This window comes from Bacillus sp. AK128 (assembly GCF_053903075.1).
In genome coordinates, this window is record NZ_CP096379.1 from 2,585,172 (window position 1) to 2,642,842 (window position 57,671).

Annotated in this window: 56 protein-coding genes and 3 pseudogenes (1 of these 59 only partly in view); 13 read left to right on the forward strand and 46 right to left on the reverse strand. The window is 36.7% G+C overall.

What is annotated here, in order from left to right:
• Nucleotides 1-14: 14 nt before the first annotated feature.
• The 7 genes and pseudogenes from M1D60_RS12840 to M1D60_RS12870 form a co-directional block, all read right to left on the reverse strand.
• Nucleotides 15-707 (reverse strand): aspartate/glutamate racemase family protein, encoded by a 693-nt coding sequence (locus tag M1D60_RS12840; protein WP_456275270.1) that lies wholly within the window; start codon nucleotides 705-707, stop codon nucleotides 15-17.
• A gap of 5 nt (nucleotides 708-712) precedes the next feature.
• Nucleotides 713-1,261, reverse strand: a complete 549-nt coding sequence (locus M1D60_RS12845) for a hypothetical protein (RefSeq protein WP_456275271.1) — start codon at nucleotides 1,259-1,261, stop codon at nucleotides 713-715.
• Nucleotides 1,262-1,283: 22 nt separating this feature from the next.
• Nucleotides 1,284-2,429: pseudogene (locus M1D60_RS12850) on the reverse strand (acyltransferase family protein).
• Nucleotides 2,430-2,467: 38 nt separating this feature from the next.
• A complete protein-coding gene (locus M1D60_RS12855) occupies nucleotides 2,468-3,415 on the reverse strand; it encodes an alpha/beta hydrolase (RefSeq protein WP_456275272.1) in 948 nt (315 codons plus the stop codon).
• A 14-nt stretch (nucleotides 3,416-3,429) separates the two neighbouring features.
• Nucleotides 3,430-3,963, reverse strand: a complete 534-nt coding sequence (locus tag M1D60_RS12860; RefSeq protein ID WP_456275273.1) for a helix-turn-helix domain-containing protein — start codon at nucleotides 3,961-3,963, stop codon at nucleotides 3,430-3,432.
• 124 nt (nucleotides 3,964-4,087) lie between these two features.
• Entirely contained in the window at nucleotides 4,088-5,197 is a 1,110-nt protein-coding gene (locus M1D60_RS12865) for an alpha/beta hydrolase (RefSeq protein WP_456275274.1), read from the reverse strand.
• 506 nt (nucleotides 5,198-5,703) lie between these two features.
• Nucleotides 5,704-5,874 carry a hypothetical protein gene (locus tag M1D60_RS12870; RefSeq protein WP_456275275.1) on the reverse strand — a complete coding sequence of 57 codons (171 nt, stop codon included), beginning with the start codon at nucleotides 5,872-5,874 and terminating at the stop codon, nucleotides 5,704-5,706.
• A 298-nt stretch (nucleotides 5,875-6,172) separates the two neighbouring features.
• Here M1D60_RS12870 and M1D60_RS12875 point away from each other — a divergent pair, with 298 nt between their 5' ends.
• Nucleotides 6,173-6,337, forward strand: coding sequence for a hypothetical protein (locus M1D60_RS12875; RefSeq protein ID WP_456275276.1), 165 nt, complete (start codon nucleotides 6,173-6,175; stop codon nucleotides 6,335-6,337).
• A gap of 165 nt (nucleotides 6,338-6,502) precedes the next feature.
• On the opposite strand, the gene M1D60_RS12880 is transcribed toward M1D60_RS12875, so the two are convergent.
• Genes M1D60_RS12880 through M1D60_RS12895 form a run of 4 tightly spaced genes read right to left on the reverse strand, consistent with a single transcriptional unit; the run spans nucleotide 6,503 to nucleotide 11,992 of the window.
• A complete protein-coding gene (locus M1D60_RS12880) occupies nucleotides 6,503-7,405 on the reverse strand; it encodes an ABC transporter ATP-binding protein (protein WP_456275277.1) in 903 nt (300 codons plus the stop codon).
• A gap of 2 nt (nucleotides 7,406-7,407) precedes the next feature.
• Nucleotides 7,408-10,263 carry an ABC transporter permease gene (locus tag M1D60_RS12885; protein ID WP_456275278.1) on the reverse strand — a complete coding sequence of 952 codons (2,856 nt, stop codon included), beginning with the start codon at nucleotides 10,261-10,263 and terminating at the stop codon, nucleotides 7,408-7,410.
• Between the two features lie 15 nt (nucleotides 10,264-10,278).
• The gene (locus M1D60_RS12890) at nucleotides 10,279-11,319 is read right to left on the reverse strand and encodes an efflux RND transporter periplasmic adaptor subunit (protein WP_456275279.1); all 1,041 of its coding nucleotides are present in this window, start codon (nucleotides 11,317-11,319) and stop codon (nucleotides 10,279-10,281) included.
• Nucleotides 11,297-11,992, reverse strand: coding sequence for an ABC transporter ATP-binding protein (locus M1D60_RS12895; protein ID WP_456275280.1), 696 nt, complete (start codon nucleotides 11,990-11,992; stop codon nucleotides 11,297-11,299). Before M1D60_RS12895 ends, M1D60_RS12890 begins: the two co-directional genes overlap by 23 nt.
• 218 nt (nucleotides 11,993-12,210) lie before the next feature.
• Here M1D60_RS12895 and M1D60_RS12900 point away from each other — a divergent pair, with 218 nt between their 5' ends.
• On the forward strand, nucleotides 12,211-12,690 hold the full coding sequence (locus M1D60_RS12900; RefSeq protein ID WP_456275281.1) for a hypothetical protein: 480 nt from the start codon (nucleotides 12,211-12,213) through the stop codon (nucleotides 12,688-12,690).
• Nucleotides 12,677-13,204, forward strand: coding sequence for a hypothetical protein (locus tag M1D60_RS12905; RefSeq protein WP_456275282.1), 528 nt, complete (start codon nucleotides 12,677-12,679; stop codon nucleotides 13,202-13,204). The genes M1D60_RS12900 and M1D60_RS12905 overlap by 14 nt, the downstream gene beginning before the upstream one ends.
• Nucleotides 13,205-13,226: 22 nt before the next feature.
• Here the strand turns inward: M1D60_RS12905 and menC are convergent, their stop codons facing one another.
• From menC to M1D60_RS12925, 4 genes are read right to left on the reverse strand one after another with little or no spacing between them, the layout of a single operon-like run.
• Nucleotides 13,227-14,351, reverse strand: a complete 1,125-nt coding sequence (menC, locus tag M1D60_RS12910; RefSeq protein ID WP_456275283.1) for an o-succinylbenzoate synthase — start codon at nucleotides 14,349-14,351, stop codon at nucleotides 13,227-13,229.
• A 16-nt stretch (nucleotides 14,352-14,367) separates the two neighbouring features.
• Nucleotides 14,368-15,189, reverse strand: a complete 822-nt coding sequence (locus M1D60_RS12915; protein WP_456275284.1) for a GNAT family N-acetyltransferase — start codon at nucleotides 15,187-15,189, stop codon at nucleotides 14,368-14,370.
• A gap of 5 nt (nucleotides 15,190-15,194) precedes the next feature.
• Entirely contained in the window at nucleotides 15,195-16,310 is a 1,116-nt protein-coding gene (locus M1D60_RS12920) for a M20 peptidase aminoacylase family protein (RefSeq protein ID WP_456275285.1), read from the reverse strand.
• A gap of 22 nt (nucleotides 16,311-16,332) precedes the next feature.
• Nucleotides 16,333-17,499, reverse strand: a complete 1,167-nt coding sequence (locus M1D60_RS12925; RefSeq protein ID WP_456275286.1) for an LL-diaminopimelate aminotransferase — start codon at nucleotides 17,497-17,499, stop codon at nucleotides 16,333-16,335.
• A gap of 207 nt (nucleotides 17,500-17,706) precedes the next feature.
• Between M1D60_RS12925 and M1D60_RS12930 the strand changes: the two genes are divergently transcribed.
• Nucleotides 17,707-17,862 carry a hypothetical protein gene (locus M1D60_RS12930; RefSeq protein WP_456275287.1) on the forward strand — a complete coding sequence of 52 codons (156 nt, stop codon included), beginning with the start codon at nucleotides 17,707-17,709 and terminating at the stop codon, nucleotides 17,860-17,862.
• Between the two features lie 114 nt (nucleotides 17,863-17,976).
• Here the strand turns inward: M1D60_RS12930 and M1D60_RS12935 are convergent, their stop codons facing one another.
• The 3 genes from M1D60_RS12935 to M1D60_RS12945 all read right to left on the reverse strand — a co-directional run bounded on the left by M1D60_RS12935 (nucleotide 17,977) and on the right by M1D60_RS12945 (nucleotide 20,423).
• The gene (locus M1D60_RS12935; RefSeq protein ID WP_456275288.1) at nucleotides 17,977-18,429 is read right to left on the reverse strand and encodes a pyridoxamine 5'-phosphate oxidase family protein; all 453 of its coding nucleotides are present in this window, start codon (nucleotides 18,427-18,429) and stop codon (nucleotides 17,977-17,979) included.
• Nucleotides 18,430-18,524: 95 nt separating this feature from the next.
• Nucleotides 18,525-19,364: an SDR family oxidoreductase gene (locus tag M1D60_RS12940; protein WP_456275289.1), complete on the reverse strand. Its 840-nt coding sequence runs from the start codon at nucleotides 19,362-19,364 to the stop codon at nucleotides 18,525-18,527.
• A 372-nt stretch (nucleotides 19,365-19,736) separates the two neighbouring features.
• Complete coding sequence (locus M1D60_RS12945; protein WP_456275290.1) at nucleotides 19,737-20,423, reverse strand: LuxR C-terminal-related transcriptional regulator; 687 nt, start codon at nucleotides 20,421-20,423, stop codon at nucleotides 19,737-19,739.
• Nucleotides 20,424-20,584: 161 nt separating this feature from the next.
• Between M1D60_RS12945 and M1D60_RS12950 the strand changes: the two genes are divergently transcribed.
• On the forward strand, nucleotides 20,585-22,111 hold the full coding sequence (locus tag M1D60_RS12950; RefSeq protein WP_456275291.1) for an aldehyde dehydrogenase family protein: 1,527 nt from the start codon (nucleotides 20,585-20,587) through the stop codon (nucleotides 22,109-22,111).
• Between the two features lie 26 nt (nucleotides 22,112-22,137).
• Entirely contained in the window at nucleotides 22,138-23,352 is a 1,215-nt protein-coding gene (locus M1D60_RS12955) for an iron-containing alcohol dehydrogenase (protein WP_456275292.1), read from the forward strand.
• 36 nt (nucleotides 23,353-23,388) lie between these two features.
• On the opposite strand, the gene M1D60_RS12960 is transcribed toward M1D60_RS12955, so the two are convergent.
• From M1D60_RS12960 to M1D60_RS12980, 5 genes are all read right to left on the reverse strand, one after another.
• Nucleotides 23,389-24,468, reverse strand: coding sequence for a GerAB/ArcD/ProY family transporter (locus tag M1D60_RS12960; RefSeq protein WP_456275293.1), 1,080 nt, complete (start codon nucleotides 24,466-24,468; stop codon nucleotides 23,389-23,391).
• Nucleotides 24,465-24,689 carry a hypothetical protein gene (locus tag M1D60_RS12965; protein ID WP_456275294.1) on the reverse strand — a complete coding sequence of 75 codons (225 nt, stop codon included), beginning with the start codon at nucleotides 24,687-24,689 and terminating at the stop codon, nucleotides 24,465-24,467. The genes M1D60_RS12960 and M1D60_RS12965 overlap by 4 nt, the downstream gene beginning before the upstream one ends.
• 3 nt (nucleotides 24,690-24,692) lie before the next feature.
• Entirely contained in the window at nucleotides 24,693-25,832 is a 1,140-nt protein-coding gene (locus M1D60_RS12970; RefSeq protein WP_456275295.1) for a Ger(x)C family spore germination protein, read from the reverse strand.
• A 24-nt stretch (nucleotides 25,833-25,856) separates the two neighbouring features.
• A complete protein-coding gene (locus M1D60_RS12975) occupies nucleotides 25,857-27,407 on the reverse strand; it encodes a spore germination protein (RefSeq protein ID WP_456275296.1) in 1,551 nt (516 codons plus the stop codon).
• Between the two features lie 113 nt (nucleotides 27,408-27,520).
• A complete protein-coding gene (locus tag M1D60_RS12980; protein ID WP_456275297.1) occupies nucleotides 27,521-28,804 on the reverse strand; it encodes an allantoate amidohydrolase in 1,284 nt (427 codons plus the stop codon).
• Nucleotides 28,805-28,976: 172 nt separating this feature from the next.
• On the opposite strand from M1D60_RS12980, the gene M1D60_RS12985 reads away from it, so the two are divergent.
• Nucleotides 28,977-29,678, forward strand: coding sequence for a hypothetical protein (locus M1D60_RS12985; RefSeq protein ID WP_456275298.1), 702 nt, complete (start codon nucleotides 28,977-28,979; stop codon nucleotides 29,676-29,678).
• Nucleotides 29,679-29,786: 108 nt separating this feature from the next.
• On the opposite strand, the pseudogene M1D60_RS12990 reads toward M1D60_RS12985, so the two are convergent.
• Nucleotides 29,787-29,864, reverse strand: a pseudogene (locus tag M1D60_RS12990) (YjcZ family sporulation protein); the annotation flags it as partial.
• Nucleotides 29,865-30,032: 168 nt separating this feature from the next.
• On the opposite strand from M1D60_RS12990, the gene M1D60_RS12995 reads away from it, so the two are divergent.
• Nucleotides 30,033-30,155 (forward strand): YjcZ family sporulation protein, encoded by a 123-nt coding sequence (locus M1D60_RS12995; RefSeq protein ID WP_456275299.1) that lies wholly within the window; start codon nucleotides 30,033-30,035, stop codon nucleotides 30,153-30,155.
• A 49-nt stretch (nucleotides 30,156-30,204) separates the two neighbouring features.
• On the opposite strand, the gene M1D60_RS13000 is transcribed toward M1D60_RS12995, so the two are convergent.
• From M1D60_RS13000 to M1D60_RS13010, 3 genes are all read right to left on the reverse strand, one after another.
• Nucleotides 30,205-31,422, reverse strand: coding sequence for an MBL fold metallo-hydrolase (locus M1D60_RS13000; protein WP_456275300.1), 1,218 nt, complete (start codon nucleotides 31,420-31,422; stop codon nucleotides 30,205-30,207).
• 122 nt (nucleotides 31,423-31,544) lie between these two features.
• Entirely contained in the window at nucleotides 31,545-32,771 is a 1,227-nt protein-coding gene (locus tag M1D60_RS13005) for an MFS transporter (protein WP_456275301.1), read from the reverse strand.
• Between the two features lie 108 nt (nucleotides 32,772-32,879).
• Nucleotides 32,880-33,092 carry a hypothetical protein gene (locus M1D60_RS13010; RefSeq protein ID WP_456275302.1) on the reverse strand — a complete coding sequence of 71 codons (213 nt, stop codon included), beginning with the start codon at nucleotides 33,090-33,092 and terminating at the stop codon, nucleotides 32,880-32,882.
• 38 nt (nucleotides 33,093-33,130) lie between these two features.
• On the opposite strand from M1D60_RS13010, the gene M1D60_RS13015 reads away from it, so the two are divergent.
• Nucleotides 33,131-33,523: a hypothetical protein gene (locus M1D60_RS13015; RefSeq protein WP_456275303.1), complete on the forward strand. Its 393-nt coding sequence runs from the start codon at nucleotides 33,131-33,133 to the stop codon at nucleotides 33,521-33,523.
• Between the two features lie 785 nt (nucleotides 33,524-34,308).
• Here M1D60_RS13015 and ltrA read toward each other — a convergent pair.
• The 4 genes from ltrA to M1D60_RS13035 form a co-directional block, all read right to left on the reverse strand.
• Nucleotides 34,309-35,637 (reverse strand): group II intron reverse transcriptase/maturase, encoded by a 1,329-nt coding sequence (gene ltrA, locus M1D60_RS13020; protein WP_456275304.1) that lies wholly within the window; start codon nucleotides 35,635-35,637, stop codon nucleotides 34,309-34,311.
• A 690-nt stretch (nucleotides 35,638-36,327) separates the two neighbouring features.
• Nucleotides 36,328-38,688: an FdhF/YdeP family oxidoreductase gene (locus tag M1D60_RS13025; RefSeq protein WP_456275305.1), complete on the reverse strand. Its 2,361-nt coding sequence runs from the start codon at nucleotides 38,686-38,688 to the stop codon at nucleotides 36,328-36,330.
• A 257-nt stretch (nucleotides 38,689-38,945) separates the two neighbouring features.
• Nucleotides 38,946-39,305, reverse strand: a complete 360-nt coding sequence (locus M1D60_RS13030) for a DUF2294 domain-containing protein (protein ID WP_456279440.1) — start codon at nucleotides 39,303-39,305, stop codon at nucleotides 38,946-38,948.
• Nucleotides 39,306-39,378: 73 nt separating this feature from the next.
• On the reverse strand, nucleotides 39,379-40,644 hold the full coding sequence (locus M1D60_RS13035) for an L-lactate MFS transporter (RefSeq protein ID WP_456275306.1): 1,266 nt from the start codon (nucleotides 40,642-40,644) through the stop codon (nucleotides 39,379-39,381).
• Nucleotides 40,645-41,011: 367 nt separating this feature from the next.
• On the opposite strand from M1D60_RS13035, the gene fdhD reads away from it, so the two are divergent.
• Genes fdhD through M1D60_RS13050 form a run of 3 tightly spaced genes read left to right on the forward strand, consistent with a single transcriptional unit; the run spans nucleotide 41,012 to nucleotide 43,071 of the window.
• A complete protein-coding gene (gene fdhD / locus M1D60_RS13040) occupies nucleotides 41,012-41,803 on the forward strand; it encodes a formate dehydrogenase accessory sulfurtransferase FdhD (RefSeq protein ID WP_456275307.1) in 792 nt (263 codons plus the stop codon).
• A gap of 20 nt (nucleotides 41,804-41,823) precedes the next feature.
• Nucleotides 41,824-42,840, forward strand: coding sequence for a GTP 3',8-cyclase MoaA (gene moaA / locus M1D60_RS13045; RefSeq protein ID WP_456275308.1), 1,017 nt, complete (start codon nucleotides 41,824-41,826; stop codon nucleotides 42,838-42,840).
• Between the two features lie 3 nt (nucleotides 42,841-42,843).
• Nucleotides 42,844-43,071, forward strand: coding sequence for a hypothetical protein (locus tag M1D60_RS13050; RefSeq protein ID WP_456275309.1), 228 nt, complete (start codon nucleotides 42,844-42,846; stop codon nucleotides 43,069-43,071).
• A 34-nt stretch (nucleotides 43,072-43,105) separates the two neighbouring features.
• Here M1D60_RS13050 and M1D60_RS13055 read toward each other — a convergent pair whose 3' ends face one another.
• The 15 genes and pseudogenes from M1D60_RS13055 to M1D60_RS13125 form a co-directional block, all read right to left on the reverse strand.
• The gene (locus M1D60_RS13055) at nucleotides 43,106-43,564 is read right to left on the reverse strand and encodes a GNAT family N-acetyltransferase (RefSeq protein WP_456279441.1); all 459 of its coding nucleotides are present in this window, start codon (nucleotides 43,562-43,564) and stop codon (nucleotides 43,106-43,108) included.
• A 356-nt stretch (nucleotides 43,565-43,920) separates the two neighbouring features.
• Entirely contained in the window at nucleotides 43,921-44,868 is a 948-nt protein-coding gene (locus tag M1D60_RS13060) for a methyl-accepting chemotaxis protein (protein WP_456279442.1), read from the reverse strand.
• Between the two features lie 42 nt (nucleotides 44,869-44,910).
• Nucleotides 44,911-45,705: pseudogene (locus M1D60_RS13065) on the reverse strand (cache domain-containing protein); the annotation flags it as partial.
• Between the two features lie 552 nt (nucleotides 45,706-46,257).
• Nucleotides 46,258-46,719, reverse strand: a complete 462-nt coding sequence (locus M1D60_RS13070) for a GNAT family N-acetyltransferase (RefSeq protein WP_456275310.1) — start codon at nucleotides 46,717-46,719, stop codon at nucleotides 46,258-46,260.
• A gap of 24 nt (nucleotides 46,720-46,743) precedes the next feature.
• Nucleotides 46,744-47,721: a quinone oxidoreductase family protein gene (locus M1D60_RS13075; RefSeq protein WP_456275311.1), complete on the reverse strand. Its 978-nt coding sequence runs from the start codon at nucleotides 47,719-47,721 to the stop codon at nucleotides 46,744-46,746.
• A 329-nt stretch (nucleotides 47,722-48,050) separates the two neighbouring features.
• Nucleotides 48,051-48,284 carry a molybdopterin converting factor subunit 1 gene (gene moaD / locus M1D60_RS13080; RefSeq protein ID WP_456275312.1) on the reverse strand — a complete coding sequence of 78 codons (234 nt, stop codon included), beginning with the start codon at nucleotides 48,282-48,284 and terminating at the stop codon, nucleotides 48,051-48,053.
• Nucleotides 48,281-48,751 carry a molybdenum cofactor biosynthesis protein MoaE gene (locus M1D60_RS13085; RefSeq protein ID WP_456275313.1) on the reverse strand — a complete coding sequence of 157 codons (471 nt, stop codon included), beginning with the start codon at nucleotides 48,749-48,751 and terminating at the stop codon, nucleotides 48,281-48,283. Before M1D60_RS13085 ends, moaD begins: the two co-directional genes overlap by 4 nt.
• A gap of 2 nt (nucleotides 48,752-48,753) precedes the next feature.
• Nucleotides 48,754-49,275 (reverse strand): molybdopterin-guanine dinucleotide biosynthesis protein B, encoded by a 522-nt coding sequence (gene mobB, locus M1D60_RS13090; RefSeq protein ID WP_456275314.1) that lies wholly within the window; start codon nucleotides 49,273-49,275, stop codon nucleotides 48,754-48,756.
• A complete protein-coding gene (locus tag M1D60_RS13095) occupies nucleotides 49,260-50,528 on the reverse strand; it encodes a molybdopterin molybdotransferase MoeA (protein ID WP_456275315.1) in 1,269 nt (422 codons plus the stop codon). The genes mobB and M1D60_RS13095 overlap by 16 nt, the downstream gene beginning before the upstream one ends.
• A gap of 182 nt (nucleotides 50,529-50,710) precedes the next feature.
• Nucleotides 50,711-52,111, reverse strand: a complete 1,401-nt coding sequence (locus M1D60_RS13100) for a HAMP domain-containing sensor histidine kinase (RefSeq protein ID WP_456275316.1) — start codon at nucleotides 52,109-52,111, stop codon at nucleotides 50,711-50,713.
• Entirely contained in the window at nucleotides 52,108-52,788 is a 681-nt protein-coding gene (locus tag M1D60_RS13105; RefSeq protein ID WP_456275317.1) for a response regulator transcription factor, read from the reverse strand. The genes M1D60_RS13100 and M1D60_RS13105 overlap by 4 nt, the downstream gene beginning before the upstream one ends.
• Nucleotides 52,789-52,909: 121 nt before the next feature.
• Nucleotides 52,910-54,118 carry a S1C family serine protease gene (locus M1D60_RS13110; RefSeq protein WP_456275318.1) on the reverse strand — a complete coding sequence of 403 codons (1,209 nt, stop codon included), beginning with the start codon at nucleotides 54,116-54,118 and terminating at the stop codon, nucleotides 52,910-52,912.
• A gap of 564 nt (nucleotides 54,119-54,682) precedes the next feature.
• Complete coding sequence (locus M1D60_RS13115) at nucleotides 54,683-55,246, reverse strand: DNA-3-methyladenine glycosylase I (RefSeq protein WP_456275319.1); 564 nt, start codon at nucleotides 55,244-55,246, stop codon at nucleotides 54,683-54,685.
• An 87-nt stretch (nucleotides 55,247-55,333) separates the two neighbouring features.
• Entirely contained in the window at nucleotides 55,334-56,287 is a 954-nt protein-coding gene (locus M1D60_RS13120) for an ATP-grasp domain-containing protein (RefSeq protein ID WP_456275320.1), read from the reverse strand.
• Between the two features lie 27 nt (nucleotides 56,288-56,314).
• Nucleotides 56,315-57,370: an LLM class flavin-dependent oxidoreductase gene (locus tag M1D60_RS13125; protein WP_456275321.1), complete on the reverse strand. Its 1,056-nt coding sequence runs from the start codon at nucleotides 57,368-57,370 to the stop codon at nucleotides 56,315-56,317.
• Between the two features lie 208 nt (nucleotides 57,371-57,578).
• Here M1D60_RS13125 and M1D60_RS13130 point away from each other — a divergent pair, with 208 nt between their 5' ends.
• Nucleotides 57,579-57,671, forward strand: the 5' portion of a protein-coding gene (locus M1D60_RS13130) for a CobW family GTP-binding protein (protein ID WP_456275322.1). 828 nt of this gene lie beyond the right edge of the window; 93 of the gene's 921 nt are visible here — the first part of the coding sequence; its start codon is at nucleotides 57,579-57,581; the stop codon falls past the right edge of the window.

Consider the following 57,671-nt stretch of genomic DNA (forward strand, 5'->3'; position numbering starts at 1 on the left):
ATGTAAGATCCTTATCATTTTATTAATGAAAATTGAACAGCCTCCATCGCATGAATCACAGCTGTATCAAATATTGGTACTTTTACATCATCAGATTTAATGAGCAAACCAATCTCAGTACAACCAAGAATGATTCCTTCTGCTCCATTGTCAATTAAACGAAGAATCACATTCTTTAAATAATCCCTTGATTCTTGCTCAATTTTACCTACACATAATTCGTTAAAGATAATATTATTTATACCGTTTCGATCCTCTGCTGTTGGCACTATAACATGGAGATGATTGGACTCTAGACGTGACTTGTAAAAGTCCTGTTCCATTGTATACTTTGTACCAAGTAGACCTACCTTCTGAATATTAGACTTTTGAATTTCTTTCGCTGTTGCATCTGCAATATGTAAGATTGGGATGTTTATGGTTTCTTCTATAAAGTGAATGACTTTGTGCATCGTATTAGTACATATAATAATGAACTCCGCCCCTGCCTTTTCTAATGACTGGGCCACCTCAGCAAGCTTATTACCAGCACTTACCCAATCCCCTTCTGTTTGATACCGTTCAATTTCTTCAAAATCAACACTATATAAAAGACATGATGCCGAATGTAAACCCCCTAGTGTCTTTTTTACCTCTTCATTTATTATTCGATAATATTCTGCTGAAGATTCCCAGCTCATCCCACCTATTAAGCCGATTGTTTTCAAAATAGTTACTCCCTTTCTTGATTCTTTTGCCACTCTTTATATTCAGGTAATGTATATTCATCAGTTTTTTTGACTGTCCATTTATTATCTTCCCAGCCTAAAAACACCTTGATTAAGTATTCTCCTCCTGAAACAGTAAAGTCTTCTCTTATATAGGAGATACTGCCATGAACGAGAACAATTACTTCATTATTTGATATTTCTTTTACTTTCAACTGATCATAGCTTTCAATGTTAAAATTAGCATCAAGTAAGTTAAAACCTTCATTTAAGGATTCCACTTCAAATCCTTCTATATTAACACCATTTTGAGGATCGCTGTTTTCTCTTAATAGAGGGTAATGATCCCAAAGTAGCTTAATATCGTTCTTCAAAACAGATTGAGTACGGTAATACATATATTCCGTGATCGGTTTAGCATATTCTTCATATTCTTCTGTTTCAACAAAACCTTCTATATCTTCCTTACCTTGATAAGGTTCTTCCTGAAAGGTTTCAAAATTACAGCCTATTATAAATACAAAGAGTAGCCCAGTTACAATAACCTTCTTCATGTCTCAACTCCGTAATTCGACGTCATTTAAATGATACATGTTCCACTTGTTTGACAGGCTTCGCTTCTTTAGGTTTCAACCCAAATAGAAGTCGAGTAAAAGAAAAATGGCGAATTACATAATGATAACATAATAGATTTATTGTAAAAGAGGCAATAATCAATACGACTAATTTTATAGAAATTGCCCAAGTTAAATCATATAATAAGTAACCAATAACTACAATTACAGGCTGATGTAAAACGTAAAATGGCATGGATGCTTCACTGCCATATTGTAAAAACCGATGGTTAAAGGAACAGTACCTTTTCGCCAAATCGAATATGAGTAATAATATACTCCAACAGTTAAGTACGCGAATTCCATAGAAAATTGTATCTTCAACAGTACCAGGTTTTGGGTATGAATTCATAAACCAAATGATGTAAATCAGCGTTGTTATGATCGCGGTTATGATTATATATGTTGCTAGTGATGAATTCACCCGTGAAAATGAAGGGCTAGCAAAGAAATAATACCCATAAATAAAAATAAGGAGGTAAATAAACAAATCCCATCCGCCAAGTTTTTGTGTATGAACCACTCCTGCTATAAATAGTAAAAAAGGCAGAATTAAAAAATGAATTGGACCTACTCTTTGAAAACTTGGAATTTTTTTAAATAGAGGGATACATAGGAAGGAAAAAACCAACAAAACTAGTAGATACCATAAATGTAAACCAAAAAAAGCAAAATTTCCTACCCCACCAAAATCTTAGTAGATACCATTAAAAAAATGAGGATAAAACTCAAAAAAATTACCTTTAAATTGGTTGTTGCTTATTCTTTCAATATAGATTTGTGGAGGTGTTAAGAGAAATACCCCCATAAGAAGTGGAATACCTAACCTTACCAATCGTTCTCTTAACAAATACGGGATTTCTCTCCTGCTTAACGAATAGGTCATACTAATACCTGAAAGAGCAAAAAATATGGGCATGATCCAGGAACCAACAAATAGAGAAAAAACTAAAATCCATGTAGAATTTAGTTCTTCGTTTTTAATATGCCAAGGGAACGGATTAACAAACATTGAACAATGATAAAGAAAAACGAATAAAGTTGCAATAACACGTATCCAATCTAAATCATATCTTCTTGTCTGGAAAGCATCGTTTTTCTTCATCATACACCCCTACATTTCACTTAGTACATTACTAGTAAATTTTACCTGTTCATAAAATGCTTATCAAGCCAATTTTTCAATACAGCTTCAAGATCCGGGTGGATGGGTAAATTAGCTTCTTTGATAAGATCTTTTTTTATTGTAAACATGTTGGATGTTTCTGCCTGAAACTTCAAAGAATGTCCCATATTTTCTATGACATGATACTCCGATTCCTCTAATACATAGTTTGGAAGATTTTTAACAACATCAGGATTTGCTTGAATATCTCGTGCACCAGTAATACCTAAAACGGGAATGTCAACCTTTGTAAGGTCTTCACGAACATCATAATCAAAATGTTCTCTGAACCATTTTGCATTGATTTTTTGAAATTGAATCTTCATTACATCTTCATTAGATGCCATCATTTTTTCAGTGAATTTTTGTGCCTGCTTTTCAACCTTTTTATGTGCTCCGAGTAATCTTAAGTACCATCCAAGAAACCCTTTGGCATTCATCATGTCCATAGCAGCGATTTCACGTTGTCGAAATAGAGCTTCTTCCATCTTCTCTCCAGCACCTGCTAATAGAATTAGCCCTGAAACAGGTTCTCTCACAGCAACTGCTGTTCCAATCGTTGTTCCTTCGCTATGACCTAAAACAATGACCTTATTAGCATCAACTTCAGGACGATTCTTCAAAAATTGGATGGCTGCTTTAGCATCATCAACTAAATCCCAAAGTCCAGTTTCAATGTAATTACCAGAACTTTCACCTACACCCCTTTTATCATATCGCAGTGTCACAAAGCCTAGCTGAGTGATGAAATGGGCCATTTGACGATATACTTGAAGGTCGATTTTTTTACTGACCCTCCCATTTCGATCTACTTTTCCTGATCCAGCAATGATTAGGACTGCAGGTAGCTTTTGAGTCCCTTCGTCAGGAAATGCGATTGTACCCTTTAATTGAAAATCAGCCGGTATAGTTATTTCTAATTCTTTCATTCTTAATCTCTCCCTTATGATTTTTTACTTGGTATTATTAAATTAGCAAACGTTCGTTTCTTTCTTTCTGGAGAAGGTGAATTTTGTACCACCTTGGCATAAGCTTGACTAATTTCCACTATAAACTGTTGAAACTCTTCATCAGATAGATAGAGAGAGGTTTGCCTCAGCGAGACACCATCTTTTTCAAAGTCGACTGACTCTTGAGATACATAGGTTTCATACTCGGATAAAAGATTAGCCATGTATTTCATAAAAAGTTGGATATATTGATCCTTGGTGTATCCATTTAGTTCTTCTTTGGTTATATTAGCTTCCTTTGCTTGAAGAGAATAAAGTTTTTCAACGGTTCCTCTTACTGGTTGTTCATCAATGACAAAAACTGTGCCTGATTCATACAATTTTTTCAAGTGACGATATAATGTTGCCTGTGGTATATCTGGTAACCGGTCTTTCATCTGTTGCACGGTTAATGACTCGCTTACTAGTGATTGAATAATTCTCATCCTAACCGGATGTAATAGAATGTCTGCTTTCGACTCACCCATAATTCTTTCTCCTTATCAATTATTATCATTATCAATAATGATAATATAAATGATAAACCAATAAATGTAAATAGCTTTTTGTGTTTTAAGCAAAAAAATAAAAGCTGCGGATAAACAGCTTTTGTTAACTGTGAAAGATGCTGTGAATGCTCTTAGCAATTTCATCTATACAGTCTTCTGCCTGAGGATAAATGCCAAACTTATCAATAAAGGCATGGTCCATTCCTTGATATTGTATGTATTTTGTATTCACATCAAAGCTTGCTAGCTTCTCTGCATATGCTTTGCCCTCAAGTCTAAGATAATCGAACTCTGCAGTAATAATTAATGATTCTGGGAGTCCCCTACAGTCAGTTGCTAATAAAGGTGACACGTAAGGATCTGTGTTTTCCTGTTTACCTTGTAAGTATAGCCTTTCAATTAAATCTTTACCTGAGCCAAGAGCATAAATTGCCTTCTTAACCAACTCATGATAGTGGTGAACGGAGTACTCGTTGATTTTCCATTTAAATGATTCATGGTTTCCAATTAAAACTACTGGATAGACTAATGCTTGAAACTTTATCATATTAGATTGTTCATTTCGGTCTAACATTGAACAACCATTCGCTAGATTACCGCCAGCACTATCACCAGACACAGATATTTTTTCTCTGGCTATATTCATCTCGTTGGCATGATGATAAACCCATTTTACAGTTTCATAGCAATCATTAAGAGCATGTGGAAAAGGGTACTCTGGAGCAAGTCTATAATCAACTGAAATGACGATAGCATTTGCCTTTTCTGACAAAGCCTTACAAGGGTTCTCAACAGTATCTAAAGAGCCACCAATAAATCCACCCCCATGGAAATATAGTATGGCAGGTAGATTTGACTCATGCTTCGGAGAATAAATTCTAATCCGAATCTTACTGTTATTAACTTCCATTGTTCGATATGTAACATTAATTTCAGTTTTTGTCATATCTTTATTTGGCCACCCCATATTAGCTCGAATCGTTTCAATCGGGATGTCATTAGTCTCAATTTGACTGGGAGCTTCTCTATTTTCTACTTTCACTTTGTTTCCAAATTGCTTTTTTACGTTCTTCAACACACGCGGGTCAAAATCACCCTTTCTATCAAGATCCGGAATATTCTTAACTAGCGTTTGTAGGCTTTTTGTAACTATAACCTCCTGTTCACTATTTAGTATTGCTACAAGCTCTTCATAATTCGTATCTATTGTCATTTTTAACAAATCCCCGTTTCTATATTTCACACTCTAATGATGGAAGACATTTACAGTTTTATATGATATTGTTTTAAATACTTATATTATTTGGTGGTGTTTTGAATGGAGAAAACAAAAAGGAAATCCAATTTTAAACAAAAGAAAGTCCAGATTATATATAGGGAAAGATTAGGTAACAAGAACAAAACTGAGGAAAAAGGGTTTAGGAATACTGTAATATTTATTTCCATATTTGTGTTTGTATCAATCTTATTGGCCATATATGAATTTATTTTTCATTAGAATCTGATTGATTTCGTGGGTTGATTTAATAAGCGGAAAACTATTGTTTTATGAAACTAGTTTTTATATTTAAACATATTATACCAAAAGAACAGAAACCTCTGTTATTTAATGTGTATCCCATACATAAGGACAAGATCTTTTGTGAGATTCCTGTCCTTATGTATTGAAGACTGTATGGTTAAAATGAGATTTGACCTGTAATCAGATACCTTTTTGTTTTATGAAATACTTTGTTTAATTGCACTTTCCCAATTAGGAAAATAGTGTAATGCGTTTCTCATTAACTCAGGATGAGCCTGTTTAACTTTCTTCTTACTTAGATTCTCTTCCAAGTCGCTAAGCCTCTTAATTCCTACAACCACTTCATCTAAACTCATATTAACTTCCATCACTTTCCTCCTTTCAATTTAAATTTATATTTATCCAACATTTTATATTTTTATACATCCCTTCACAAAAATAAGTTGTAAACCTATTTGTTTGTTGATAAATATCAAGCAATTGAATAGAATAAATAGGTGAATATCTGCTAGAATTAAGTTAGGAAATTATATTAAGTCAACTAGTTTAACAGGAAGGATGATATACGTGATCGTAACAAACGAGGCTCGTGATTACTTAAAACAGAATTCAAAATCGGTTCGTATTTTTTTTGCAGGCTTTGGCTGAGGGGCTCCTAAAATAGGATTGGCTCTGGATGAGCCAAAAGCAGATGATGAAGTACAAACTATAAATGAGGTTGTTGTGGCAATAGAGCCGCAAATAAAACCTAATATTAATGATCTTGTTTTAGATCTTAGTGGAGACAAACAAGGTCTATCTCTAATCGGAGAAACAGGTAACTGTTGTTAAGTTGAGCCAGGACAAGCAATCATAATTCAGTGATCATTGAAAAGAACACATAGAGCGTCTCTATGTGTTCTTTTATTGTTTTCAAACCTGATAAAAATCCTTTAAGATAAAAAACAGTAGACCAGATCATATTGAATTGATCTACTGCTTATAAAATTATTATATTTATTTATCTCTCTCTTTTCCAGTTAATTCAGGATTAAAAAGCAGAATACGACCATCTTCTTGAAGTTCAATTTGTACTTTATTTGTATCTTCCTTAAAACCAGCTGCTTCTAAATAATCTCTAGGGATTTGTAGTCTTCCAGCTGGATCCAGTACAGCAAGCTCAACATGTGATCCTTCATCTTCACCTTGTTGTTCTTCGTCATCGAATAAAGCCTCAGTCGGCCTTCGTATAAATTCACTAGATGTTTTCCCATCACGAATAGCTACGACTCTGTCTAGCTTATTTGTTAATTCTGTATCATGGGTAACAATTACAATCGTAACACCAAGTTCACGGTTCAAGTGACGAAACAAATCTAAAATAAGATCAGATGTGGCTGAATCCACGTTTCCAGTTGGTTCATCTGCTAGAAGTAGCTTAGGGTCATTAGCTAGTGCAATTGCGATTGCTACTCGTTGCTGCTCTCCTCCAGACAACTCACTTAATTTATTATTTATTCGATGACTTAATCCTACTAGGTTTAACAGTTCAATCGCTCTTTCTTTTTTACGCTTGCCTTTTAATAGCATCGGCAACTCAACATTTTCTCTCGCTGTTAAATAAGGAATAAGATTACGTGCATTATTTTGCCAAACAAAGCCTACGGTCTCAAGCTTATACTTTACAAGTTCTTTTTCAGACAAATGTAGTAGATTTTTCCCATCTACTAACAGCTTTCCTGCGGATGGACGATCTAGTCCTCCTAGCATATTTAACAAGGTTGACTTACCACTTCCACTACTACCAATAATGCCCATCATTTCACCATACTCAACCGTTAAATCTAGTCCCTGAAGAGCCATTACTTCAAGCTCTTCATCTACCTTATATATTTTCACTAAATTATTGCATTCAATCACCCTTAATCATCTCCTAACCTAATAGCCTGATGGATACGAATCCTCTTTAATAGGTACATAAGAACTCCAATTCCAATTGTTAGCATAAAGATGATATATAAATAGATTTTCATTTCATCACTACTATCAAAAATTACCCGGAACGGAAGCACTTGTCCGTTTTGATCAAAAGATAATTGAAACAATGGAACAAATAATTTACTCGTAATTCCACCAACAGCAATACCTAATAGACAAGCCAATCCTGATGTTAAAAATTGCTCCCAAGTAAGCATACCAATTAATTGTTTCACCTGAATCCCCATTGCTCGATATATCCCGTATTGTAGAATTCTAGATTTTAATGTTAAGATCCAATACAATAAAAACCCAATAAATGTAATAAGAATTGAGATTAAAAATCCAAGTGTTAAGGTCCCATTTAAACCAAGTAAAAATGCACTACTTTTTAGTTCTGCTAGTTTAGGACCACTATCGCTCCAATTAGTAACTGGTATCTTTTCATTTCTAATTGCACTATAAAGTTCTTCTCTTGAGGCCCCTTCTTTCATGTTCAGCCAAATATCATACGGTTCAATTCCCATCATATTTTGAACATATGGTAAATTTGCAACAATAAGTGTAGGATTCCCTTCATCACTTTCTTGAATAGTTGGGTTAAAGGATGGCCAGTAATCGACTATTCCGTACACAATAAATTCAGCTGGTAACGAGGTATCCCAATTTAAAGTGAGATAATCCCCTTCTTTTATGCTCAACTTTTCTGCTAATGATGTTGAAATAAGAACAGCACTCGGTTCGGCAGCAAGCAAATTTAAATACTCATACCAATGATGTGGTAAAAGAGCAGGATTAAACCAGGCTGTTTCCCCAAATTGCTTCGGTTCAATTCCCATCAACTCTACGGAATAGGTAGCCTTTCCGTTTGCTTTAGCGGTTACTTGATCTTTATTAAAAACTTTAGCAGCTTGTTCAATACCAGGAAGGTTATTAACCGACTCAAATGGTGGTTCTGCATAGGAAACTGCCGTCTGTATTTCTCCATCTGTTTCAGATGAAGACTCTTCAGCTTGAGTAGGCACGGCCGCTGATACATAGGTTGACTCTTCGCTTTCCCATCTTATTTTTAGCGTGATATCTGCACCATTTTCATAATAGAGTTGTTCTTCTAAATTTGAATTAATGGTTCTCGCGGCACTTGCACTAAACACCCCAACCGCTATAGTCATGACTAGAAATAACATTAAAAATTGATATTGTCGTGATGACCTACTCACCTGTAATAATGTTGTATAGAATGTTAAAGACCAATATTTTCGTCCGACCGTGTAAATGATTTTCATTAACAATGGATATATTCGGAGACAGAATAATCCGAGTCCAATAATAAACATCGCTGGGACGAAGAAAAGAAGTGGATCAACTGATAAATCAACACTAGAAGCCTGTAACAGCTCCTCTTGTTTAGTTTGGTATCGCCACCATCCATAGGAGGACACTCCGAGCAATAAAACATCTACAAAATATTTATGCCACGCAGCAGTCCCTACGAGTCTAGCTGATTGCTGCTTATGACTAACGATACTCTGACTAGTCGCAGGTATGACTGGGATCATAATCATGAGAATACTTGCTAAAACTGCAAAAGCTCCATATAGATAAGCTTCACTTGACATGCTGACTGGTAACGCTGAGCGTTGTACAAAATCCAAAAATCCATTGGATGCACCAAGAACTCTCACAATAAATAACCCAATTATTGGTCCAATCACTAATGCTACTCCAGCAAGTAAACCGGTTTCTATTAAATATATGAATAATATTTTTCCTCTTGAAGCTCCTCTACTACGTAAAACTGCAATTTCATTTAGCTGTCGGTCCACAATTAAGCGTGAAACCATAAAAAGATAGATCGCTAACATAATTAAAATTGGTACATTAAGTGACCATAAAATTGTCTTTAACTGTTGACTCTGCTTTAAATAGTTAGTTGCAATTTCTTCTATAGGAAAATTAAAATAAATGACAGTTTCACTTGCATGTTTACTGACAAAAGATTTTACTTTTTCTTCAAGTCCTTTTATCTTGCCAATATCGTCGACCTGCATTTGATAATAATCATAGGCAGTAAAAAATCTAACATTTGCAAGCCATCGGTTATCACTATAAAGAAAATCCTTTTTAAATAATGATTCTGGAATCATAAAATGATTGTCATATCTTTCAGTTGAACCAGACCAATAAGGATCACGTTCATCCTTAACTCTAAATGTTCCAACCGGTTTAATAAGTAAGCTTTGATCACCCCTGGTTGCCTTTAATATAGTCCCTAAAGTCATGCCACGGTTTACTAAAGCAGTCTCCGTTACCAACACTTCATAAATACCATCTACAGAATCACTTTCTGGGAATTTACCGTCTGTAATTGTTATATGTTTATCCAAATCTGTTAAGGATGTAATCTGACCTGACTCTTTAATAGGTGTTGAATCATTTAAACCTTCTTCATGGTAGGCTAACTTCATTGGTTCAGTTGATAAAATAGCAACATCATTTATAATAGGAACATTTACACTGTGGGTAAGTTCCTCATCGTACTGATCTAGTAAATCATACATGTCACTAATTGAAGTTTCTTCACTCACCTTAGAAAATGAAACATTGTAGTAAAACTGACCCGGATATTCATTCGTTTTAATCTGGTGATTCTCTAATTCCTTTATCAAGAGTTTTTGTAGAATACTAGATGAATAGGTCGGAATACTAGAAACAAGTGAGACAGATATAATTAAGCCAAGAAGTAAGCTACCTACAAGCCAACGGTTATTAAGTATTTTTCTAATGATTAGCAATAACATTGTAATAGCTTCCTCCTATTTTGAAATCACCTGATCTCCCGCTTTTAGCCCTTCTAGAACTTCGACCTCAGTATCCGTTACAATCCCCTTTTTTATATCCTTCTCTCGTTTTGATTCTCCTTCAAGAATTTGAACATATTCTCGACCAAATGCAGAGCGTAACGCGCTTTTGGGAATTGTTAGAGCATTCGGTTTTTCTTGTAAAGTAATGACTAAATCTGCTCCATCACCTGCCGAAACACCTTCTGGTACTGCTGCAAGCTGTAAAATTAGACTTCTGCCATATAAATCAGGATTTTGCTCCTTTAGATCTGCCGGAACTGTGCTTGGGGTTTGAACGACTTCTCCGCTGACCTCGTTTCCGTCAACAGTGACTGTAGCCTTCATACCCACAGTGACTTCTGTCAATTCTCCAGAGCTTAAGGCTGTATATAAGAGCTTTAGATCAGATGGGTCGGCTACTTGAATTAAGTCTTCAAATGCTTCGACATAATCACCTCTCTCCTTATCAGTTACAAACGTGACTAATCCATTTATTGGTGAAACCAATCTTGCATTTGCTGCTTGATTCTTCATTTGCGTTAATCTAATTTCGACTGATTGAACATCTAATTTAGCAATCTCGATAGCAAATTGATCTGCTTTTTGTTCTTGAAGCTGTTTCAAACGAAGCTTTGCCTTTTTTAATTCAATCTCAGCCTGTTGCAGTTCAAAAGGTAACTGGCCAGTATCCATTTTTATTAATACATCACCTTTTTTCACTTCGTCTCCAGACTTAACAAGGACTTGATCAATACGACCACCTGAGCCAGTATAGAACAAGTTCTGTTGCTGGTTAGGTACCATATTTCCTAATCCTTTGATTTGCTTCACAATTGTTTTGACTGTTACCTCACTTGTCTCATATTCAATCTTTACGGGTTCAACAAGTGGTGGTGCAAGGGTCGCTTCTTCCTTAGGTAAAAATGAACATGCGGAAATAAACACGATCGATGTGGAAACGGTAACTAGACTTGTAAATTTATAGATTGATTTAATCCTTTGTTTTTTCTTCATAATCTACGATTACTCCATCCTCTAAAGTATAGATTTGATCTGTTAACTCCATAATAGCTGGGTCATGGGTTGTCATAATAACTGTGGTAGTTTTTGATTCAACAAGCTCACGAAACACCTTCATAATTTGGAAAGCTGTTTTCGTATCTAGCTCTCCAGTTGGCTCATCAGCGAGAATTAGCGAAGGCTTTATTGCGATTGCTCTTGCAATGGCACATCGTTGCTGTTCTCCACCTGAAAGTTCATAGGGACGGTGCTTTGCACGTTTTGTCATTCTAACAAGTTCCATTGATTCATTTATTCTATTTGTCCATTCATCCTTCGGCACACCAGCAATTCGAAGTCCAAACTCCACATTTTCTTCTACAGTCATTAAAGGAACAAGACCAAACGATTGAAATATAAATGCGAGCTTATTTCTTCTAAACTGATCGCGGTCTGCTTCCGAGAGTTGGCAAACATCTAGTTCATCAATGAAGACGCTTCCATTTGTCGGGTAATCTAATGCTCCAATAATATTTAGCAGGGTTGTCTTTCCAGAACCAGATCTACCTTTTAAAGTTACAAGCTTATTTCTATCTACAGAAAGATTAATATCCTTCAACGCGGAAACCGCTTTCGTTCCTGAGCCGTACACTCTCTCAATGCCTACTACATTTACAATTGAATCCAAAATAAGTTCTCCTAACCTGTATATTTCTCACGCCTAATTCTATTCTACTATATTTTGAAAGAAATTTATTAGACTTTTTTAAATAGGTATAAATGGAAATTTCTATTTAAACCTTTATGTCACTTACAGACATAACTATCGAATCGTATAAAAATTACCTATATAGGATAAGTTAACCAAAAACAAACAAAAGATAACTAGGAAAAGGTGACAGCCTTATGGCACTTACAATCTTTATTATTTTAACATGGCTTGTAATTATGACCTTTATCATTCTACCAAAGTCATTCTCATTTACTGAAAACTCTTTTCTGTTTTTACTAATGTCTATTATTGTTAAAAATACATTCACCATCGTTGGATTAAATTTAGAATGGATCAAAGGAAGTGAAAAGCCTGAACTTTTCTTATCTTATCTCCTTTATAGAACGATCATTTATCCACTTTTGTTAGTGATCATGATTAACATATTCTTTCATACAAGAAAATACTCACTTAGATTAATAATTGTTTTATCTGCAGCTATTGTTAACTTTTTAATTGAAATTCTTGGAGAGAAGCTTCATGTATATTCTTATAACCAATGGACTCACTGGTATTTCCTTGTTGAAATCACTCTGTTTATATTAATCACTTACTGTTCAGCAAAACTAATCCATTATATCGAATTAAGGAAGAATCGCTATGAAAGTATATGACCAACATTTTAACGCAAATGAATGGTTTGTTTTAGTTGTGTTAATTTTGATGTATTTGACTATTTTTCTCTTGCCTAAGCGATTCCCGCTCTCCGTTTCCATAATCTTTACTTTGCTTGGCTTTTACTTAGGTTTGGTAGCTGACCATTCCATTGCTATTCCACCTTTTGATTTTTATGATGTTAACGACAATTCTAGCTATGAGTTCTTCGACTTTTTAACGTATGTTATGTATGGTCCATACGGATATTTATTTCTTTACTTTTATCATGCATTTAACATTAAGGGCTATAAAGTCATCTTTTACATTATATTCTGGTCATTATTAGGGATGCTTTTGGAATATATAGGGGTAAGATTAGGTGTGTTCCACTACAATCAAGGTTATAAATTCTTATTTTCCTTCCCTATATATTTATCACTTCAAAGTATAACTCTTGCTTATTATCATGCGTTATTGAAAAAATCAGATCTTATTATTCCAAAACAAAAAAGAGTGAAGAAACCTATTTAATTTTTTCACTCTTCTTCTACTCCTATTTCACTCTAGTGAATTCTTTTTTATCCACTCGGTATGATTCAAGAGCAGTCCAATTGACGTCATAACCAATTCCAGGTTTGGTCGGAACATGGATGACTCCATCTATAACCTTTACCTCTGGTTCAATAATATCTTTTTCCCAGTAGCGACTAGATGCTGCGGTGTCACCTGGCAACACAAATTGGTCGAGGGTAGTTAAAGCAATATTATGAGCACGGCCAATTCCTGCTTCTAGCATCCCTCCACACCAAATAGGTACTCCGTGGTTAAGGCAGTATTCATGAATTCGTTTTGACTCTGTTAATCCACCTACACGTCCAATTTTCACATTGATAATCTTACAACTACCAAGCTCAATTGCATGTCTCACATCATCGAAGGAATGGATACTTTCATCTAAACAAACAGGAGTTTCAATATTTGCTTGAAGCTTTGCATGGTCAATGATATCATCATGGGCTAAAGGCTGCTCAATCATTGTTAACCCAAATTCATCTAGCTTTTTTAAATGTTCAATATCTTTTAAGGTGTAAGCAGAATTAGCATCAGCCATTAAAGCCGTGTTTGGGAATTGTCTTCTAACTTCCTTTAAGACATCCACATCCCAACCGGGTTTAATCTTCAATTTAATACGCTTGTAGCCCTCGGTTACGTATTGATCAATAACATTAAGCAACCCCGATACCGATGGTTGAATCCCAATACTTATGCCAACATCAATCTGCTTCTTTTCTCCGCCTAAAGCTCTTGATAGTGAGAGATTGTTCCTTTTAGCAAACAAATCCCACACAGCTCCCTCGAGGGCCGATTTAGCCATATTATTTCGACGAATAATTTTAAAGCGTTCAAACACATCATCTGGATGATGAATAGGTGCCTCTAGGAGCATAGGGATTAAAAAATCACTCATAATATGCTCATTTGTCTTAACGGTTTCCTCACTATACCATGGACTCGTAAAGGCAACAGACTCACCAAAACCTTGACGTCCATCTTCATCAATCATTTCTATGACAAAAAACTCTTTATCCTGAAATGTCCCGAAGCTCGTTGAAAAGGGATCCTTCAGTCGCATAACCAGCTTATGAAGAATTATTTTATTTATTGATAGTGGCTTCATGTATTCCGCTCCTCACTTATAACCGTAAGTCATCCTTTTTGGTAAACACATAAAAGCATATAGCTTCATCAGGTTTCCTTTGAACATCCACTGCTACATACCCCATTGAAAGAAGTAGTTGAAATACTTTCCTCGTTTTTAATCTCCATTTCATTGCTAATTCCGGTCTTTCTTTTTTTATTTTTTGAAAGTTATCTGGTATAGGGACTAGGTAAGTTTTCTCAGTAAGTTCATTATTAGTTAATTCATCACCAATAGTAATTGGATAGCCCATTTCATCTGGAGCCGTTTTGAATAAAGCCTGACAACCAGTGGTTGTGGTTGGTAGAACAGCTTTAGAATCTTTGACATGTGCACTGTCAATCCACCATTCTACTAGAAACCGATCGGTAGGAAACCCCTTGTTAAGTGAATCGTTCAAGTTTCCATAATAGTTTTCCAGATAGGCACCAGTAATACCATTTAATTTATGTATGTTTAAATATGCATTTACACTTTCTAATGGGTCAAATGTCCAAACAATGAGTGAATATCCTTCCTGAATAGCTAATTCACGTTGGTGTTCCTTTAACTTATGACCTAATCCAGCTTTTCGATAAGACGGAAGGACACCTAGCATATGTGAGCATAAATAAACGGATCCATTCTTAAATCCTGGAAAACCATAAAGAAAGCCAATTAATTTATGATGTTCGTAGGCACCTAAAAGGATTCCTCCATTTTGTATAGCTGTATAGGTTTGATGTTGTGGAATGGGGGGATTCCCCCACACCTGTTCTTCAAGATGCTGAATATCCCTTAAATCCTTAAGCTCTTTAATCGATTTGATTTGAATCATTTAATTTAATCCCCTTTTTCTAATGATAAAAGAAGAGCTTTTGTAAGGATTGAACTTCCTATTGTTAATGCTTCATAATTAAATGACATATTAGGATGATGAAGCCCAGGTTTGAGGTCACAGCCTAAGCCAAGCATGGTTGCTTTTAAGTGCGGCTTCTTAATTGTATAAAAATGAAAATCATCTCCACCGGTTGTAACAAGTGGTGGTTCTACATGATCCTCACCTAAAACCTGTGTAGCTGCTAAAGTCATGACATTTTGAGCATCTTCATTCACCACTGCTGCTGCGATATGGGCTGTAAATTGAATAGGTATTTGAACTTGATAATAGTATTCAAGTGCCTTTATCCGTTCCTGAAGAGTATTGACAAGCTGATCCATCGTTTCATTAGACTGAGCTCGTAAATCCAGTCCAAAAGTTGCTTGACCTGGTATGATATTTAAGCTTTTCCCTCCTGCATGAAAGGCTGTCATTTTCACTGAATATGGCACCTTCGGATCTAAATGTATTCCATTAGTCAGTTGAACGAGGGCCGCTCCTACTTCAATTGCATTAGCACCTAAATGGGGTCTTGCACCGTGAAGGTCTTGAGCAATAATTTTTCCTTCTATAAAACGAGCCGCTCCATGAATGATGGCAGGGGTAACTTTTCCATGAGCTAATTCTTGAATAGGTCGCAAATGAACTCCAAATAAATAATCAACATCATCAACAACACCCATTTCGACTAGCTTGAGAGCACCTGTCCCCTTCTCCTCCGCTGGTTGAAAGATAAACCGTATCGTCCCTGTGGGAACCTCTTGAAGATTTTTCAGTTCCTCAATGATTCCTAAGACCATTGCCATATGGGCATCATGTCCGCATGAATGATTGGCTTTAAATTCACCGTCCACCTCTTGCCATAATGCATCCATATCTGCTCGTACTGCTATAACGGGTTTTCCTTCACCAAGCTCCCCGATAACCCCAGTACAATCTTCAAATGTCCGTACTTTACAGCCATGTTCCAGTAAGATTCGCTCTATGTACTTAGTTGTGTTGACCTCTTCAAAGCTTAATTCAGGATGCTCATGTAAGTATTGAAAATGCTGAAGAATTTTTTCTTCTATTACCTTCAATCTGTCTCCCCCTTAGTATAAATTATGAAAGTGCGCCACTCTCTTTTAATTTTGTGAGTGCCTTTTTTAACACTGCCTCTTCTTGGACTATCGCTATTCTGACATACCCTTCACCTTCATTACCAAATGCCATTCCTGGTGTAACGACTACCCCAGCTTCATCTAGCAGTTTATAGGCAAACTCCTTTGAAGCATATGGCTTAGGAACCTCCGCCCATAAAAACATCGAAGCTAACGGAACAGAAACTTTCCAGCCTAGTTCATGAAGACCATTTACTAATAAGTCTCGTCTCCTTTTGTATATCGCTCTTAGATCATTCGTAAATTCAGAGGAATCTGTTAAAGCACGAATCGCAGCTTTTTGAATAGGTAGGAATACACCATAATCAAGGTTTGATTTTAAACGATTAAGTCCGGAGATGATTTCAGAATTCCCGACTACATACCCAATTCTACAGCCTGCCATATTAAAGCTCTTAGATAATGAATTAAATTCGATACCAACCTCCTTTGCACCTTCTATCGATAGAAAACTAATGGGTTGCTCCTCGTAATATAATTCACAATAAGCAAAATCATGAAGGACTATGATATTATATTTTTTGGCAAAGGTAATAACCTCTTGAAAGAAATCCTTTGTGGCCATCGCTGGAACTGGATTTCCTGGAAAGTTCAAGATCATTAACTTCGCTTTTATACATATCTCCTCTGGTATAAGCGATAAGTCTGGTAAAAAGTTGTTCTTAGCTTGCAAAGGCATTGGGTAAGGTGTTGCTTCCGCCAGTGAGATCCCAGCTGCATAGGCTGTGTAACCTGGATCGGGTACTAGAACAATATCACCCGGATTTGTCAGCACCATTGGTAGGTGGACTAGCCCATCCTGTGAGCCCATTACCATTAACGCTTCTTCCTTCGAAGAAAGGCTTACTCCGTATTTACGCTGATAATATTCAGTAACCGCATCATGAAAATCTCCTATACCTGTTAATGTATACCCATAGGATGTCGGACTTTTAGCATAGCTAGTAAGCTCATCCATAACAAATTGTGGTGGTGGAAGATCGGGACTTCCCACACTCAAGTCAATGATTTCATTTCCTTCATTCATTTTCTGTTTTTTATATGCCGAAAGTTCGTTAAAAATACTCGTCTGAAAGCTATCCATTTTATTTGAAAAATTAATAATCATGACTAACACCTCATTAAGAGAATCTCTTTTAAATTCTATTCTATTATAACAATTTTTAAAATTTAATACTTGTTTCTACCCTTTTTACTTATCTCACTTTGTAAAGTCGCAGAAAGTTATGTAAAACAATAAGAAATCATGTTTAAAAACAACATTTATGTAGAAATTAGAAAGTAATACTGATATTGAAATGGGAGGATTTATTTTATGAGTAAAGAAGAGGGACACTTAAAGAACGAAGTATATTATGTAACTAATGAGCAATATATTAATTCTACTGACCAAGAAGTACAGGGTCAGGCTGAAGAGTTTGACGAAACTGTTCACGATGCTAAAATGCGTTTAGATCTTTTAAAACGCTAAATCTACTGTAGTTTGGCAGCAAGTTTGTTGCAGAGTAACACGAAATAAAAGGTTTACCTTTTTGTAATTACCATTTTTTTATAAAAAGAAGAAGGTGGCAGGCCACCTTCTATATTACTTTAGATATTCAGTTAATAGATCATGAACCTCGTTATCTAACTTTTCAGCAAGCTGTTGATCATATGTTTTTTCATAGGCTGGTTGTTGAGTTACTTTTCCACCGTAGAAAATTACATCCTCTACCTCTTTCACATCGACCGTAATTACACGGTATTTCATTGTCTTCTCAATAATTTCCGAAACAGTTGCTGTTCCCTTAACGGAATAATAGCTCTCATTAGCAAAAAATCCTAATGTTGCATTTGGATTTTGTTGAAGATTAGACATACTCTGGCCTTTGTGTCCAACCGCAATACATACCTTTTTTCCATCCTCACTTGGTAAAAGCCAAGATATTGCTGTAACATCAGGGGTATTTTCAGGAGTAACCGTTATAAGTGAAACGATTACTTCGGTTTTTAAAGTTTCAATTAAAGCCTCAGGTAAAGTATCAAATGTTTTCGCCATATTAAACACTCCTCTATTATTAGTTCACTCTTTTTACTCTACCCGATTTTACTAAAGAATAACAAGTATAGAAACTTCTACTAGTTGTTTATCTATTATTTCAGCTTCTTCAAGAACATCCGTTCCCAATTATTCCATGTAAGTAATTGTTTTAGCACGATTACTTGTTTAACACCCTTTCCAACTGGGTAACGTAATGAAGAGTTTTTCCGCTTCGCTACTTTTACAATAAGATCCGCTACATCCTGGGGATTTCCATAGGAAGGCTCCCCATCCTTTAATGAATCTTCAATTTTCTTCATCATTGTATAGTAAGGAGAATCTGGTTGTAGAGATTTTTCGGTAACTCTTTTTCCAGTTGTCCATATATTGGTTTGATAAGACCCTGGTTCTATCAAAACAACATCAATTCCAAAAGCTTTCATCTCTAATCTCAATGATTCACTCCAACCCTCAAGGGCATGTTTTGATGCTATATACGGAGACAATCCAGGGAATCCAACTCTTCCACTTATGCTGCTGATGTTAATTATCTTGCCACTTTGTTGCTTCCTCATCATAGGAAGTACTGCTTGTGTAACGCAAATCACGCCAAAAAGATTGGTTTCAAATTGCCTACGATATTCTTCCACTGGTATCTCCTCTACAAACCCCGCACCCGCATACCCAGCGTTATTTACAAGCACATCTATTCTTCCGATCTCCTCCATATAGCTCTTCCATACCTGAATAGAAGAATCAGATGTGACATCTAATTCATATATCTGAATGAGATCCTTAATACCTAATTGGCTAGCTTGCCTTACTAATTCCTCACCTCTTTCGGTATTTCTCATCGTAGCGATCACCTGATAGCCCGCTTTAGCAAAAGTTAAACAGGTCAATAGCCCAAACCCACTTGACGAACCTGTCACAACAGCCACTTGTTTAGTCATACCCGCACCCTCTTTTTATCATGTTATCTGTATTGTAGCGCAACAGAATTTTAATTTGTATAACAAAAGCAAGTTACGGAAGGTTTTGTCCTTCATCGGCAGGATGAAAGACATTTCCTTTCTACTGACCGTTTGTTTTGTCCTTCATCGGCAGGTTGAAGGACATTTCCTTTCTATTGACCGCTTGTTTTGTCCTTCATCGGCAGGTTGAAGGACATTTCCTTTCTATTGACCGCTTGTTTTGTCCTTCATCGGCGGGATGAAGGACATTTCCTTTCTATTGTTCGTTTGTTTTGTCCTTCATCGGCGGGATGAAGGACATTTCCTTTTTATTGGCCGCAGCCTTTGTCCACAAACCCTCTTTTAAAATTGTTATGTAATAATACCTGCTCTTAAGGCAACGCCAACTGCTTCTGCACGATGCTTTGTGCCTAGTTTTCGATTTACTGCTGTTAAGTAGTCTCTTACAGTAAATTCACTAATTTTCATATCATCTGCCATTTCCTTGATACTATATCCATAGGAAAGCCTCTGTAACACTTCAAGCTCCCGATTACTTAATAGCTTAGACTGCTGGGACTCTGGTGTTACAACCTCTGCAGCTTTTTTATAATAATGATATAGACTAGCAGAATCATATGTATGAAGACATTTATGGTCATTAAATTGATCTAAAAAAACAGAACCTATTACAGTGTGGTTGAAGCAAATCGGTATGATGAGCATGGAGGATAGTTTAAATTGCCTTATATATTTAAGTGGGAAGTTCTTTCCTGTTGGATCAATCGTTAAAGATAATGGTTGTTTATTTTTGATGGAGAAATACAAAGGTGGAATTGTTCGGACATCTTCTTTAATAGAATTCATAGGATGAAAGCTACCGTTGTCAATCTGAAGAATTCCCTCTCCGTAATGGTTTAATGGGGAATAAGTAAAAATAGATGCTCTTTGGAAAGGGTAAAACCTTGTGCAACCTTCAAGAATCCCCTCAATTTTTTCTGTAGGATTCTTTAACAGCTTGAGTGAATCTAAATATAGAATAATTTTCTTATCTAACATTCGACAAATCTCCCCCCTATATTTTCAGAGATATGAAATCGAAGCATGTTTACTTATGATTTATGTAAGCACTTACATTACCATTTTACTTTGTTTGTTCTGAATTTTCAAATATCAACAGGATTTTATCCTGGAAAAGGTACATATAAGGAGGAGAAACTATGACAACAAATGTTGAATTGAAGACATTTCCATTATTTATTAATGGACAATGGACCACTGCTACAAATGGTGAAACCTTTGATGTAGTGAGTCCCGCAACTGGTGAAGTCTTTGCCAAGGTAGCTAAAGGTTCAAAAACAGACGTAGATCTTGCGGTTCAAGCTGCACGAACTGCCTTTGAAAACGAGTCTTGGCGTGAAATGAAGCCTAAGGACCGAGCACAGATTTTAAATAATATCTCGTACCAAATTGTCGCCCACGCCGAGGAGCTAGTATATCTAGAAGTTATGAGTTCTGGAGGTACGGTTAGACGGATATCATCCAATGATATTCTCCAAATGGCTGATTTATTTCAGCAAATGGCAAAATTTGTGGTAGATTATCCTTTTTCAGAAACACTACCGGTTCCTCCATTTCCAGGTCCATCTCATAATTTTGTTTGGAGAGAAGCAATTGGAGTCTGTGCAGCCATAACACCTTGGAACATGCCTATGCTTATTGCTTGCTGGAAGATTGCCCCAGCTCTCGCTATGGGGAACACGATTGTTCTTAAACCCGCTAGCTACACCCCACTCACTACATTAAAGTTAGCAGAGATTATTTCAGAGGTGGTTCCTCCTGGTGTGATTAATGTTGTGACTGGACCTGGAAAAGAAGTAGGAGAATACCTTGCTAGCCATCCGCAGGTTGATAAGGTCGCCTTTACTGGTTCAACTGAAGTTGGTCGAAGAATCATGGGGCTTGCTGCAGAAACAATTAAAAACACAACACTTGAATTAGGTGGAAAATCTCCGAATATCTTACTTGATGATGCAGACTTAGATATAGCGATTCCTGGAAGCTTATTTGGAGTATTCTTACATTCAGGTCAGCTTTGTGAGTCCGGAACCCGTCTCTTTGTCCCTGACAGTATTTATGATGAGGTAGTAGAGAGATTAGTAGCCTGGTCCAAGAAAGTTAAGCTCGGTCATCCGCTAGCTCAAGAGACTGATATGGGACCTGTCATTTCGAAGCAACAACGAGACACCATTCTTTCTTATATTGAAGCCGGAAAAGAAGAAGGTGCAACCCTTGTATGTGGTGGAAATGAAGTTCAAGTTCCCGGTTGTGAGGGTGGTTACTTTATTGAGCCAACCATCTTTACAAATGTAACAAATGAAATGAAGATCGCACGCGAGGAAATTTTCGGGCCCGTCCTTTCAGTCATTCGCTATTCCACAGTAGACGAAGTAATCGAAATGGCTAATGACACGATTTACGGCTTAGCTGCTGGAGTATGGACAAAGGATGTAAATAAAGCATATGAAGTAACGAGAAAGCTTAGAGCAGGAGTCGTTTGGATTAATGATTGGCATATGTTACGGAATGATGCCCCGTTTGGTGGATATAAACAAAGTGGAATCGGTCGTGAAATGGGTAAGTATTCATTAGATGCATATACTCAACTTAAACATGTCCATACTTCAATGGTTCCTCAGCTTGAAAGAAGAAGCTGGTATCAACTATTATTCTCACAATCTGAATAAAAAAATTAAAAATAAGAGGTGATTTCATGTTAACATCAACACTTTCTCAATTTAACTTGAGAACCGCCATATACTCTGGAAGTAATACAAGAGCAATGGTTCCGGATTTGTTACGTGGATTAGGCGCAAAACGAGTAGTATTGTTTAGTGATCGAGGTCTTGAGAAAGCCGGCATTGTTGAAAAGGTTACCCAGATGTTCAACTTAACTCCACATGGTGTTGGGCCAGAACTAGTTGGAACCTTTTTAGACATCCCACAGGACGCTGAGGCGTTAAAAGTAAATGAGGCAGCCCGTTATGTTAGAGAAGTTGGTGGAGACGCACTACTTGCACTTGGTGGTGGAAGTGTCCTAGACACGGTAAAAGGTGTCAAGTATTCTCTTCACAACAATCTTTCAGATATCAGGGAAGCGATTCCAGGTGGATTTTTGTACGAATCCTTTCCGCAGGCAACTTATATTCCGATTCCTCATATTGCAATTCCAACAACAGCTGGTACTGGTTCTGAAGTTTCACCAATTGCGGTTATCTTTAATGAAGCATTACAAATGAAGACCAATATCATCAATCCATTTCTCTCTGCAGATATTGCCGTATTAGACCCTGACTTAACCGTTACTCTACCTCCAAGTATTACGGCATTTACTGGATTTGATGCTCTCACTCATGCAATAGAGGCGTTAGCATCTCCAACTGCAACAGCATTAACAGATGCATATGCTTTACACGCAATTAGAGTGATTGAAAAGAATCTAACTACCGCTGTTGAGGATGGAGGAAATATTGAGGCTCGAATGGAAATGCTTCAGGCTAGTTTAATGGGAATTACAGCGTTTAGCTTTGCTCTTAATGCTATTCCTGTTCATAACTTTGCACACGCTTATGGCGCGCTGTTTAGAATTCCACATGGTTTGGCAAACGCTGTATTCTTACCGGTTGTGATAGAAACGATTCCAATGCTCTATCTTCCAAAGGTAAAAGAGCTTGCACAAGCGCTATCTGTCGGGGATTCAGGTGACGATCTAGACACATTACTTTCAAAGGTTGTTGAGAAGATTAAAACTCTTCAATACAAGGTAGGTCTTCCTAGTAATTTTGCAAGCTATAACATTTCAAGTGATGATTTTGAAAAAACCGTTACAGCTGTTTCTTCAGATCCAGCTGCATTAAACTTCCCTATGCCTCCTGAGTTAATTAGAGCAATAGGTCAAAAGGTTGTTCCCCTTGTTGTTATAAGTTAATGGTGAAGGCCCTCAGTATACAACTGATGGGCCTTTTTATACTTGCTGTTCTAATCGTTTTTTTCTCTTCCTTCTCATCAAATAGAACAGTCCTACAATACCAATTTCAAGACCTATCCCAACAAATGTCCATGTATAATAGGAAAACTTTAAGTGATCGGTATTACTTCCAAATAAGACAATGGAAAGAATCCCTAATAATAATAAAAATGGTACGAACGGAGCATAGGATTTTGATATTTTTAATTTAACTAGTAATTGGTTGATACAATAGGAGGTTAATGCTATTTTCGCCATAAGGCATGGCATCCAAACCGTTACAATGACTAAATCTAGCCGATCTAAAAAGTCTGTCAGGTTAATCTCTTGGATCATGATAAAATTCGGATATGTTGTCTTAGATATGATTTCACTTCCTAATACGGCAATGTCTAGGATTAAAAGTATAAATAATAGAAAAAAACCAAGAGTAGTTCCTACTATTGAAACTTTCAGCACATTTTTTTTGGGAGGAAGGTTGGCAAGCAATAAAAAAATGATGACTACCTCACCCATCCATGGAAACATAAAGAAAGTTGCAGCAGTTAAATCAGAAATCACTCCCGGTCCTATAATGGGGGCGAAATTTGTTAGATCTATTTCATTTAATAATAGTAAGGGCGCAGCCAGAACAATCGCAACAAATACGATAAATTGAATCACTGTAATTCTTGCAATTACCTCTAATCCCGATAGTGAGATATAAAGTAGAGTAAATGATAACAAGATCGTTATTACTTCAATAGGGGTAGTAGGTAACAATGTTGAACCTATAAAATCCACGAATGCTCGTAAATCTCTTATATAAAGCATGACCAAAAATAGTAAAAGCAGAATATAAAAGCTAGAAGTTAAGAAGGACCTCTTGTCTTCCAAATCCACAGGGGTACCTTTCTTCCTCCCAATACCAATCAACAACATAGCCAATACAGGAGGTAATACAATAATTGGGGTCAACCATGCATTACGTTCTGCTACCTGTACTAGTATTTGAGGAAGTGTTGTTAATGACGCTGTTAATAGTAGGTTTGCTATAATAATTGCTAATTGAAGCGGAGAAATAATTTCCTTTTTCATCTAAGTATCATCCAATCACTGATTGACTTAAAGAGGTTATTTACTTGATCCGTAATAATACTTGGTGAGTAGGGGAGCACCAAGAAAAGGGAAGATCCCATTGTTAAGGCAGCCAAGAAATACACCTTATTTCTTTCCTTTTTATCCTCTTTTAAGTTTTTATTCTGACCAATTAAGAAAATGAATAGAGGAATAACTGTTCCTAAGATTCCTATCATCATCTATCATTCCTTCACATTTATTCCGGAATTAATCGTTCGCTCAATTTCAGCAGTCACCTTCACATTGATTTCTAAATCAGGCAGAAGAGTCTCCCACTCATTCTTTAATTCTTTTTCCCATAGGAAAATCTCATTTCTATATAAATGCCAGCCTAATCCACACATATCAATGCCTTCTGAGGTGGAATGGTTTAAAATTTTAGTCACTTCTGCTTTTATTTGCTCCCCCATTTTACTAGTAGCAAGGTCATAGTCTTCTTGTTTTTCTAAATCTAAATTAGGTTCATTTTGATTTGTATGTGCATTAACATTAATATCAATCGTAAAGGTTGGTTTACCATTAACAATCTTGCTATTTATTTTCATAGTTTGTTCATGGATAAAGACATTCAATTCGTCTTTTTCTCCAACTGAAAAAGTATAATCACTACCAGGGTATTTCTCTAATAGCCATCTGACACCTGAGGATTCATCTTTATTAGTAAAAAACTTTAATTGATCATCCTTCAAAATACCATAACCGTCGATTTTATACTCATCCTTCTTATCTTCTGACTCCCCATTTTGCGTTTGCACTATTTCAACTGTAGGAATTACAGGATCCTTACCCTGTCTACTTAAGTCAATTAAAATATCTTTTACTGTGGTAACATCACTACTTTTAGCCATTTCTCTCATTGCTTCAGCTGGCAATTGTTCTAAATGAGGTGTACCATTTAATATCTCCAAAGCCGAACCCTTCGTAAGAAGAACATATGAGGAAAGGCGAGATTGTGGTTGCTCCAATACAACATCAAGAGATTTTTCAAAACCACTTCTCGCTAATTTCTCTCCGAACACTAGTACTCGGCGATGTCCAAAATAAAGTTCTCTTGACATTCTTGCTTGCAAATCACTATTACTTTCTCGTATATTCCTGCCGACTCCCGAATCAACATAAAATGGACCGCCGCTAGTTCCTCCTCCTCCACCACCACCCTCACCCATTGCACCTGGTAGTGGAACTTGAACAGACACTTGTAATTGGTTTTCTTCGATCTTATCGAATCCAGTGGCGATGACATAAGCAACATCATTAACCTCATCCCTATCCCAGCAACCACTAAGTACTAGCATACTGAATATAATAAATAGTTTTCTCATAGATTTTTTCACTCATCCCAAAGCTTAATTTGTATCTGGTGATGGCTTTAGGTTTTCACCTTCTCTATTTAGATTATCGCTTGTTGTTTCTTCAGGTCGGTATTGCATATCCCACCATGGTACCCTTATAAATACGTCCTTTAGCTCACTCCACTTTAATGGACCAAGTGGACCGAAATAGGGTACACCAAATGATCGTAATTTACACAGATGTGTAAGAAGTATAATCGAGCCTATAACAATTCCAAATAATCCAAATAACCCTGCTAGAATCATCATTGGAAACCTTAATAAGCGTATAGAAATTGCCATATTAAATCGTGGAATCGTAAAGGATGCAATACCCGTAAGTGATACAACAATTACCATTGGAGCAGAAACAATTCCTGCTTCTACAGCCGCTTGACCTATTACAAGAGCTCCTAAAATACTAACTGCTTGCCCTATTACCTTGGGTAATCGGATTCCAGCCTCACGGAGTGCTTCAAATGCCACTTCCATAATCATCGCCTCTACAAAAGCTGGGAATGGTATCGCCTCTCTACTTGAAGCAATACTGAATAGTAAATTGGTAGGAATCATCTCTTGATGATAGGTTGTGACCGCAATATAAAATGCTGGTAATAGTAAAGCTAGAAATAAAAGGGAAACTCGTAAAAGCCTTAAGAAAATTGCAATATGATAACGCTGGTAATAATCCTCACTCGCTTGAATAAATTGCCAGAAACTCGCAGGTAATATAAGCGCAAAGGGTGTTCCGTTAACTAAGATTGATACTCTTCCTTCTAATAAGTTACCAACTACCGTATCGGGGCGTTCTGTATTTTGAATTTGTGGAAAAAAGCTCCAAGGGCTATCTTCAATTAATTCCTCGATATAGCCACTTTCTAAAACACCATCAATCTTAATTCGATCAATCCGCTCAATTACTTCCTCCACTAATTTAGGGGGTGCCAGGTTTTCCATATACATGATAAAAACAGCCGTTTTTGTTTGTGTTCCGACCTCTTTCGGAATTACCTTTAAATCACTGGAGTGAAGCTTCTGTCGAATTAATGCAGTATTTACACCAATATTCTCAGTAAATCCTTCTCTCGGACCTCTTACGGAAGCTTCTGTTTCTGGCTCTGCTACAGTTCTACGTACTCCACCCTTTGCATCTAATACTAGTGCCTTCGTTAGTTGATCTACTAACAAAACCGTTTTTCCATCTAAAATCTGCTTTACTATACTCCCAATTTCCTCGGATTCTACGACTTGATTAACTGATACAATATTCTGTTCTAAATATTCAGCAGTTAAGGACTCAATAGAAACCTCTGAAAGCAACTGATGGAGGGCATGTAGCTCAATACTAACCTTATCTATTAAACCATCTATAAAGATTAGATACCCTTTGTTTGTACCTACCTTTAACGGACGAAACACGACATCTGCACATTTATCAAACTCTTTCTTCAAGAGTTCGATGTTCTCATTTAGTTGATTCTTGATTGGAATTTTGACTTGTTCTTTCGTTTCTTCTTTTTTATTATTTTTAATAGTAAGTGGTTTTGGTTTAATATACTTTGCCATAATTAATTCTCCGTTTTCGGGTTATTCACTTTACTATTCCCTAACTATTGGAGCAATATCCAGTACATAGAAAAAGACCCCATCCCAAAGGATAAAGTCTTTTTACACTTTTTTTACATTAGGCTTTCTACAAACCCTTTTAAAACATGAACACCCATGACACAATCATTTAAACTAGACCATTCCTTTGGGTTATGACTAATTCCATCTTTACTTCGGACAAAAATCATAGCTGTTGGCACTTTACTTCCAAGAATCATGGCATCATGACCTGCTCCACTTGGTACATACAGAGGCTCAACATTTTGCTGTTTAAATGCATGCTCTAGCTTAAGATGTAATTCTTTTTTTATTGGGACAGGCTTTATTCTTAACATCTCATCCTTGGTCACAGTAATCCCATGTTTACCTGCTATTTCTTCCGCTAAGTCTGATACCTTTTGAATGAGTTGGTCTCGTGTTTCTTCATGAATATCTCGAATATCTACATAAAGAGTAACTTGACCAGGAATTACATTTACTCCATTAGGTTTAACCTGAAGTTTTCCAACAGTTGCAACGGCTGTAGAACTAACTTTCGATGGCAATGTCTCCACTTTATAAATAAACTCACTTGCTGCAACTAAAGCATCCTTGCGGTCATCCATCGGTGTATTTCCAGCATGTCCTGCTTCACCAAAGAAGTTCAGCTCCATCCAGGAAGGACCTGCGATTCCAGAAACAATTCCAACTGGAAGATTCGCTTTTTCAAGTCGTTTCCCTTGTTCAATATGAACTTCAACAAACAGCTCGATTTCTTCCAAATTACGTTTGGATTGTTTGAACTTTTCGACATTACTACCATATTCTAAAAGGACTTGTTGGAAAGTTTTTCCATCTCCATCTACTCTTTTAAACTGTGAGTCATAATCCAACTGGCCAGTTAGGGCTCCACTACCTGTAAAACCCCCATTGAATCTCGCTCCTTCTTCATCGGTAAATATAACCACTTCAAAGCTTTTACTTGGCATTACATTCGTTGCCCTCCAAGCTTCAACTACTTCTAACGCAGTTAAAACTCCTAGTGGTCCATCAAAATGGCCTCCGTTTGGTACACTATCTACATGTGAGCCTGACATAATCGTTGTAGGAGAAGTTCCCGTTAATTTACCAAATATATTCCCGGCTCCGTCTTCAGTCACCGCAAGGCCAGCATCTTTCATCCACCCCATTACGAGCCGTTTTGCTTCCTTTTCCCCATCAGAAAGGCCCAATCGATTTGAACCAAAATCGTTTGTTAACCCAATTTTAGATAATTGATGCAGTCGATCTGCCAACCTCTCACCACTTATGCCGTCATAACTCAATGTTCCATCATAGTCTTCTAGAAGTTCCTCTTTTAAATTTCGACCAGACACATCTCGTCACCCTTCCTCAGTATGTATTTATCAAGAATTATATCATTTTTTAAATATTTAAATAATAAAAACCAGACTTTGTTTTTTAAATAGATGTTTTTTTACTTTTTAATTATGTATGAACCTGAATTTGGGAATGATGATAGAGAATAAAATATAAGGAGGGTTTTTCATGAGTTTAGAATGGTTCCATCGCATGGAGAATGCAGTTCGAATTAGTTTACCTGATTTATGTGAGTCGTTTGATGAGTTTGAGATCTTGTTTGATACAAATACAACGACTTATAATCCAGAATATATCTTCTCTATACAAACTGTTGATGATGTAGAAGATTTTTGTATCATTAGCTTCGATCCAACTAATCAAGAGTTTTTCTCGTTCTATTATCATGAAGAACTAGATATCCAGTCAAAGGTCCTGTTTAGGGATGCGGATGAAATTTTAGGCTATGTTCATGCGACTTTTCATGAATACATAGGGGATCTTGATGAAGATGAGCTGTTAGAAGATAATTTAGGTGAATTAGATGAAGATCTTGATGATGAGCTTTATGAAGAAATCACTGGAGATGAACCGTTTGAAAATAGTGATTTTGTTGGGGATGATCTAGACGCACTCAAAGAAACCATTGAATGGATTTCAAACGATAAGCACCTCCATATTGAGGACGAAGAACGCGATCAATATAGTATTCATTTACGTCTTGGTCGAGATACTGAAACGGGTGACGGTGTGCTTTATCGCCATACCATTATGAAGCATGATGAAGAAGATATTGAAGATGAAATGATTTTCTATTTCAAAGAAGATGAAGCAACCTATATTGCTGATTTATTTAATGAATTTACAGGTCAAAACCATATAAATCACTAACATGAAAAAAATCCCTTACTAAAGGGATTTTTTCATTGTTTCTATATTTTAATATCCGTAACCACCATATCCATAACCACCGTAACCAGCAGTGCCAGTATAACCACCAGCACCTACAACGATTAATAGGATAAATAGGACAACGATTAGTGCAAATCCTGCACCATATCCACCTACTCCACTCATTTACGTCACCTCCAATATCAGTGATTCCAGATATCCTATGATGAAAACACATTAGCGATTGGACGTTTATCACGATTTTTAAATTACTATTTATGCTAGGTATTCGCCCGGTCACCTGATTCCTTTATTACATAGGTTATAGTACATATGACTGGAGGTGAATAATTAATGTACGGATGTGGATATGGATATACTGCACCTGTGGCTCCTGTTGGAGGCTATGGAAACAGCTTTGTGTTAATTGTCGTGTTGTTTATTTTATTAATTATTGTAGGAGCTGCTTGGGCATAGGATGAAATTAAATAGAAATAGGTCCTATCAGGTAGGACCTATTTCTATTTCAACTACCCTTTTTTCCTTTATAATCAGCAAGACCGCCGCCTGGAGAATACAATAACGCCCGGTCACCAACATCGTTCCAAATATTCTCTTCAGCCAGCCACCAAAGTTTATGCTCTTCGAATTTTTTTGGCTTTCCCGTTGAATAAATCGTTACTGATCTCCCTGCTTCTAATACATAATTAGGCGGAAATTGAAATGTTTGGCTTCCTACCTCGCTAAAAATTTTCCACCCCATCATTAAAACGTCGTGGTCACGATTGTTCTTGATTGTCACCTTTTCTGCTTTTAAATCAAGTTCTGTTATCGCCAAATTACCAACATAGGGTCTAGGATTTATTGACGTTAACTTTCCGCCATCATCCACTTTGGAATAAACTTTGTATGATCGCCCATTGGTTTTAACCACTAATGATTCATATCCTGCCGTGGCATACATCTCAATTCCATTCTCCTTTAATCGTTCTACTACTTCATTATGCGGATGTCCATACGGATTCTCCTCTCCAAAAGAAAGGATTGCAACGTCGGGACTTACACGATCTAAGAATTCCTCTGTAGTCGAAGTAACAGAGCCATGATGAGCCACTTTTATAATTTCAGCATCCAATTGGTAATTTGCAATCATCTCTTTCTCAGAATTCTCTTCTGCATCAGCAGATAGTAAATAATCTATTTCCCCCAATGATAGCTTCATAACAACAGATGCTTCATTATTTTCTTGAACAGCATTATAGCTATTAAGAACGTTTATTTCCACTTTATCGTCTAGTTCAATAGATTTATCAATTCTTGCAAGCTTTATTGGAATTTGCTTAGTTCTAATTATTTGTAAATACTCTCGGTACGTATCAGTAGTATGAAACTTCCCAGTATCGAGTATTTGCTTAACTTTAACCAGCTGAAGAACTTCGATTAACCCTCCGATATGGTCTGCATCCGGGTGGGTAGAGACCACTAAATCTAGCTCAGTAATATTATGTTTTTTCAAATAACTGACTACTGTTTCTCCACTTTCTTTAGGTCCCCCATCAACAAGCATCTTTTTTCCGTTTGGCATGATGGCTAATACACTATCACCCTGACCAACATTAATAAAATGTACTTCTAACTGCCTAGAATGAAACCAGATTGCATCAACTCGCTGAGTGGTAATAGAGTTAAAGGGTAAGGTAATTAGGAATAACATGACAAGAATAGAAAAAATGGTCTTTTTCATGCTTAATCCCCCTTCACAGTCTGTTAATTTAGATTGCGTGGGAAGGGGAAAAATTATGTAGAAGTATAGAGGTGTTCTCATTTACGTTCAAAATGAAAACAGGGTCCAATTAGGAACCCTGTCTACACAGTTGATTTTACAACTGGCAAATTCTTTTGTTTCATTTTCCAAACAAACGTTACAATCAGTGCAACTATAGTAGCAGTTATAAAAGTGCCATGTAAAATCCAGACCATATTTTTCATTGAAAATGCATCCATTAGGATAGGCGCAACGATAAACCCTAATGCAAAGCCTAAAGATTTAAGTAGCATTCCCACTCCAAAGATTCTTCCGCGAATATGGTTTTCTGTTTTTTGTAATATCGTTGAATATAAGGTGGTATAAGAAGCGTCAAAAAGGCCAGTTAAGAATGCAATGATTAGGATAATTACAATGGCTTCATTTGATAAGAATAAAATAAAACCCGTAGACATTAAAATAGCCGATAGGTAGGCTGTAGAAAACAATCGATCTTCCTTTAACCACTTTAATCTAGGTAGCGTGTAGGTTGCTAACACAGAGCCAATTCCCCACACACCCCAGATCATGCCGTAGTAAAAGCTTTGACGTAACGGATCAATTTGTTCTGCTAATAAAGGGATACCTAAGTTATGTGAACTTCCCGCGAAAGCCCCAATTAAAAAGACAAAATTAAACATAAACAATACAGGTAGAAGCTTTAAGTAAACATATACTTCCTTTATATCCTTCACAATACTAGCCAACTTCTGCTTCATACCTGATGTTATAGGTTCTGCAGTCTTACTAGTTGAATCCCATTTTACTTTCATTAATACTAAAGCTGATAAAATATAGGTCGTCGCATCAATTAACAGCGTGATTTCATAACCCAATATATCTGTAATAAGACCTGCACCAATAAAACCTAGTACTAAACTAATTGAAGTTAGCCTGGAAATTAATGAATTGGTTTCGAGTACCTTGTCTTCTCCAAACATTTGAGGGATTTCCGAACTAAAGCTAACATGGAAAAAGCTACTTATAAATCCAATTAAGAAAGATCCAATGATAATGACTGTTGGAGTAGGAAATGGTATTAGTAGCAGGATAATAACCCCACGTAAAATATCTGCCCAAATCATCACTTTTCTTCGATCTAACCTGTCAGCTACAACACCAGAAAATAAGCTAGCTATTACCCCTCCTAAAGTTCTAGCAGCAAGGGTAGCAGCAAGCCACGTTGCACTCCCTGTTGCAGCATAGATGACAACATTCAAGACAATCATGTCCATAAACGTGCCAAAATCTGAAAGTGCCTTCATATATAAAACGATGTGTCTTTTCATTCTTACTCTTCCATTCTATATTTACTTTTCTCTATTTTAATCGACATGCATTTGTTTCGCAATACGAAATATTAACTTTTAAAAAATGCAAGCCTAATGGCTTACATTTTAATCTTCCATAAACTGTCTAGCATAGTAAAGTGATTCCTCATCAAGACCATATCTATTTTCAGCATCATCTAATTCTTCACGTCTTTCTTCATTAACTATCTGGAAAGAGCCTGATACATTTATATGCTTTTCTTCATCTTTTTTCTTCATCATATTCTCCTTTCTTTTACTAACCTTAGTATAAACAATCACAATTTTCGTATGTCTCATTTGTTTTTCGACAAAATAAGAACAGGAGGTAATATTTGATGATGAAATGGTTATTATTATGTCTTTTCCCCTTGTTATCAGGCTGTCAGCTGCTATTGATGGGACCAACCAATGCTGACCACCCTTACCAGCCTTCTCCTCTTGCACACGGAGTAACACCGGCTAGGTTCGAACCCAATGAGATTATATCTACTGATGGGTTACTTGAAAATCGTATTGGTGGAAAAATAAATCAAGCATTTCCTAATGAAAATATTCATGTATTAGTGGACCAGGATCGAATTATTGTAAGTGGCGTTCCCACCGATGATAAGCCAACAGCAAAGGTTATAAGAGAAGCCGTTGGGAAATTGAGTCATCGCAGAAAATTAGTTATCGTTAATGAAGAAGTTTTTAATATGTATAAACAAGCTCATGATAAAATAGATTAACCCACTCTAATACGAGCGGGTTAAGATATTATTATGTAACTCCCATACTGCCGTAACCGATATAGAAAAACCTGAACGTTCCCCAGGTGCGATTGTCGCAAATAACCTTCTTGTACTCTCACGGTCTGTGACCAGAGCATGAGCATGACATCCAGTTATTGATGTTGACATTCCTATCTATATTTATTCAGTTTTTTTATGAGGCTACGAACAATGCAGGATGTTGTCTTCCTTACAAAACTTATTGTACATTAGATGATTAATAAACTCATTAGTAAATAGAAGGTAGTACTAGAAAACTGTTCCACTACTAAGAAAATCAGCCACTTTATTATTAAACTCTTTTATATAATCAGAGTAATTTTTCCAGCCAAAATTTTTCTGCTTATACATTTTAAACTACAAAAAGCCGATGATTGCTATTAATTAATAAAATTGAATCAGTTAACCCTAAATTAAAAAGAGACTGGGACAAAACCTAATACACCAGTCCCAAAGCCGAATAATCTCTAAATTAGTCTACCTACCAAATATAGTACTGCTTTCGTTTGCTTGTTACTAATTAACTAGGTAAGCTAGAAAGCAAAGTCGTTCCATTGCGCTGCAGACACTTGCTTTCCGCGGGGAGGAAGTCGAGCCTCCTCGGCTGCGCCTGCGGGGTCTCGACCTTTCCTCCATCTCCCGGTCGAGTAAGCGGGCTTTTGTTCTCTGACTCAGAACTCAAGCCTCACTCCTCACAGAACCGTGCTTGCGCTACTAACGCACACGGCTCTTCCCATCACCATTCACAGAATATAATTAATGTCTTTTCTCAATTTATAAATGCTCACTTTAACCTTCGGTTCAGGTAAAGGAAACTTTGTTAGAAATAAGCTGAACTTTTCCCAGCTAAACGATTTCCTTTGACCTCTTCTGTTCATCCACTTAAATAACAGACGTTTTACACTTTCTAGAAACCCACTTACTGTTGTAGTGTTGTCTGTAATGCAGTAATAGGTGTAGTATCCCGTTAGAGACCTACTCAATCTAGACATGATGTCTTTTATGTCGGTAGTACGATGAGATTTTAACCAAGCCTTGTGATTCTTTAATTTGGCTCTGACCTTCTTTTGACTACTTTTACGTTTGACTCTGAATTGTCCACTTTTACTTTTACTACAGTAGTGAGTAAAACCTAGAAAGTCGAATGTAGGTGGTTTGCCTTGACCATTTCTTCTAAACTCACTTTCGGCAAATCTACCGAAGGTAATGATTTTGGTTTTATCCTCCGCTACTTCAAGGCTAAACTTTTCAAGTCGCTCGATTAAAGCTTTGTAGAAGTTTTCAGCATCACTACGCAGTTGAAAGCAGCACACAAAATCATCAGCGTAACGAACCATATAAGCTTGACCTTTGCACTGCTTTCTGACCACCTTCTCAAACCATAAATCGAGGACATAATGAAGATATACATTAGCGAGAATGGGTGATATGACACCCCCTTGGGGTGTTCCTTTGTCTGTATCAATATACTTACCTTCCTCCATATACCCTCCCTTTAAGAAACGGCGGATAATCCTTAGGAAGCTCGGGTCATTAATACGGTGATTTAGGAATTTCATCATCCACTCATGATCCACATTATCAAAGAATCCTTTTATATCTGCGTCAACTACATAATTAGTAAATCTGTTTTCTATATAGACATTCAGAATCTTTAACGCATCATGGCAGTTTCTATTTGGTCGGAATCCAAAAGAACAATCAAGGAAGTCATTCTCGTAAATAGCGTTCAAGATTTTAGTTACCGCACGCTGAACGATTTTATCCTCGTGGTCTGGAATACCCAGAGGTCGTTTAGTCTTCGACCCAGGCTTATCAATGTATGTCCTTTTAACAGGTACAGGTCGATAACTCTTACTCTTTAATCGTTTTACTAGACTGTTGATGTTATCATCTAACTTGTCGCCATATTTCTCTTTAGTGACTCCATTTATACCTGTAGCTTTGCCACTTTTTAGTTCATGGTGACATTGTTTGAGATTATCTTCCGTTAATAAGTGCGCAAGAGTTGTGAACTTCATATCATGATTGGTTCTTGCTAATTCTGCTATCCTATCAAGTTTTGTTTCCATTATTCCCCTACCTCTACGTGTAGTTAATGTTTCCCAATCAAGGGTGATGACGGGTAGTGTCCTTTCCTCCGTTCGAATTACCGAACTTCATTGGTACTATGACACTATCCGACTACCTTTAGGCATTTGACAGCCCTTACTTTGTTATCGCTTGTTCGTCATTACTTATCCTTGACAGATAAGACCTAAAGGTTCTCCCGAGTTGCCGTAACATATCAATGTATAACGTGCCATGGTCATCGACTCCGAGGAAGTTGTAATCCTCTCACCTTAGCGAAAATTACAATATTGCCTTCTGCACCCCTGAACGCATCGGCCTTCCCAACTCACACTCATTTCGAAGCTCAATCCCTTCAACCTCTCGGCTTACGGCCCATTACCTAGCTGTCTACGCTTAAAAGTAATTGTTACCAATTACTCTCCAAGACTCGCTACGAGCGAATGGTTAGTTCTTTCTCGACGGGAATCCCACCCGCTATATGCTACGACCTAGGCTCGGTCGCTCCAGGAGTCAAGTGTCTTCCGCTCCATTCCACTAGGTTTTAAAAATAGTATGCAAATTAATAAATCGATTGAAAGTATCAAATAAAAACCCGAACTAGTAGGTGAAAGATACATCAAAATATCACCAAATTGTTCGGGTTTATCACTTGCTGGAATACTTATGTCCCAGCCTCTTCTTCAAACTTATTATGCTGGTGCATCTACTTCTAGATCATCAATACGTTTTTCAAGGTATTGAGTATCTTTTCGTGCATTGTAACGGTCCGCTTTTTCAACGGTTACAGTAATATTATAATCTGGAATTCCAGCAAATTTCTCGTATCTACCTCTAGGAAGTAAGAAGTTTCCTTCAGGGAAGTGAACCTCCAAGTTTCCTTTTGCAATATCAACAAATTTTGCTCTTCCCTGGAATACTCCAAAACCATTATAAACGACAATTCCTTCGCCTTCAGCAATACTTAGGTTATGAGCATCCTCTGCATTCATAAGTACGTCATAGCGACCAGCATTGTTAAATGGATCTGTTTCCTTATAGACCATTGAGTTGAATTGTTTACCCCGACGGGAAGTAACAACGAATTGCCCTTCCTTCTTATTTAAGTCAGGAATTTCAACTGAGATTAGATTTCCTTTTCCATCTGGAGTTGGACATACACCATCTTCACATAACCAAGCTCCACCCCATTGGAATACATCCCCTTGTTTCTTTAAGTGTTGAATTCCATCATAATTTGGATTAGCTATAGCAATTTCATCACGAATTTCTTGAGCGTCTTTAAAATCAACTAAATGAGCTGTTTCTGGTTTTACACGCTTAGCAAGGTCAATATATATTTTCCACTCTTCACGAGCTTCTTCAATTTCGTTTTTGTTTCCTTCAATTTCAGGTGAGAAGTATACCATACGTTCAGTAGAAGTAGAAGTACCGCCACCCTCTTGCTCATAACGAGTTTTAGCAGGAAGTACGATTACTGCTTCCTTCGCATCGACTAGAGTAGATGTGTTAAAGATTATATCTTGGTGAACGCGAATCTCTAATTCAGACAACGCTTTTTCTACGAAATTTGGATCAGGCATTGTTTCTAAGAAGTTACCACCTGATAAGTAGTAAAGCTTAGTTTTACGCTCACTATCTTCAGGAAGCATGATATTTTCAAGTGTAACCCCAACAATATCCCCTTGCCATTTTTCGATTTCAAAGCCCCATACCTTTTCGATCCGTTCAATCGTTTTTTGATCAAAATCTCCACCTGGTAATACGAATGGATCTGCTCCCATTTCACCTGCACCTTGTACAGATGAATGGCCACGGAAAGGCATTAATCCACTGTTTTTGCGTCCTAAATACCCACGTAATAAAGCAAGGTTCGCTACTTGTGAGATATTATCTGTTGCGAATGAGTGCATGGTTAAGCCTAGTGCCCAAGCAAATACAGCATTTTTACTTTTTGCTAAAAGCTCTGCAAGTTCTGCAATTCTTTCTCTAGAAATACCTGAGGATTTAATAATCTCCTCCCAAGATTGCTCTTGAACAGTAGCTTTTAACTCTTCGTAACCATTTACATGCTTGTTAACAAATTCATGATTAATCGCTGAACCATATTGATTTTCTTCCATTTCAAACCAGTGCTTCATAATTCCATGCATAAATGCAATATCTCCACCAATATTTACTTGGTAAAAATCATCAGCAATTTTTGTTCCGAACATGGCTGATTCCATGTTTGATGGAATCCAATATTTATCCATTGCTGGTTCGCTATATGGGTTGACAACAATGATCTTAGTTCCACGCTTCTTTGCTTCTAGCATATATTTTGTAGAAACCGGAGATGCATTGGATGCTACACTTCCCCAGAATAATAATACATCTGTACCAAACCAGTCTTGGTAATTAGCTGTTGAAGCACCCACTCCAATGGAACGCTTAAGAGCAGTTTTGCTTGGGGAGTGACAAATACGAGATGCATTGTCGATATTGTTTGCTCCTAAAAAACGAGATACCTTACCTGCTACATAATAGGATTCATTCGTGATTCCTCTAGAAGTCAGATAAAACGCATATTGCTTTGGATCTAATTCTTTCATTTTGTTCGCAATCATATCCATTGCATCATCCCAAGTAATGCGTGAAAACTTTCTTTCACCTTTTCTACGGATTAAAGGATATGGAATACGACCTAGTTTTCTTAATTCGGTACTACTATATTTACGCAACTCATCAATGTCTGCGTGTACAATTTCTTCCTTTAGTGCTGGCATTGTATTTAATCTAAGTACATTTAATCTTGTTGTACACATATGTGGGCCTTTAAGAGTTTGATCATACAAACCAGATACCCCTAATGCACAGCCATCGCACACCCCTTGTGTAACGATACGTGTTGCATACCCAAGGTTATCTTTATTATCCCAAGCGATTTTCATTGTATCGCGAAAATGGTGAGGCTTTACCTTCCCAAGACCAAAAGGAATTGGACTTACCCAATGTTTAGGCTGTAATGCTTTAGTTGCCTTAATAGGTCCTTGGTGTTTTGTTTTCCCCATGTGTTTCACTCCTAATCTATTAATCACTAAAATTAGTTTTAGAAAAACTAGCCTAACGACAATTCTTTTTTACATATTATCAATAGGCGACTTTTTCTATGGTTTTTTATAACCATTAGCATTGTAATTTTGTTTTTTCGACAAATTCCTCTTTTTTGCTAAATAAAAAACCACCGTAATCCAACCACTTTATAGAAAGTGATTGGATGAGACGGTGGTTAAGTCTTTAGCAGGGACGCTACCAAGTGCCAAACCTGTTATTTAGAGAATTTTTGTTGTATATCTTCATTGAACACGAAAATGGACATTCCAAAATCTCGATCTATGTCAATATCAACAAATAGTTCTACAAATTTACATTGTAAAAATTCTTCCATTTCAATGGGAGGATTCTTTCGATAGATCTCCTTGACCATTTCCGTTCGAGCAGCTCGGAGCGCTTGCTTTCCTTCATCAGCGCTGGCGATAAACTTCTCAACAGGAGACAGATTACCTTCCATTTCACATATTGCCCAATTCTTACAAAATGTAGTTGTAATTTTACTTGGGCCTTTACCCATATGCTTTTTCCTGAAAGTCCGTACTAGATTGCTAAATTCAGCTTCGTACTTATTCATCATATCCTCCTACCTAATTAAAGGTAAAACACGAATTGTATTGTACCACATTAGTATTGAGAAGTGAAAGATTTTAACCTGCTATTGTTTGTTTAGAATTTTCTGCCTGAGCACGTAATCTATTAATGTCTTTACGAATTAGTAAAGACACGATTAAAGCGACTACGAACATACCTGCAAAGAATGTTAAGCTGCCCGCATAGCTACCAGTTGTATCCTTCATCCATGCCGCAAACATTGGACCTGCTAAACCTGCAGCTGCCCATGCAGTTAAGATATAACCATGAATGGCTCCAAGCTGCTTAGTACCAAATAAGTCACCAATATAAGCAGGAATAGAAGCGAATCCACCACCATAACATGTATATACGATCGCAAGCATTACTTGGAATAAAATTGCTTCCGTTGTAAATGGTAGGAAGAAGAATAAAACAATTTGTAAGGCAAAGAATGTTGTATAAGTGTTTGGACGTCCAATATAGTCAGAAACAGAAGCCCAACCAAGTCGACCTAGTCCATTAAAGATTCCTAGTACCCCAACAAGAGCTGCTGCCTCAGTAGTTGTTAAACCAATACTATCTTGTGCTAATGGCTTTGCAGCTGAAAGAATAGCAATACCACAAGTTACGTTGATGAATAACATAATCCATAGGTACCAGAATCTTGATGTTTTTACAGCCTCATTAGCTGTTAATTGCGATAAGTCAGCTTTAATTCTAGTATTACCAGATTGAAGCTTTTCCTTAAATCCAGCCGGTGCCCAATCTACAGGAGGTCTTTCTAAGTATAATGAAGATAATAGCATAATTACCAAATAAGAAATACCTAAGATATAGAACGTGTTCGCAGTACCAACTGACTTAATTAATGAATCCATAATTGGACTACTAATTGCGGCAGCGAAACCAAAACCCATGATTGCTAGTCCAGTTGCAAGACCACGACGGTCCGGAAACCATTTTACCAATGTAGAAACGGGAGCGATATAACCTACTCCTAAACCAACACCACCAAGCACTCCATAGAATATGTAAAGTAGTGGTAGTGATCCAAGGTTAACAGCTAAACCAGAACCAATAATTCCAGCCCCGAAAAAGCTAGCTGCTAAAAGTCCAGCTTTTCTAGGGCCATGTTTTTCTACAAAGTGACCTAAGAAAGCAGCTGATAATCCTAAAAATAAAATCGCAATACTAAATGTTAATTGAACTTGACTTGCTGACCACCCGAACTCGTCCATTAATGGATTTGTGAAATTACTCCATGCATAGACAGAACCGATCGAGATGTGAATACCTACTGCGGAAGCCGCAATAAGCCAACGGTTTTTTGTCTTTTTCACCCTGATTTCCCCCTTAATAAATTACCAAAGAACAAAGAAAAACCGCCAATCATACTTAGACATACAGTAGAAGTATGCCACTAAGCTAGAAATGACGGTTAGTTTCAAGCAGGTTACGCTACTATCGGACCAACAGTTTATCGCTTTCAATTTATAACATCCTAAAACGAGGACAGGATCGCTATCTCTGTATCAACATGTTACAAATTTATGAACTTTGTAAAAACATATTACCACCATCAAACGAACCTCGCAATACTTTTTTTAAAACTATTTAATTGTAAAAAACTCCCATAGTTCTTATTACTTGTTTCTTTTGCTTTTCTATGTTTATATTTTTATTAATCTTAGAGACTGGGTGATTATAATGACTCAAAGAATGAGTAACATTCAAAGGATTGTTAAATATACTGACGGAAAACTTCAGGAACATGAAGATGAAATTGTTTTAGAGTTCCCACTTACTATTTTTGTGAATAATATGGAATTCGCCACAATGGTTTGTACACCAACTCATTTTGACGAAATGGTAATTGGTTTCTTGGCATCTGAAGGTGTAATTCGCTTTAGAGATGACATTAAATCTATAAATATCAACGAGGACAAGGGTTATGCATACGTTGAATTGCACGCTGATATTACTACAAGTCAAGAATATTACTCTAAACGCTTTATCGGATCTTGTTGTGGTAAAAGTAGACAGTTTTATTTCCATAACGATGCAAAGACAGCAAAAACTTCAACTTCTACTTCGACGCTAACACCTTCACAATGTATTAAACTTATGAATGACATGCAACATAGTAGTAAAGTATTTCAACAAACAGGCGGTGTTCACAACGCAGCCCTCTGTAGTCCAGATGAAATGATTGTTAGTAGAACTGATATCGGTAGACATAATGCACTTGATAAGTTATATGGATATAGTTTATTGAATCGTCTTCCTGTTCGTGATAAAGTTATAGTCTTTAGTGGAAGAATTTCATCCGAGGTTTTACTAAAAGCTGCAAAAATCGGAGTTGGAATCGTCTTATCTAAATCTGCCCCAACTGACTTAGCGATTAAATTGGCTAATGATTTGAATATAACAGCGGTTGGCTTTATACGTGGCCAATCATTTAATGTATACTCTCATGAACATAGAATTGTACAGGAATAAGAAAGGAGGAGCTTTCTAAGTTGACTAAACCCAAAATACTTGATCAGCTTAATAGACCTTTACGAGATTTACGTTTATCTGTTACTGATAAATGTAATTTTCGATGTACCTATTGTATGCCAGCTGAAATCTTTGGACCTGATTATGAATTTTTGAAGAAGGATCAACTCCTTTCTTTTGAAGAACTAGAGCGCTTAACTCGGATTTTTGTGAATGCACTAGGTGTTCAAAAGATTAGAATAACAGGTGGTGAGCCTTTAATGAGAAAGGACTTACATCTTTTAATCTCCAAAATTAGTGGAATTGAAGGTGTTGATGATATTGCGATGACCACTAACGGTTCGCTCCTACCTAAATATGCTAAAACACTTAAAGAAGCTGGGCTACAACGTGTGTCTGTAAGTTTAGATTCTTTAAAGGATGAAGTGTTTGGAAAAATTAATGGTCGAGGTGTTTCCGTTCAAACTGTTCTAGACGGTATTGATGCTGCTTCCGATGCTGGTATTCAAGTAAAGATTAATATGGTTGTGAAAAAAGGGATGAACGAAGATGAGATTATCCCGATGGCTAAATTTTTCAGAGAAAAAGGCCATATTCTCCGTTTTATTGAGTTTATGGATGTAGGCAATACAAATCAATGGAAGCTTGATGATGTTTATCCGAAGAAACAAATTATTGAGGACATTAATAAGGTAATGCCACTAGAAGCAATTGCACCCAACTATCCAGGTGAAGTAGCAAGCAGGTACCGTTACACCGGTTCCAAAGATGAAGTTGGAGTGATTTCTTCTGTTTCAGATGCATTTTGCTTTTCTTGTAATCGAGCAAGATTATCTGCAGAAGGTAAACTTTATACTTGCTTATTTGCTACAGCTGGACATGATATTAGGACTCCATTACGTTCAGAGCTTTCTGAAAAAGAGCTTGCAGCTTACCTCCAAAACCTTTGGAATGGTAGGAAAGACCGATATTCAGAGGAACGTGGTCAAGTGACGAGAGATCGAAGCAAAGTTGAAATGTCACACATAGGGGGTTAAACTATGAGTAGTTGCAATATTAATCATTCTATAGAGGATGTTAAAAATAAATTAACAGCTCAACAACCATTTTTAACTAATGAATTATACAGTTTGATTGAGAGGTTTTTATCTCAAAGTCCTAGTCAATCTGAATTAAATGAAATTTTTCATTTACTAAAAAAATATGATCTTGCTACAGAATTAGACAAAGAGAAAAGAAACAGAACACTAATTTCTATGTTAAAATAATTATCTAAACACACCCACTTCCTCGAAGTGGGTTTTATTTAACTAATTTTTGAGAAAGCCGTACCATATCTATACATTGGATACCATTTTCGAAAATTTCTTCTTGATAGTTTTTAATAAAATAATCCTGATTAATTCGTTCCATTCTGAAACCACATTTTTGATAGAGTGCTAATTGATTGATACTCGAATTTCCAGTTCCCACTTCAATTTTTCTATAACCTTTCTCTCGTGCCACCTTAATTGCATGAGTTACTAACTGCTTTCCTACTCCTTTCCCCTGCATTGTTTCCTTCACTGACACATTCATTAATTCAATCGTATCTTCTTTTATCGGTGTTGTAATATATACCCCTACTACCTCCCCCTTTAATTCCGCAATGTAACAATCCCCACTTTTTAAATATCCCTGAATTGCTTCTCTTGAGGGGTCTGCAAGAAGCAATAACTCCATAGGTGGAGATTCCTCTTTATTCAGCTTTCTAATTTTTATAGAATTCATTTTTTGCTCCTTTTAATCAAAAAAATATATTACCATTAAAGTTTATAACATTTGAGGCATTCTGAAACCATAAGATTAAAATTAAATTCATAAAATGAGGGGCTATTCAATAAAGGCTGTTTTCGTATAGAGTATTGCTTTTTGTAAAAATCCCAAAAGCAGGATTTTCTCCTAAGTATTAAGCTGTTCCTCTACATAAAGAGAGTTGCTCTTTTCTAATCAATACTAAATTAGCTTATAAAACTGGTTGTAACATCCAATAAAACAACAAAGTTTCAGAAAAGAGAGTAAATAAATTAAGAGGACTCCCAGAAAATCTTAAGAAGTCCTCTTTTCATTTCACTTTATTATATCTTGAATTTCTTAATTGTCTCTTGTAGTTCTAAGGCCATTTGGTTTAGACTTTCAGAGGAAGAAGTTATTTCCTGCATAGAGGCTAATTGTTCTTCTGTTGAAGCTACCACTAACTGTGCGTTTTCTGATGTTATTGTGGAGATATTATTCATTCCTTCTAGAGACTGAGTTACCTGTTCAGAGCTGATCGTTATTTGCTGAGAAGCAGCTGTTATGTTATTTAACTGCTCGGCAATTTGCTTTCCAGAATCAACAATCTTTTCGAAGATTCCCCCGGCTTCGTTTACAATGCCCATTCCTTCTGTGACTTCCTTTGAAACCTCTGTTATTGATAGGAAAGATTCGTTCGTGTCCTGTTGAATTTGTTGAATAATATTAGTAATCTTATTTGCAGAGATGGATGACTGTTCAGCTAGTTTTCTTACCTCCGAAGCAACAACTGCAAATCCTTTTCCTGCTTCTCCAGCTCTTGCTGCTTCAATTGCCGCATTTAAAGCAAGAAGGTTTGTTTGTCCTGCTATGTCTGTAATCATTTTTAAAATGTCACCAACTTCTTCAGAACGTTCACCTAATCTTTTGCTAACACTCGACGTTTTAATCATTGATTGATTAACTTTTTCCATTTGGTATACTGCTTTCTTAATTGATTCATTACCAAGATTAGCTACATTTGCACTTGTTGTTGTCAAATTACTTGTTGACTCCAAAGTAGTTGATACTTCTCTGATGCTTAACGCAATTTCTTTCATTGCAGTAGCACTCGACTCAGCCTCATATAACTGTTTATCACTTCCCTCTGCTAAATCTTGAATAGAACTTGTTATACTCTGAGAAGCTCGTGTGCTTTGTTCAGAACTTGCATATAATTCATCAGAAAAAGAGACTACGTTTTTACTAGTATCTGCTATTTTTTGAACAAGGTTCTGTAAATTACTTAGCATCGAATTTAATGCATTTGATAACTGTCCTAGTTCATCATGGCGATTAGTCTTAAGTGGTAATATAGTTAGGTCTCCCGCTGAAATAGATTTTGCCATAATACTCATTTCCTTAATCTCACTTAAAGGTTTTCTCATAAACAAGAAGAACAGAATAAAACTTCCTATAAAAATAACTCCACCTATTCCGATAATGTAATTTCGAAGATTATTTAGAGATTGATAAAATTCCTCTTCGTATGCTCCTATACCGATCATCCAGTCCCATTGGTCCACTCGTTCTACATATGCAATTTTATGCCTAGATTGCTTTTCTCCCGTATTCATCCACATATATTCATAGAACCTATCTGAGAGTTCAGGATTTGAAGAAATTTTTACCATGTCCGGAATAATTGTATTTCCCTGCTCATCTTTTAACGTCGAAGCGTCATGACCAATTTCCAATGAAGGGTGTAGTTGCGCAATGCTATCAAGTGTGAAGGCAAATACATAACCAGAGTTTTTATATACAAAAGGAGATGTTGAAAAGTCTCTAGCTTTCGTTTGATCCTCCTTTTCTATTTCAGGTCCGAGTATTTGTAGCCTTGCTAACTCTTTAGCCTCCTCTACAGACATCCGTCCCGCTTGTACTTCTTTATCTAGCAATTCAATGGTCCCTTTTGCCCCTTGTAAAATATTGACCAGATTTTCTTTACCCGCTTCTACTAAATTCTGTTTGGCAATATAATATGAAGTAACTCCTAATGTTATCGTTGTAATAAATACAATACTGACTACTAAAAAGCTGACCTTTATTGTAAAACTTAAAGCGGAAAATTTTTTAAACAATATTTCCAACCTCCATCCTAATATGTAAATCTAGTTAAATCATCATTTTCTCTATCAGAAAGCGGTTACTAAATATTATTTTACAGACTAGTTAGAAAACTATATATAACACTGTATTCCTATTGACAAAACCTATATAGTAGACTCTCTATGCTAATCATTATTTTAAAAAAATTTCACATTTATCTTTTTAAAGCCTGTCTACTCACAGTGTACTTGAGTGTGAACGAAACTCTCCATATCTGCCTTCACACACTCGTCTTGCTACATTTTTACTTTGCTAGACCTCGAAAAGGAGTAAGAACCCGACTTACCTTAACCAGCACAACTTCTAAACGAGAAAAAGTGTTATTAATCGAAAAAAATAATCTTCTTTTTCTTTCGAGGTAGGAAGAGTTTGCAAAGATTATTACAATTTCACCTTGTCTGGACTCCGGGCCGGGATGACCATGAACTAGACACTTGGTTATCCAAATATAATAAATTTCAAAGTTCCAAATTAATAGAAAAGCACGTCATTTGTAGTTATACAACAAATAACGCGCTTTCTATTTTGATCTTCTATAATTTCTTGATTACGTATTCTCTGTTAGAAGTAAAACCTTGTTTATTGTAAAAATTCTTAGCGTTTTGATTTTTACTCCAATAATCAAGTTCTACTAACCCATCTGATCTTTTTTGTGCAGTTTCGTATACTACTTCCATTAATCTACTTCCATACCCTTTGCTCATACAAGAGCTATTAACACAGATTTGATGTACATAAGTAGATTGATAGGATTTTGTAAAGACTGTTTCCGGATATGTCCTAAATTCAATCCATGCATACCCCAAAGATTCATTATTCTCTTGTACAATAAGAAACAAAAATTTAGAATCATTTATAATTTCTATAAAAAACTGTTTCATTGATTCGAAATCATAAGGTTTGAAATAGTTTGGATATAATTCGTAATGTAGATTATGAACAGATCCATTCAACCTAGCAATTAACTCTCCATCGTATGTCCGAATTACCTTCATTTCTATTCTCACCTCTAGTCGTTTTTACCTAACATTCAAAAGAACCTTACCAACACTTTGACGGCTTTCAATCCAGAGTTGAGCTTGCGACGCTTCATCTAATGAGAACAGCTTTCCTATCTTTATATTTATCTTTCCATCACTTAAATACGGGATCACCTTTCTCGCAATTCTAGACATGAGTTCTGGACGTTTTTTTCTTGTCGTACCTAAGCTGAAACCAATTACGGAGCGACAACTGGCGTGGACATCTGAAGTATTAAAAACTCCTGCTTTCCCACTAGAATTCCCAAAGTTAATTAATCGACCATACGGTGCTAAACACTCTAAGCTTTGAGCGGTTACATTTCCCGCCATTGAATCTAAGATAATATCGGCGCCAGTCCCACCTGTAATTGCATTCACTTCATCTGAGAAACTACCCTCTTCATAAGAGAAAACATGATCGGCTCCAGCTTCAAAGGCAATTTCAGCTTTAGCCATATTTCCAACAGTACCAATTACTTTTCCTGCTCCGAGTAGTTTCGCAAATTGAACGGCTGTTGACCCTACTCCCCCTGCAGCGGAATGGACCACAACTGTATCCCCTTTTTCAATTTTTGCTAAGTCAGCCAATAGTGTATAGGAAAGAAATGAGACAATGGGCGCTCCGGCTGCTAGTTCCACACTTATGGAATCAGGAATTTCGAAGGCAAGTAACTCACTAGCTACAACGTATTCGGAATAGGTACCACTGTGAGGAAAAGAAATGACACGCTGTCCAACCTTCAGTTCACTTACCTCTGAACCTACTTCCTCAATCACACCAGTTGCATCCAACCCTGGAATAAACGGAGGGTTTCCAGCTCCTTTTTGACCATTCCTTGCTTTAATGTCAGCATAATTGACACTTGTTGCATCCACCTTTATTAGAATTTCTCTGGGCTGGATACTTGGAATCTCTACGTCTGCAACTTTTAATACATCAGAACTCCCAAACTCTGATACGACCACTGCCTTCATTTTTACTCCTCCATTTTACGTTCGATTCTAAATAGTATTCTTAATCTAAATTATTCCTCTTTTAGAGGGAATATCCTTTTTTAAAAATAGAGGCTGGTTCCTGTGTACCTTTTCAACCCTCCGTTCCAAGTTTTCACAAAATATACTCTATATAAGTAGCCTAAATTAAAAAGAGGAGTGGAATTTTATTCATTTGCTCGTAGAATGAATAGATCGTCTCATTTTTTGAATGTATAAAAAGCGCACTGGAATTTAATCCAATGCGCTTTAATTATGTTGATTCAGTATAGGGCTTTCACGATATAATTAATTAAAGATATAAGAGCTTCTCACCCTCCACTTACTGGAGGTATTAATGCAACCACATCTCCGGATTTCACTATATCCTCACCAACGGAATATTCTTCGTTAACCGCTACCATAACTTGCTCTAAGCTAGTTAGGGAGTATTTTTCTTCCAATGTCTGTAACAATTCTTTTACCGTAAGTTGAGTCGCTTCAATTGTTAGTTTTTCTGAACCAGCCTGATCTTTCAAGTTTGCAAATAGTAATACTTGAATCATGTTAGGTCCTCCTGTTCTGGATGCCCTTTTGGATATTCTTTTGTTTCGAGTTGATTGCCAATCCATTTTTCGCCGTCTTCCCAATGCTCTTTTTTCCATATAGGAACGATTTCTTTGATCCGCTCAATAGCATATTCATTTGCTTGATATGCATCTTTACGATGAGGTGTCGAAACAGCAATAACTACAGCTATATCTGTAATGTCTAAGCGACCGATACGATGGGTAATGGCAACTTTTGCATCTTTCCACTTTTGTTGAATTTCTTCACCAATTTCTTCTAGCTTTTTCTCGGCCATTGGAATATAAGATTCATATTCTAAGTAAAGAGTTTTCTTACCAAATGTTAATTCCCTGACCGTACCAATAAAGGTGGTAATTGCTCCCGCATTACGATCCACTACCTTATCAATAATTGTCTGTGTTTCAATAGGTTCCGTAATAATTTCAAATAATTTAAGGCTCAAAGTCAGCCCCTCACTTTCTGCAATAAAAATGATAAATATGATTCCTCATCAGATCTTAAAAACCATGGAAAGCTGTAGCTCTCCTTTGTAGACAGAGGAATTTGAGATACCACACAAAGTATATTAGATACCTTGTTTAATAGTTCCAAATCTTCTTTCTTTCTAATTAGGACCACCTTTGGATAAGGCTCTTTTTTATATCCTTCTATTACAATTATATCTAGTAAAAACGATTCATAAAGAGAAATTGTTTTATTTAGATCCCAATTTTGCTGTTGAGAGGTTAGTTGAATTGTACCGTTTCCTTCAACTGTTACCACAGCTGCACCTGCCTGCCGGTGAATTGCGGTATCTTTTCCTTCATCCCCTAGCTTTGGAGCACCACCATGCCCGTGATGCTTAATTGTTCCAACTTTATACTGATTATTACTTAATTCTCTCACTAGCTTTTCTGTTAGTGTTGTTTTCCCGCTATTTTGAAATCCGACAATCTGCAGGATAGGCAGTTTTAATCCCACGGCCATTCACTACCTTCTTCTGTTTCAAGAAGAAGAACTTCTACTAACATCCCCTTCTCATACCCTCTTGTTCCTCCAGGAAGTATCATAAAAGCATTAGCCGAAGCCAAGGAAGAAACTGCATTAGACTTATCAAATCCACTTGGGGCAACTCTCAATTCGTCCTCCACATAGACTACTCGACTCCTAACAAATCGAGTAAATGGATTTGGCTTTGGATAGCTTTCGTCCAGTGTTGCTTGCACCTTTAACAAATGTGGCTTTAAGTTAAATAAAAGCGTTTGAACAATAGGTCTAGTAAAAAGCTCGTATCCTACGTAACATGCTGAGGGATTACCTGATAAACCGAATAACAATTTACCTTCTAACTCTGCAACTGTCGTAACACTTCCTGGTCTCATTGCTACTTTATTAAAGAGAACATTCGCTCCCAGCTTACTATATATATCTGGCAAATAATCATAATCACCAACTGATACGCCACCTGTTGTAATCAAAAAATCTACCTTATCTATGCTAGTCTTAATCATCTCAAAGCAATGCTCAAAATCATCAGGTAAAACACCAAAATATTGCGGGATTCCCCCACTCCTTTTAATTTGTGCACAAATCATATAGGCATTACTATTTCGAATTTTTCCTGGCTGTAATTCCTCATTCACCTCAAGAAGTTCTGTTCCTGTAGCGATTACTCCAATTTTAGGTTTTTTTGCGACTTGAACTGTTCCATAACCAAAGGTAGCTAAAAGCGCCTGTACTCCAGGGTTAATTTTCGTTCCTTTTTGCACAAGAACCGTTCCTTTTTGAGTATCTTCTCCTTCAAACGAGACATTATCTCCAGGATGATATTTACGTTTTATACTCATATACTTTTTACCATTTCGTTCCGACTCTCGAACTAGTTCAAGCATTACAACCGCATCACACCCTATTGGCATTTGTGCACCTGTCATAAGCCTAACTGCTTGAAACGGTTGTACTTCCTCAGATGCAACATAACCAGCACCTATTTCTTCAATCACTTCAAACTCAACCGCATTCTGTAAAGAAGCTAGCTGGCTATCAACTGAACGGATGGCAAACCCATCATACGGAGAACGGTCAAAGGGAGGTACATGATGTGTTGCAATTAGGTCCTCAGCTAAATAACGACCATAGGCTTCCATAATTGAAACGGCTTCTACCTCTCCGCTCTTTGCATATTTCATCACTCTTTGAACAGCTTCACTTACTTGTATCGGCTTTCTATGTTCAACCACTAATCGTTCACTCCCGATTTTTCGCTTTATGATTTTCTATCGTAACTTTATCATAAATTACTCTTTGTTTCATTTTTTTGATATGGAATCAAGTCAAATGGTAAAATAGGTATTCTAAACCTGATGAAACGTCCCTTTAATTTTAAAAAACATCAACGGAAAGAGATTCTTTCCATTGATGTTTATTGAACAATTGGGAATTGAATTGTAAATGTTGATCCAGCTTCTTCCCTGCTTTTGACGGTTATTGAACCTCCATATTTTTCTACCAATCTTTTTGCAATTGATAAACCTAACCCCGTTCCACCTTTTTCTCGACTTCTTGCTTTATCAACTCGGTAAAAACGATGGAAGATTTTATTAATGTCATTATCTGAAATTCCCATTCCATGATCTTTTATTTCTACTTGAATTCCCTCAACATTTTTATAAATACTTACCTTAATCCGTTTATCTTCAAGAGAGTATTTTACTGCATTATCCAATAAAATTAGGAGAATTTGTTCAAGATGATGCTTTGAAATCCGGACCTTACTATCTAAATTAGTTTCATCATGGAATTCAATGGTAAAGTTTGTATGCAACACGGAAAAATTCCTAGTTATTTGTCCAATCACATCATTGATAAAAATAGGGGTTACCTCTGACTCTTCTATTGATTCTGATCTAGTTAGCTCCAACAGTTCTAGGACCAACTTTTGTAAGCGATCAATTTCAGATTTACATACTTGTAATGATTCTTCTAGTACCTCAGGATCATTCTTTCCCCATCTGTGCAATAGAGCAAGATGACCATCAATTACCGCAATTGGAGTTCGAAGCTCATGTGAAGCATCTTCGACAAATTGCTTCTGTTGTTGGAAGGTTCCCTCTACCCTATCCATCATTTCATTAAAAATAGTGGTAAGCTCTCTAAATTCATCCTCATGCTGAGATTCCTTCACTCTTGTTTGAAATCCTTCACTTTTGATTCTTCTAATCGTTTGGTTTAACTCTTTAATAGGATTTATATATTGTCTTGAAATAAACAATCCACTTACTAGACTAATTAAGATTGTAGCAGTAGTAAACCCAATTAAAATCATTAAAATAATATGGATTAATTCCTCAAACGAAGTAAGGTTTCTCACTACCTCCACAGTCCCTTGAAAGGACCTTGAATTCACATGCTCCCATGCTACTAGATAACGGTCCCCACCATATTGAAATTGCTCAATTCCGTCTCTTGTCGGATAGTTGACTGTAGCAAGCTGCTGCGGAAAATCATTAGATACAGAGATTACAATATTATGATTAATATCAAGGATCCGAATGATTTGATCCTTGTCATTAAGTTTTAGCAGTAGATTTTCCATATCCCTAACATTTATTTCTTGAAAGGGTCTATTAACCTGCTGGTAATAGGCAGCCACTTCATTCCTTGTTTTAATGACAGCTTCTCTCTCCTGTCCTAGCAACCAGTTATACAGGATTCCATACTGCGCAAAACTAAATAAAATGAAGGTAAGCACCATTAGTAAGGAAGTCGATAGTGTTAGTCTCCATTTTAGTGGTATACTTCTAAAAAAATGAATGAATTTCATGCTCTCATCACATAACCAGTGCCCCGAACAGTTTGAATATAGCTTTCTGTTTCGCCACTATCAATTTTATTTCGTAAATACCGAATATAAACATCCACCACATTTGTCTCCACTTCTGTTTCATAACCCCAAACCTTATTTAAAAGGGCTTCACGACTTAATACAATATTTTGATTTGTCATAAACATGTATAAAAGCTCGTACTCTCTTTTCGTCAAATCAATTAATTCTCCATTTTTGAGGAGTTGTCTTGCCCTTACTTTTAAAACAAGCTGGCGGTTCGTTAATTCGGTTTCCTCCTGTTGTTCATTATTTACGGAACCTCTTCTAAGTACCGAACGAATCCGTGCTAACAGCTCTTCAATTGCAAACGGTTTAGCAATATAATCATCTGCACCACTATCTAAACCTGATACTCGGTCCATTACACTATCGCGGGCAGTAATCATGATAATAGGTGTTGATCTAACCGTTCTTATTCGACGACATACCTCTAATCCATTAAGCTCAGGTAACATTAAATCTAGTAATATACAATCCCACTCTTCAGCAATAGCTTTTTCCAATCCAGCTCTGCCATTTTCTGCTGAACTTACCTCATATCCTTCATATTTAAGCTCTAACTCTAGGAACCGAGTAATATTTTTTTCATCTTCAATGATTAAAATCCTCTTCATGTACCCCTGCTCCCTTTTTACTATAATAATAGTATGATTATGAGTGTTGTTTCAAGTAACTGAACCAGTTGACTTGATGAATAAAGAGCTATCATCAACTATGATAGCTCTCTCTCTCTTGTTATGATTGACTCGTAGGCACTTCTTCTAGTGTCATTTTTGCTTCTTGCTTTTCTCCATTTCGATAAAAGGTAATAACCATTTCTTCCCCTACTTGCTTTTGCAAATATAAGAACTTTCGCAGTTCTACTACCGTTTTGATTTTCTGGCCATCTAACTCTGTAATGACATCCATTTCTTGAAGGCCTGCTTGAGCGGCTGGGGATGCAGTTCCTACCTGTTCGATGAAGACACCTTCCGTTATGTCTTCCGGTAGATGGAAGGTTTGTTGCCAATGGTAGCTCGCTACATCTGATAACGATCGACTAGCTACTCCTAAGTAAGGTCTTTTTACCTTACCGTGAAGTTCTAAGCTCGAGATGATTGGTTCAGCAATTGAAATAGGTATGGAAAAGCCAATTCCTTCAACCGCAGTTTGATTAATTTTCATCGAATTGATTCCAACCACATCACCGTTTATGTTAATTAACGCTCCTCCACTATTACCTGGATTAATCGCAGCATCAGTTTGGATAACATCCGCTTCCCAATCAGCCACTCCATCTTGGTTTAAGTCAACAGGAATTGAGCGATCAAGTCCACTAATAATCCCTTGTGTAACAGAACCTGAAAACTCTAGCCCTAACGGATTCCCAATTGCGATAACAGGTTCACCTAGCTTAAGAGATTCAGATGAGGCAAATGTTGCAACATGCTCAACCTTCGTTCCGTCGATCTCGATGACAGCCAAATCCATGAAGATATCACTACCAAGTAATTTACCCTCAAGTCTCGAACCATCCTCAAGACTAATTTCAATTTTATTAGCCCCTTCAATAACATGACTATTTGTAACCACAAAGGCCTTTCCATTTTCGTTTTTATAAATCACACCTGAACCAGTACCTGCTTCTTGATCAGGCTCAAGCATTCTATTATTTTGAATATTAATAACTCCAACAACTGCCCCACTAGCTTTTTCAATTGCTTTTGTTAGTTCTGTTTCAACATTTACACTTACATTCTCAATCGTACTAGCCATTGCAGCCACATTCTCTTGCCCTTCAACTACAGGAGTGTCCTCTTCTTTGTCTCCAAAAGTAGGTGTTACCACCATTAAAGTAATAAGGGCACCGATACATCCTCCCGCAATTGTTGATATGAATAGTTTAGGTAAGCCTTTTTTTGTGCTAGAAGATCTAGTTTGGAAATGCTCATCATAGTAACCCATTTTTCTCTTTCTCCTTTTTGATTTCTTTGTTATACATAATGTACCTATTACATCTTAAAGAAACCTGAAAAAAACATTAAAATTTGATGAGAAGTTTTAAAAATTGTAATTAAAAAGGTTGATATTACGTTTTTACTATCAATGTAATTATTTTTATTAGCATTTTATAGCTATAATATGGTTGTTTGAGGAGACAAAACGTAAAGGTTTAGTCCAGAAGGCTTGCACTTTTTTTTACAATTTGCACACCTTTAAAAATTTATGCATATCTGCAATATTAATTTTTAATACATAGGCTCTGTTAATGTTTGTTGTTGATTTCCGTTCCAGGACACTCGCTTTCCGCGGGCGGGTTCGGGAGCCTCCTCGTCGTACCGCCTGCGGGGTCTCCTTCACCACGCTTCTCCCGAGAAAAAGCTCTTTCCTTTTTCCTTGCAGGAGTCTCGCGTCCTTCCACTTCAATCAACCCTGCTAGAAATCAACACTGTACTTTAACACAGCTAATACATAAAAAAGGAGGCAACTATTCAAGGAGCCCCTAGACTTTCTTAGCTAAATTTCTTACTACTTCTCAACCTTCTGATAGCACCGGCAAGTTACAATATGATCATTTACCATCCCAACCGCCTGCATGAATGCATAGCAGATTGTGCTTCCAACAAACTTAAATCCTCGCCTTTTTAAATCCTTACTCATCATTTCACTAATAGGGGTGGTTGCAGGAACCTCTTCCATACTCTTAAAATGATTTTGGATTGGTTTTCCTCCTACAAACGACCATATGTATTCCTTAAAAGAACCGAACTCGTCGACTACCTTAAAATAAGCTTTTGCATTGACAACCACAGCATTTACTTTTAAACGATTACGTACAATTCCTTCGTTTTTAAGCAGCTCTTCAATCTTTTCATCATTATAGTTGACAATCTTTTTTGGATCGAATCCATCAAAAGCTTGTCTATAATTCTCACGTTTTTTTAATATGGTGATCCAACTCAAGCCCGCTTGAGCCCCTTCTAAATTTAAAAACTCAAACAATAAGCAATCGTCATAAACAGGAACCCCCCATTCATAATCATGATAATCAATATATAACGGATCTTCTGTTACCCAACCACATCTCTCCATGAAGTTCTCCTTTTTTAACCTAATCATATTCTTTCTATCATCAAAAAGAAAGAAGACTTGCTACTTAACTCGCAAGTCTTCTGCTCTTTATCTTACTAGTGCACCTTTTAATTGCCCCAGCTCTTGACCTAAGAATTTAGCTAACTCAAGCATTCCAAATTTACCAGCCTTTGCTTCTGCTTCTGGGTTATAGTTCGTGTTTGTATTGACATCATATGTGAATATTTCACCGTCACCATTACGAATAAATTCTATACCTGCTACAGCAATTTGATTTTCAGCTAAAAACTGTTCATATAACTCAATGATGGGATCATTAAATCCTTCGATTACTTCAAACTTAGGTTTAGTTTCTACTTCTTCGCCAACTGGACAGAACAAATCTACAATTTGACATGCTTCTGCTGGACAAAGCTCAAAACCTTCTGAAGTGTCTACTCGAACAGCGTACTGGAATTTCCCACCAACAAACTCACAGCGTGTGATGGAGCTATCCGTTGATTGGATATACTCTTGAACAAGAGTAATCCCATCCACTGGCTCTTCAAATTGATCACTCATTACATAATTTCTAACCGCGGCCACGTTATCAAATAACTGAACACCAAGACCTTTACCAGCACGGTTGTGCTTCGTAATAATCTTTAGGCCATCAAACTTTTGAGCCGCTTCAATAATTTGTTCTTTTCCTGTCGCAGCAACTGTTTTCGGTGTACGTACACCAACTTGATTTAATGCCATATACTGAAGTACTTTACTTAGTTCTAATTGAAGTGCACGACTGCCGTTAAATACTTTACGACCATGATGCTCTAACCAAGCTAATACACCTGTTGTATGTTCAGGGGCATAGCGATGTCCTCTTGTATGGGAGGATGCACTCATACGACTATAAAACACACCTTCTGGTGGCATTGAGCTTAGGTCAACTAACCCATCGGCCATATGCCATACCTTATATGGTAAATTCAATTCATTTAAACGCTTCGTTAAATGAACCGTCCATTCATCATTTTCATGAATTACATAAATCTTTTCCATTTATATGTCCTCCTTATAACGTCACTACTAGTTTACTAGTTTTTTTGTTGCTCTTTTTTCTTCAACCAAAGGCATGACCTGTTTTGAAAAGCGCTCCATTTCTTCGTGTTGAGGAGAGAACTGAAGTAATAGTAAGTCAAGACCTGCTTGTTCATATTGTAAGATACGATCCGCGATTTGTTCGGGCGTTCCGATTAATTGGGGACGAAGCCCACGGTTTGATACTGAATAATCTTGAAGCTTGATTTCTTGTTCAAGCTGAGACTTGCTAGTGAAATCTTTATATCCTGCATAAGCACTACCTTCTTTTACATTTGTAATACGAGCAAGTTCCGCTTGTACTTCTTCTTCTGTATCTCGACAAATTATATAAGCAGCCATTCCGAAACTACCGAAATCTGGTAATTTAAGTTGACTTCTTCTCTCTTTCATATCTTGAATTTTCCCAGCAATTTCTTCTACACTTCCACCATGCATCACGTAAGAGTCACATTTTTCAGCAATCGTTTGCTTACCTGCTTCACTCTCCCCACCAGCATATAAAATCGGGTTAGGACGTTGAACTGGCTTCGGCTGTAGTTTCGCATTCTGAATATTATAATACTTTCCATTATACGTGAAAGTATCGTTTGTCCATAGTCCTTTTAAAACATCAATAAATTCTTTTGTACGAGCATAGCGCTCATCATGCTCAGTAAAAATCCCGTTATATTGACGAGCTTCTTCTTCCCACCACGCAGAAACAACATTTAAGGTGAATCTACCGTTAGAAAGAGCATCTATATTGGCTGCCATTTTTGCTGCAACTGCCGGATTATGAAAACCAGGTCTAATAGCAGTCATAATTTCAATCTTATTTGTAACTGCTGCTAGTGCCGCAGCTGTTGTCCATGCCTCTAGTGAATCATGCTCAGGTCCTTTTATATCATTTAGGTATAATTCAGCGATTAAGGTTGTATCAAACCCCCACTCTTCTGCTGACTGAATTACTTTTTTTGCATACTCAAAAGTTGGCGGCATGTTTTCATCATCAACGTTACGTAACCAACCTCCGAAAATTGGTAACCAAAATCCATACTTCATTGTCTATTTTCCCCCTAAATGTTCAAACTCTTAGTTTCATATATACTTTGTAAATATGATTCTTAAAATCTTGTTTATATATAAGTAAACATACCATATAACTAGGAATTAAACAATTACTTAGAGTCACTAAACATTATCATTTTGGCTTGCTATCTGACTCGTTTTTTTCTACTATTAACACATCAATAAAGTGAGGAGACATACGATGAAAATTCCTATATATATACTATCAGGCTTTCTTGGAGCTGGAAAAACAACCTTACTTCGAAATATTTTGCTACAGGAAAAAAAAGAAGAT

Excerpts from the sequence above, each read along its gene's own strand:
- M1D60_RS12845 (WP_456275271.1), bottom strand. The coding sequence starts at position 1,261 with ATGAAGAAGGTTATTGTAACTGGGCTACTCTTTGTATTTATAATAGGC.
- M1D60_RS12855 (WP_456275272.1), bottom strand. The coding sequence starts at position 3,415 with ATGAAAGAATTAGAAATAACTATACCGGCTGATTTTCAATTAAAGGGT.
- M1D60_RS12860 (WP_456275273.1), bottom strand. The coding sequence starts at position 3,963 with ATGGGTGAGTCGAAAGCAGACATTCTATTACATCCGGTTAGGATGAGA.
- M1D60_RS12865 (WP_456275274.1), bottom strand. The coding sequence starts at position 5,197 with ATGACAATAGATACGAATTATGAAGAGCTTGTAGCAATACTAAATAGT.
- M1D60_RS12870 (WP_456275275.1), bottom strand. The coding sequence starts at position 5,874 with ATGGAAGTTAATATGAGTTTAGATGAAGTGGTTGTAGGAATTAAGAGG.
- M1D60_RS12885 (WP_456275278.1), bottom strand. The coding sequence starts at position 10,263 with ATGTTATTGCTAATCATTAGAAAAATACTTAATAACCGTTGGCTTGTA.
- M1D60_RS12890 (WP_456275279.1), bottom strand. The coding sequence starts at position 11,319 with ATGAAGAAAAAACAAAGGATTAAATCAATCTATAAATTTACAAGTCTA.
- M1D60_RS12900 (WP_456275281.1), top strand. The coding sequence starts at position 12,211 with ATGGCACTTACAATCTTTATTATTTTAACATGGCTTGTAATTATGACC.
- M1D60_RS12905 (WP_456275282.1), top strand. The coding sequence starts at position 12,677 with ATGAAAGTATATGACCAACATTTTAACGCAAATGAATGGTTTGTTTTA.
- menC (WP_456275283.1), bottom strand. The coding sequence starts at position 14,351 with ATGAAGCCACTATCAATAAATAAAATAATTCTTCATAAGCTGGTTATG.
- M1D60_RS12915 (WP_456275284.1), bottom strand. The coding sequence starts at position 15,189 with ATGATTCAAATCAAATCGATTAAAGAGCTTAAGGATTTAAGGGATATT.
- M1D60_RS12925 (WP_456275286.1), bottom strand. The coding sequence starts at position 17,499 with ATGATTATTAATTTTTCAAATAAAATGGATAGCTTTCAGACGAGTATT.
- M1D60_RS12930 (WP_456275287.1), top strand. The coding sequence starts at position 17,707 with ATGAGTAAAGAAGAGGGACACTTAAAGAACGAAGTATATTATGTAACT.
- M1D60_RS12935 (WP_456275288.1), bottom strand. The coding sequence starts at position 18,429 with ATGGCGAAAACATTTGATACTTTACCTGAGGCTTTAATTGAAACTTTA.
- M1D60_RS12940 (WP_456275289.1), bottom strand. The coding sequence starts at position 19,364 with ATGACTAAACAAGTGGCTGTTGTGACAGGTTCGTCAAGTGGGTTTGGG.
- M1D60_RS12945 (WP_456275290.1), bottom strand. The coding sequence starts at position 20,423 with ATGTTAGATAAGAAAATTATTCTATATTTAGATTCACTCAAGCTGTTA.
- M1D60_RS12950 (WP_456275291.1), top strand. The coding sequence starts at position 20,585 with ATGACAACAAATGTTGAATTGAAGACATTTCCATTATTTATTAATGGA.
- M1D60_RS12955 (WP_456275292.1), top strand. The coding sequence starts at position 22,138 with ATGTTAACATCAACACTTTCTCAATTTAACTTGAGAACCGCCATATAC.
- M1D60_RS12960 (WP_456275293.1), bottom strand. The coding sequence starts at position 24,468 with ATGAAAAAGGAAATTATTTCTCCGCTTCAATTAGCAATTATTATAGCA.
- M1D60_RS12965 (WP_456275294.1), bottom strand. The coding sequence starts at position 24,689 with ATGATGATAGGAATCTTAGGAACAGTTATTCCTCTATTCATTTTCTTA.
- M1D60_RS12970 (WP_456275295.1), bottom strand. The coding sequence starts at position 25,832 with ATGAGAAAACTATTTATTATATTCAGTATGCTAGTACTTAGTGGTTGC.
- M1D60_RS12975 (WP_456275296.1), bottom strand. The coding sequence starts at position 27,407 with ATGGCAAAGTATATTAAACCAAAACCACTTACTATTAAAAATAATAAA.
- M1D60_RS12985 (WP_456275298.1), top strand. The coding sequence starts at position 28,977 with ATGAGTTTAGAATGGTTCCATCGCATGGAGAATGCAGTTCGAATTAGT.
- M1D60_RS12995 (WP_456275299.1), top strand. The coding sequence starts at position 30,033 with ATGTACGGATGTGGATATGGATATACTGCACCTGTGGCTCCTGTTGGA.
- M1D60_RS13000 (WP_456275300.1), bottom strand. The coding sequence starts at position 31,422 with ATGAAAAAGACCATTTTTTCTATTCTTGTCATGTTATTCCTAATTACC.
- M1D60_RS13005 (WP_456275301.1), bottom strand. The coding sequence starts at position 32,771 with ATGAAAAGACACATCGTTTTATATATGAAGGCACTTTCAGATTTTGGC.
- M1D60_RS13010 (WP_456275302.1), bottom strand. The coding sequence starts at position 33,092 with ATGAGACATACGAAAATTGTGATTGTTTATACTAAGGTTAGTAAAAGA.
- M1D60_RS13015 (WP_456275303.1), top strand. The coding sequence starts at position 33,131 with ATGATGAAATGGTTATTATTATGTCTTTTCCCCTTGTTATCAGGCTGT.
- ltrA (WP_456275304.1), bottom strand. The coding sequence starts at position 35,637 with ATGGAAACAAAACTTGATAGGATAGCAGAATTAGCAAGAACCAATCAT.
- M1D60_RS13025 (WP_456275305.1), bottom strand. The coding sequence starts at position 38,688 with ATGGGGAAAACAAAACACCAAGGACCTATTAAGGCAACTAAAGCATTA.
- M1D60_RS13030 (WP_456279440.1), bottom strand. The coding sequence starts at position 39,305 with ATGAATAAGTACGAAGCTGAATTTAGCAATCTAGTACGGACTTTCAGG.
- fdhD (WP_456275307.1), top strand. The coding sequence starts at position 41,012 with ATGACTCAAAGAATGAGTAACATTCAAAGGATTGTTAAATATACTGAC.
- M1D60_RS13050 (WP_456275309.1), top strand. The coding sequence starts at position 42,844 with ATGAGTAGTTGCAATATTAATCATTCTATAGAGGATGTTAAAAATAAA.
- M1D60_RS13060 (WP_456279442.1), bottom strand. The coding sequence starts at position 44,868 with ATGCTAAGTAATTTACAGAACCTTGTTCAAAAAATAGCAGATACTAGT.
- M1D60_RS13070 (WP_456275310.1), bottom strand. The coding sequence starts at position 46,719 with ATGAAGGTAATTCGGACATACGATGGAGAGTTAATTGCTAGGTTGAAT.
- M1D60_RS13075 (WP_456275311.1), bottom strand. The coding sequence starts at position 47,721 with ATGAAGGCAGTGGTCGTATCAGAGTTTGGGAGTTCTGATGTATTAAAA.
- moaD (WP_456275312.1), bottom strand. The coding sequence starts at position 48,284 with ATGATTCAAGTATTACTATTTGCAAACTTGAAAGATCAGGCTGGTTCA.
- mobB (WP_456275314.1), bottom strand. The coding sequence starts at position 49,275 with ATGGCCGTGGGATTAAAACTGCCTATCCTGCAGATTGTCGGATTTCAA.
- M1D60_RS13100 (WP_456275316.1), bottom strand. The coding sequence starts at position 52,111 with ATGAAATTCATTCATTTTTTTAGAAGTATACCACTAAAATGGAGACTA.
- M1D60_RS13105 (WP_456275317.1), bottom strand. The coding sequence starts at position 52,788 with ATGAAGAGGATTTTAATCATTGAAGATGAAAAAAATATTACTCGGTTC.
- M1D60_RS13110 (WP_456275318.1), bottom strand. The coding sequence starts at position 54,118 with ATGGGTTACTATGATGAGCATTTCCAAACTAGATCTTCTAGCACAAAA.
- M1D60_RS13115 (WP_456275319.1), bottom strand. The coding sequence starts at position 55,246 with ATGGAGAGATGTGGTTGGGTAACAGAAGATCCGTTATATATTGATTAT.
- M1D60_RS13120 (WP_456275320.1), bottom strand. The coding sequence starts at position 56,287 with ATGGAAAAGATTTATGTAATTCATGAAAATGATGAATGGACGGTTCAT.
- M1D60_RS13125 (WP_456275321.1), bottom strand. The coding sequence starts at position 57,370 with ATGAAGTATGGATTTTGGTTACCAATTTTCGGAGGTTGGTTACGTAAC.